Below are 57,671 nucleotides of genomic sequence, written 5' to 3'. Positions count from 1 at the left end.
CGGTATCTGCACTTATTGCAAGTTTGAAGCGTCATGGTGTGAGTGATGAAGTTATCCATGAAGCACTCAACGAAGTCACTCAGCAGTAGTTCTGAACTCTTATCTCATCGATTGGAACAGGATATTTGAGAGCAGAGGTTTCCAGAACTACCTGTTTCTACTTGAAGGGTAGCGTGTTCGATGCCGAAGCGATCGTGAAGATCGTGGGTTACCTTAGCTAAAAAAGCATCGCCGGGATGTCCTTCCGGGATCACCAAATGTGCGGTGAGTGCGATCTCAGTTGTACTCATTCCCCAGATATGCAAGTCGTGGACTTGAGCCACGCCAAGGAGTTCAGACAAGTAAGTTTGCACAGCCAGGGGTTCGATACCCTCTGGTACTGCATCTAACGCCAAGTTCAGGGAGTCTTTGAATAATTCCCAAGTTCCCACAACAATAACTGCAACGATAATCAAGCTCACAACTGGGTCGAACCAAAGCCAGTCAGTTAAAATAATGGCGATACCAGCTAATACAACACCGAGAGATACTAGAGCATCGCTAGCCATGTGCCAGAAGGCGGCGCGAATGTTCAAATCTCCCTTGCGGCCTGACATAAACAGTAAGGCAGTGGCTGTGTTAATGACAATTCCCACAGATGCCACTCCGATCACCATACCACCAAGCACCGGGCTAGGCTCCACGAAGCGTTGGATCGCTTCCCACGCGATCGCACCTACAGCGAGAAGTAAGAATATAGCATTGAAAAGAGCGGCCAAAATCGAAGAACGACGCAGCCCGTAAGTGTAACGCGGCGTGGTGGGGCGACGGGCTAGCATAGAGGCTCCCCAAGCCAGCAGCAGTCCCAGAACATCACTCAGATTATGGCCTGCATCGGCTAGAAGCGCCAGGGAGTGACTCAGGATGCCAAAAACAGCTTCGCAGATGACAAACCCGCTGTTGAGGGCAATAGCGATCGCAAAGGCGCGGCTGTAATTTGCTGGCTCGTGGTTGTGACGATCGGACATATTCGGGTTGGCAGTTGCAGTCATTAAAAAAAATATATATTGAAAAACTGAGAGAAGTTGCTCAATCTTTAAAATGATAACCTGATATCCTAAAAGTGTATAACAACAGATATTTGGATAAGGTTATGAACGTCCCTACAATCGCCTTACCACCTACCCTCAAATTGAAAATCGATTTAACTGACGAGCAGTATTTTCAGATCTGTCAAAACAACCGCGATTTAAGATTTGAGCGCACAGCCAAAGGAGTATTACTAATTATGCCACCTACGGGCAGTGTTACTGGCAACCGTAACTTCGATCTCGCGGTTGAGCTAGGAATCTGGAACAAACAAACTAAACTAGGCCAAGGTTTCGACTCGTCAAGCGGCTTCACACTGCCCAACGGTGCGGAACGTTCCCCTGATGTATCGTGGATTAAGCAAGAGCGTTGGGACGCTTTAACCCCAGAAGAACAACAGAAATTTGCTCCCATCTGTCCTGATTTTGTAGTCGAGTTACGCTCTCTTACTGATACCCTAAAAGAATTGCGGGAAAAAATGCAAGAATACATTGACAATGGTACGAGATTGGGTTGGTTAATTGACCGAAAAAATAGGCGAGTAGAAATTTATCGCCCAAATCAAGATGTGGAAATACTCGAAAATCCTGCAACTCTTTCCGGTGAAGATGTTTTACCTGGTTTTGTCTTAGACCTTAACCCAATTATGTCTTAATTTCAAATATCGGTAACCAGGTTTCTTAAACAATACCTTCGCCAAACCGAAAAATGGACTAATTTGTAGGTTGGGTTTCGCTTCACAAAAGCCCAACCTACAATTTCCAATCCTACAATACCGTCGCCAAAATTCCTCCCCAACGGGGTGGAATTTTGGCGAAGGTATTGTAGGATTTAATAGGATGTTGGTTCGGGCGGGAATCATGTCAAGTTGACCATTCGTTTGTGCAGTATAAAATGAGACAAATAGGACACTCAGCCGCTAAAAGTAGCTTTTGAAAAAAACGAATATAAATTTGAGGCTTAAAAATTCCATTTCTGTCGCCAATTTTGCTTATATAAGGCAAAAGAATCCAAATTATGAATACCAGTGACTCTTCCAATCAATCTGAATCCCCGCCGCCTGCTACAGCAGAACTCGATCGCGATCGGTCCTTGGACCGATCGTATCCTATTGTCTGTATCGGAGCGTCTGCTGGTGGACTGGAAGCATTTACCCAGTTACTTGGATCTCTAGAGATCGATACTGGCATGGCTTTTGTGCTGATCCAACACTTAGACCCCAATCATAAAAGCTTGTTGAGCGAGATCCTTTCCCAATCGACTGAGATGCCGGTTAGGCAGATCGAGGATGGTATGGCAGTAGAACCAAACTGCGTCTACATCATTCCCCCTAATAAAAAAATGATTATTATCAGGGGTATTTTGAAACTCATGCCCCGCGAGAAGATTGAAGGAAAGTATATGCCGATCGATGCTTTCCTGCAATCCCTGGCAAAAGAACGGGGGAATAAAGCGATCGCAGTAATTCTGTCGGGAATGGACGGAGACGGCACTCTGGGGGTGGAGGCAATCAAAGCCGAGGGCGGCATCACCTTTGCCCAGTGTGAAGAAACAGCGAGATACGATAGTATGCCAAACACTGCTGTTGCCAGCGGTCATGTAGATTTTATCTTGCCTCCTCAAGAAATCGCCCACGAGCTGGCGAAGATCGGTCACCATCCCTATGTCGCCGAGACCTCATCTTTATCAACGGATGAGTTACCTTTGTCAGATCCGAACCTTCTAGAGCAGATTTTCACGTTGCTGCGAACCAGCACCGGGGCTGATTTTACTCGTTACAAGCACGCCACTATCAAGCGACGGATCATGCGCCGCTTGATTCTAAACCACTTTCAAAAGCTGGAGGATTACGTCGCATATCTCCAGAAAACACCGCCCGAAGTGGCGGCTTTGTACCAAGACATCCTGATCCCTTTCACCACTTTTTTCCGCGACCCCGAATCTTATGAAGCGTTAAAGAAAAAAGTCTTTCCCAAGCTGATGATGGATAGACCACCAGAAGCATCCATCAGGATCTGGATACCTGGGTGTTCCACAGGTGAGGAAGCTTACTCTATGGCTATATGCTTGCTGGAATTTTTGGAGGATCTGCCTACCCTACCTCAAATCCAGATTTTTGCCACGGATATTAATGAAAAAGCGATCGAGAAAGCCCGTGCAGGCATATACCCAGACAAGCTTTTGCTTCATGTCTCAGAGGAACGTAAAAAACGCTTTTTTGTCAAGATAGAGAACGGCTACCAGCTTAGCAAGAGGATTCGCGATATGTGCGTCTTTGCCAAGCAAAACGTCAGCCAAGACCCGCCTTTCTCCAAGCTGGATCTGATCAGTTGCCGGAATATGCTGATTTATATGGGCGCAGTTTTACAGAAGAAGGTCATACCGCTGTTCCATTATGCGCTCAAATCCACAGGCTTTCTGATGCTGGGAGCATCGGAGGGAACGGGCGGATTCTCCGATCTGTTTGCCGTGGTGGACAAAAAGTACAATATTTATTCCAGAAAACTAGCAGTCCCTCGGCTGAATTTTGAGTTTACTACCAGCAACTATCCACTACAGAAATCAAACACTACCAAGAGGATAAACGAGGACATCTCGAAGGGATCGGATCTGCAAAAAGAGGCCGATCGAATCGTCTTGAATAGATACGCCCCAGTCGGTGTGGTGATCGATAACGATCTGGAAATTCGGCAATTTCGGGGAGAGGTTAGTCTTTATCTAGAACCCGCTCCAGGATCGGCCAGCCTCAACCTCCTGAGAATGGTACGATCGGGCTTTTTGTTAGATCTGCGTACAGCGATTCATAAGGCGAAAGAGCAGAATATCGCGATTAGAAAAGAAGGCTTGCAAATCAAATGTAACAAGGAATTCAGGACGGTCAATATTGAGGTGATTCCTTTTAAACCTCTAGCCTCCTCTGAAGGCTACTTCTTGGTTTTGTTTGAGGATGTTACTCTACCAGATATTCCTCAGTCCAAGGCGAAAAGGACTCTTCAGCCAAAGCAGGAAACCGTTTTGGCAGACCAAGAGCGCGAGATTCTCCAACTTCGGCAAGAGCTTGCTAGCACGAGGGAGTATCTGCAATCCATTATCGAAGAACAGGAGGTCGTCAACGAAGAACTCAAAGCCTCCAGTGAGGAAGTCTTGTCGAGCAATGAGGAATTCCAAAGCACGAATGAGGAACTGGAAACTGCCAAAGAAGAGATTCAGGCGACGAATGAAGAACTGAACACGATTAACGAAGAACTGCAACATCGGAATCTGGAATTGAATCAGGTCAACAACGATCTGAATAATCTGCTCGATAGTGTTAGCATCCCCATCGTCATGCTGGGAAACGATCTGTGCATTCGACTTTTCACTCCGAAAGCGAAAACGGTGCTAAATATATTGCCTACGGACATCGGCAGATCGATCGGCGATATTCGTACCCATATCAACGTCCCCAATTTGCAGAAGTTAATATCTAATGTCATCAAAACCGCCACCATAGTTGAACTTGAGGTGCAAGACCGATCGGGCCATTGGTATGACCTGCGAATACGGCCTTATAAGACCGCAGATAATCGGATTGAGGGTACAGTAATGGCGTTGGTGGATATTGACGCCCTCAAACGAAGCGCCGATCTGCTTAAGGAAGCTCGCGATTATGCTCGATCGATTGTGGAGACAGTGCGATCGCCTCTAGTCGTCCTCGATGCAGAATTGCGCGTGAAGACGGCGAATCCCTCTTTCTATGAAACTTTTCAAGTAACGCCAGAAGAGACAGAGCAGAATTTACTCTTCGATTTGGGTAACCGTCAGTGGGATATTCTCAGACTGCGCTATCTTCTATCAGAGGTAATCTCAAACAACACCACCCTTAATGACTTTGAAGTTAGCCATAATTTTTTAAACATTGGCGACAAGACGATGCTGCTTAATGCCTGCAAAATCCCTCTGAAAAGCGGCTCTATAGAGACGATCCTACTTGCAATTGAGGATATTACCGATCGCAGGCGAATTGAGGAGGAGCGCCATCAGCTACTAATTTGCGAACACTCAGCCCGCGAGGTGGCTGAAGCGGCGAACCGCGCTAAGGATGAGTTCCTCTCGATCCTTTCTCACGAGCTGCGGAACCCTCTCAGCGCCATCCTGGGTTGGTCTAAGCTGCTGCTTACCAAACATTTAGACGAGACCAAGATCGCTAAGGGCCTTGAGGTAATTCAGCGCAGCGCACAGGCGCAAAATAAGCTGATTGAGGATATCTTAGACATTTCGCGCATAACTACTGGTAAAATCTACCTGAATGTCTGCACAGTTAACCTCGCGTTGATCCTATCAGAAGCGATCGATATTGTGCGTCTGTCTGCTGACGCTAAGCAAATTCAACTTGAATTGGCGCTTAACTCTGAAATAGCCACATTGGGCGATTCAGATCGCTTGAAGCAGGTATTCTGGAATCTGCTTTCCAACGCCATCAAGTTCACCCCAACCGGGGGACGGATTGAGGTCAAACTGGAAAAATTGCCGATCGAAAATCAAAACCCAGCCGACTCTGTGCAATCTCAAATTTCCCAAACCTCTTATGCCCAGATCCAGATTAGCGATAACGGCATAGGGATTGAACGTGAGTTTTTGCCTTATGTATTCGATCGCTACCGCCAAGCCCATAATACGATCGCAAGGTTGCACGGCGGACTTGGACTGGGCCTAGCCCTAGTTCGCTACTTGGTAGAACTACACGGCGGAACTGTCCGCGCCGCAAGTCCGGGCCTGGGACTGGGAACAACTATTACCGTAGAACTTCCCCTGCAAGCGCTCGATGGCGAATCTTGAGTCGTGAGTTGTAGGTTGGGTTTCCTTCCTCAACCCAACTTATTAGTCTGGTCGTAATTTGCTATACTCTGTCAAATGATAAACTAGATCCAAAAATTTGAATAACAGTAACTCAAAAAGATGGAAAGAATCATAGACACGCTCTTAATACAAATAGGTAAGCTGTTTACAGCCAGTTTGTTTAGAATAGGAGATTACCCTGTTTCAATCAGATGACATTGACAAAGAGGGCTCTCAAGCTACAGAACGCGAACCAAATTTGAAGCTTGTTTCTGTTCATAAAAAACAATTATCCCTCAGCGACTTAATGGAGAAATGGGTTTGGTAGATGCAGCCGAAGATGACCAAAATCCTGTAGTTTGGGTCTGAAAACGGCTAATAAACCTTTTTAACCTTTAACTTATAGCAACCGCCAGGGCGGTTAGGGCATCCTAAAACGCCAGAACCAATTCACAGCAAGCATTTCACTTTTGACTTTTGACTTTTGACTTTTGACTTTTGCTATAGTCACCCAGCAACCGGATTTGATATCAAATCTACCGTCCCCCATACAGGTGACTGGAATGTTATAAATGAACTTACACAACGCTTAATATTGGAGTAGGCCAAACTATAGTTTGCTTTGGTGCGTCCCTAGAGCGTATCGTATTAAACGAGAGTAACAGCTAAATATTTAAGGCAGGCACCTATGATTGCTATCTTGGACTTTCCAACTGTACTAGCAGCTTCCTTATCCTTTCCAGAGAAATTTGGCCCTTTCGTGGCAGCCTTGATTATCGAGGCAATTGTCGCTTTCGTACTGTACATAGTACTCTTCTATCTACTGCGAGCCTTGTTTCGCCAGATGGAAAGCGATGCAGCCCTAGTTAGCCTGACTGTCTCGCGTATCCCAGTTCTAATTATTTTCATACTTGTCAGTCTAAAATTCTCCTTTCGACAGTTAGGCCCAAGTCCCGTCATTGATGTGATTCAGAAAGCCTTCAGTGCCTTTCTGGTTCTGACTGTGACCCACTTGATTGCGCGGCTATTTACTGAAGTAGTTGTCTACTACTTGAAAGCATACGCTAGAAAAAGCGAGGCTGTCTGGGACGACATATTGATCCCAATACTAGGACGCACTATCCCAGTGTTAGCTTACCTGATTGGGTTTTCTCTTTTCTTGCAAACATTTGGGGTTGATTTAACGGGAATCGGGTTAGCGTTAGGTAGTATTACCGTTGTACTTGGCTTGTCGGTGAAGGAGATTTTAAGCGACTTTTTTGGCGGTTTGGTTTTGTTGATCGATACACCCTTTCAATTCGGAGATGTAATCGAAATGAACGGGTCAATGGCGGTCATCAAAAACATCGGCATCCGGGTGACCAAGTTATATATGATCGATACCCATTGCGAGATGTATACGCCAAATTCTGCCTTGGGAGGTAAAGATATAATTAACTTCAGTCGTCCCACTCCGCACTTTGCTTATTCAGCTAATATCGCAGTCAGAGTGGATGCCGACCCGGTGACAGCAACAAAAATATTGAGAGAAATTGTTCTCGGACATCCAGATACATTGGGCGATCTGGAGGAAAAACTACAATATTTAGACCACTTCTATGGATGGGATCATGCCGAACCAGGTAAGCTTTCCAAGAGGGAAGCAGGACGCCTCCGGGTATTAGCGGAAATAGAGGTGAACAAGCAACTGAAAAAAATTGAAGATGAAGTTGAGGATTTGGTTAACAAAATCAAGAGTCTGGAAAAAGGAGGATTGGATAAAGATGAACTCAAAATTGTTCTAAAAGAATACATAGACGTTTTGGACTTAGTTGGCTTGCAGGTAGTAACAGAACGCAAGGGCAAACGGGTGCGTTACAGACTGGAAGAAGAAGTAGAGCCAGCTTTGAAAACTACCCTCATCGGATATATTAGAGCCTGGTATGACGCCTGGTTAAAAGACCCCGATTTGGTAGTTGAAGACTTCAATATCTTACCGGAAGAATGGGAGCAAAAGATTGACATCCTTAAGGGCAAAATGAACAAACTTTATCAGAGAATGGCTAACCCTGGAGGAGACGAAACTAGGCTGGATGATTATGCGATCAACTTTGTAGCGTGGTTGCACGAAAACTTCAAAGAATCCAAAACCCTTTGGAAAGAGCCAAAAATTCGGCTGATGGACATCCAAGGTTCCGGTATGCAATTTACGGTCAAGTTCTATGTTGACAATATCCGGTTAGAACATTGGGAGCGAGGCTATCGGGTCAGCAATGAAGTGCGTAGAGAGATGGTGCGGCGCTTGAGACAAGCTTACATTTACAACACATAAAACGTTCAAGCACTGGAAGCGGTATTTTGAGCGACGGGACAAACCTCACCCCCCCTCCCCCTCTCCGTCAACGGAGAGGGGGGTTGGGCAAGGGCCAAGGGGCAAGGGCCAAGGGGGTGGGGTTCGACTGTGCCGCTACTGGTAGCCTGAGATCGCAGCTATAGCAACCGCCAGGGCGATTAAGCCAACTTCAACTGTTACATGAAGTCCATAATCCCTTAGGTCGTAACCTCTTCCCTCAACGCTCGCCCCTAGCCCCTAGTCCCTAGTCCCTAGCTATAACAGCTTCTGGGCCTGGTCTTAAGTTTTATGTACGTTTGACTTTTCGGGTGCAGGATTACTGCTGTGGGCTGTTTTACCATTTTTGCGATCGCTATGCCCATTCCCCTGACGCGGCTGAATCACCCCGTAGCCGCCGTGGTTACGTTCGTACATGACGTTGATTTCGCCGGTTTCAGCATTGCAGAACATATAAAAGTCGTGGTCTACTAGCTGTAGCTGTTCTAGGGCTTCATCAATGGTCATCGGCGGCATGGCAAAATACTTGGTACGCACTACTTCGCCTGGAAGTTCGGGAGTGCGATCGCCAATCAAATCCACTGCTACTGGCGTTTCTTCTACTAACTCGCTAGTTTTAGGCTGAGCTTGAGTCTTTTTATCAAGACGTTTTTCTTTGTACTTCCGCAGTTTGCGGGCAATTTTATCAGCTACTAGGTCTATGCTCGCGTATAAACTTTCACTTCCTTCTTCAGCACGAATTACTGCGCCGTTGGCGTAAATAGTTACTTCAGCAGTCTGCTTAGAGTTTACCCTCGGATTGCGGGCTACTGATAAATGCACATCAATCTCATTGGTTACGTTTAGAAAGTGGCTTGCCGCCTTTTCTATTTTTTGATGTACGTACTCGCGAATTGCATCGGTGATTTCAATATTTTTGCCATGAATCACAACGTTCATATTCAATTCTCCCGCTGAATAGTCCATCATAATGCAGGCATATTTTTGGCCTGCGTCTACTTTTGCTCTGAGAGGAAAGTTTAGCAGAAATTGCTGCTTTCCACGATCGCATTTTCTGCGTCGGTTGGTTCCCAAACGCTGATATCTTCGATAAGTCAATCCCAAATCCAAAATAGATTGACTTGAGCCTAAGCCACACCCGGATTGGCAGTTTCTTTGGGCGATTCCACCAACTATGATTTCCAGAGGGACGGTAGGCTAGAGCCGCCTCAACCTTGTGGGCTTCCTCCTATTCGCATTGAGGTTATATATAAAACAGTAGCACTTTGTATTCTGAAGTACATAGCCATTTGGCTTGTCTTCAAAATCTTTTGCATCTGTTGACATTTCTTGATTTCTGTTCCTGGATTCTAACGAAATTTAACGTAAATTACTCTTGATTTTTGTGGTGATTTCAAGTACCAAACGGTCTGTTTGTAATAATGAGCCGCCCGATCGGGTCTGTTGGCTGTACAACCAAGGCATAGTGGAGTATTCAACGGCTTGGGAATGGCAGCGAGAACTAATGGCCCAACGGCGGGACAACCCCAGCCTAGAGGACATCCTCATATTGTTGGAACATCCACCCGTGTATACTCTGGGACAGGGAGCTAGTCTAGAATTTCTCAAGTTTGCTTTGGAGCAAACAAGCTGGGAGGTACACCGGATCGAGCGGGGTGGTGAAGTGACTTACCATTGTCCCGGTCAAGTTGTCGGCTACCCGATTCTGAATTTACGATATTACCAGCAAGACTTGCACTGGTATCTGCGACAGCTGGAAGAGGTGTTAATCCGCGTGCTGGCTGATTACGGATTGAAAGGGGAACGGCTGGCCGGTTTTACAGGCGTCTGGCTGCAAGGACGCAAAGTAGCTGCTCTAGGCATTAAAGTCAGCCGTTGGATTACCATGCACGGCTTTGCTTTAAACGTTTGTCCAGATTTGGAAGGTTTTAAGCAAATTGTTCCTTGTGGGATTTCAGACAAGCCGGTAGGCAGTTTAGCAGAATTTATTCCCGAAATCGATATCAACCAAGTGCGTCAGCAAGTAGCAGCCTCTTTTGCTGAAGTGTTTGGAGTTCACCTGATTGAAAAACAGGCTGAAATAAAGTCTAAGTAGTTAGTTGGGAGAAAGAGTCCCCCTTGTCCCCTTTGTCTCCCTTGTCCTCCCTGTCCCCCTTTTCCTCTCCATCACCAACTATTTTTGACCGCAGCCTTTTCGTTTCCCTCTCCCACTCACCCTTATTTTTGTGATAAGTTTTGCTTGATAGGCATATATAGAAGGTGTACCCCGTCAACAACCCACCGTGTGTTTCGGAGTACCGACTATAACGGGGGCTTGAAAGATAGTCCTAGTTGACCAGACTCAGGTATACAATACCTACGTTAGTGGCAAGAGTTCGAGTTCCTACCTACGGATGCGACGCCAGTCTGTAGCTCTAGAACCAAGTGGTTAAACAGGTTTAAAGGGTTAAGCTAGTGCTACTTGGATAGTACCGACTACTAACATTGTCGAGGCGAACATCACCCCAGAAATGGGAGGGGGAGTAATCCCCAATCAAACGCCCCACCGAGGCGGGTCACAGTATCGGTAGCCTCTATCCTGTGATGCCAGCAGGTATGTCAGGAAGTTCCCACTTCTGAGGCGAAACGGTTTTTTCACATCTACGTCTTAATAATCTTTATGCAAACTAAACCTCGCCCCCCAATTCCAACCCCCGCCATAGCTGTACCCAGCTTGGCGGGGGTCTCCAAGGGGGAAGAAAGATGACAGACACCACGGAACGCAATGGCTTAGAGGTAACAGAGTACGTTTCCGTAGCCGGTTCTGTTGCAGGGACGGTAGTTGCAGTTTTTTCCCAGCAGCTGATCTATGCGGCGGCTCCCCTGACTTTAGCTCTTTCCCTGAGCCTGATCAACCGACGCCGATTCGAGCAGACTTTCCAGCAGAATATGACTGCTGTCTTGTCGGAGATGGGAACTCGCGTCAGACAAGTAGATCGGGAAATATCAGAGGAAATGCAAGCTTTAAAAGGTTCTGTTCAAACTCTGTCTCTTTCGCCCAAACCCGTTAATCTCACTCCCATCCAGGAAGAACTCTCCCAGATGGGACAGCGGTTTGATACCTTAGAACTCACCATAACCAGTCTTATTTCCTCAGCTAGCGGCGAAAACTTCGCTTTGCCGATCGACCAATTAAAGCAAATAGCTCAAGTTCCACCGTCGTTTAACCCCAATTACTTAGAGCAACAAATCCAGCAACTGCAAGGAAATGTTTCCTCTTTAACAGCGGCGTTTAACGATCGGGAAGATCTTATTCGTATAGAAGAGATTAGACAAATCGCAGCGGAAGTTCAACAGCAGTTGTCTGCATTTGCTCCACCACCTGCACCGTTCGATCCCAGTTACCTGGAACAACAGATTCAGCAAGTCCAAACAAATGTCTCTTTAGTAGCTGAGACTTTTAACCAGCGCCTAGAAGAAGTTAGGCAAATTACATCTCAATTTCAATATCATCTTTCTGCACTTCCTCCATCACCTCCACCAACTCCACGCTTTGACCCCAGTTATTTAGAGCGACAGATTGAAGAATTAAAGGGATCGCTCACCCAGGTAGAACAAATTACTCGTTCTAACCTAACTCAGCTAGAAGAACAGAACCTTGCAATGGCTAGTTCTATGGCTTCCCAGGGGTTGCAATCTAGTGAAGCAGAAGAGTTAACCCAGATAGGGTCTGAAGTTAAACCACAAATTTCTGCAATTGGCGATCGCTTCGATCCCAGTTATCTGGAAGATGAAATTCAACAGCTTAGAAAAGAACTCCAATTTCTACACGAAGCGATCCAAAGTTCGCGAAATACTAGCGAAATTGATTCGGTTCACACAAAATTAAACGCTCCAATCGCCAATCCGGGTGACTTTTGGCGATCGAAACTTCAGCGACTGGTGGAATGCGTCTCTCATCTGTTTAAGGTGCAGTCGCAGACTGCTGTACCGGAGCAAGGTGTGCGATCGCAACAAGTTAGTGAAGACGATTCCCAGACGGAGATACACTCTGAGGTGAAGAATTTATCAGGCCAATCTCAAGCAACTACTTATGACTATACCCTAGAGCAAGAAACTGTTAACCCTAGTGGAATCGAATCAGCGCAGAAAAAAGTTGATGCTGTTCTCACTAATGTGACAGAATCATTAGTCGCCGGAGTCTTCCAACTCTTCGATAGTAGACAGCAAAAGCAGCCGAAGGTAGAGACGGTGGTTCCTGTAGGCGATCGAACTACTCAGTTGCTACCAGAAGAGCAGATTGAAGTCACCCCCATGTCTCTTGAGGTTACTTCTGACCGCGAAACTGAATTGCTTGACAATTCCGAATATCAACAAACGGCTCAGTTGCTAACAGAACAGCAGATTGAAATCAATCCGATTTTGCTTGAGGTTGCTTTTTCCCAAGAGACTGAATTGTCAAGCAATTCCGAATATCAACAAACGACTCAGCTACCAGAACAGCAGATTGAAGTCAATCCCATGTCGCTTGATGTTACTTCATCCGAATATACGGAATTGTCAAGCCATTTGGAACATGAAGAAACGACTCAATCTCTACCAGAAAAGCAGATTGAAGTCAATCCCATGTCGCTTGAGGTTAATTCTGACCGAGAAACTGAATTAGACAACAGTAAGGAGAATAAACAAACGACTAAGTTGGTAGCAGAAAAGCAGATTGAAGTCAATCCCATGTCGCTTGATGTTAATTCTGACCAAGAGACTGAATTGAAAAGTAATCAAAATCAATAACTAAAAGGTTATATTGCCAATGATAGCTAAAGGAGCGTCTCGTGCGATCGGCCCGACGTTTATTCTCGCAACGGTTTTAACTTGTTTCTTTTCTCTAACTGGGTATCTGGGAGAATTACACTATATTCTAGACCTCACCTCCAGCTTTAAACTGCAATATTTGGTTATTGGATTCTGTACCTTCTTTTTCTTTTTGATTACTCGCCAAAAAGCTTGGTGTATTGTTAGTCTTTTTTGCATTTTAATTAACTTGGTTGAAGTGGTGCCGTGGTATCTGCCTCAAACTGCGATCGCCACTCCAACAGCCGCACAACAATTGCGAGTTTTGCAGTCCAATGTTTTATATAGAAACAAACAGTATTCTCAGGTAATATCCTTAGTAAAGCGAGAAGACCCTGAACTAGCAGTTTTTATAGAGGTCAGCGAGTATTGGGAAAAAGAATTAACAGTTTTACAAGAGATTCTTCCCTATTCTGTTGTTCACCGAGATGACTCGCGATTCGGAACAGCTATTTATAGTAAAATACCGCTGCAAAAATCATCAATTCAATATTTGGGTGAAGGCAAAAAAACTATATTTGCACAGATAAAACTTAAAGATAAAATCCTCTCGGTTTTAACTATTCATACTAGCATTCCCACCAAAAAATCTAGTTTTAATTTACGAAATAAAGAACTAGCAGAACTGGGAGATTATATAGCAAAAATAAAAACTCCTGTTTTGGCGATCGGCGATTTCAATATAACGATGTGGTCGCCGTATTACAAGCATTTTGTACATCAGACAGGCTTGCGGAATGCGCGATATGGCTTTGGCGTCCTACCGTCTTGGCCAACTTATTATATGCCGCTATTATCCATTCCGATAGATCATTGTTTGGTAAGTCCAGAAATTAAGGTTTTGAAGATTCGGACTGGCGGGAATGTTGGTTCGGATCATCTGCCTTTAATTACGGATTTAGTTATATATTAATAAGTGATATAGCTAGGGACTAGGGGCTAGGGAAGAGGAAAAAGCTTACGACCAGGGATTATGGACTAAAGGTAACAGTTGGAGTTGCCTTAATCGCCCTGGCGGTTGCTATATCGTCAAATTGTCTGTTTTCATCGTTGGTTAAATTTTTACCACAGATGAAGACAGATGAACGCAGATGAACACAGATAAGAATAATCACAGGAATTTTTTAGGTAACCGATGTGTAAGGACACGATCTGATATTATTTCCAGACTCTATATTTAGGTATGTTGTTGCGCTTTAGCGCTATCTTAAAGAGCGCTAAAGCGCAACAACATACCAAACTTTATTCTAATTACCAATCCCACATAATTGGACTGTCATCCAAATAATCGGTGACAGTGCGGCCAATGGCGTCTATTTCCGCTAGTTCATCAGGAGATAGTTTGACATCAGATGCTTTGGCATTTTGTACTGATTGTTGGGCATTACGCGCACCGACGATCGCATTCGTTTGTGGTTGGGCAATTAACCAAGCTAGCGCCAGCTGGGCAAGAGTGCATTGATGTTGTTCGGCGAAGGGCTCCAGTTTGCTTAAAGCTGACTGCGCCCGCTCATAATTCTCACCCATAAACAGCTTGTTCTTAGCGCGGTTATCTGCTGCCTCAAACTTGTGACTGGATCTGAATTTTCCCGTCAATAATCCTTGCGCTAAAGAGGAATAAGCAATGATGGAAATATTGTTTTCGATGCAGTAGGGCATCGCATCTTTTTCTACCTGACGCCAGAATAAAGAGTAAGGCGGCTGTAGGCTATCGATGCGTCCGTACTGGCTGGCTTCTGCTATCTGGGCGCGGTCAAAATTGGAAACGCCAATTGCCCGAATTTTTCCTTGCTGTTTCAAATCGTTCATCGCCCTTATCGTTTCTTCGATCGGTACAACTTCACTTTTGAAAGCGCCGGAAGGCCAATGAATTTGGTAGAGGTCGATGTAGTCGGTTTTGAGGTTTTTCAGGGACCGATCGCACGCCTCGATCGCTTGGTCATACTTAAGATGATTGGCGAAAACTTTGGTGGCGTAAACCACGCTAGAGCGCACATCTGATAAAGCTTGTGCGACAATCTGCTCAGAATGGCCTTGACCGTATACTTCCGCAGTGTCGATCGTTGTAATACCTGCCTCAAAAGCTGCCCGTATAGCTTTGATAGTTTCCGAATCCTCAATCCCCACCCACATCGCTTTCCCAGCTTGCCAAGTGCCCATAATGATGGGCGAGATATACACCTCTGAAGTGCCCAAGCGTCGCATTTCCATGTCTGATACCGAGTTTATTGTGCCTTCTTAACTATCTTGACTTGCAGCAAGCGGCGGTGGATGCAACATCTGTCTTATGTACTAAAAGCGACGGTGTAAATTTCTGCTTACATTCACAAATCCTTGTCTTGCGGAGGATAGACTGTATAACAAAGTCATAGTCTTCAACTCGGTGACTACTAATGAGTCCTCAAAATAATGACCCCATAGAGCAGCGGCTCAAAGAACTAGAGGCAGAAATCTCTATACAGCATATACCTAGATCCGCGAAACCTGAGCCCAACCACTTCAAGCTTTCTTACGCAAAACTAAAGAAAGTGGCGAAGGCTACAGTATTTGTCGCTACGGGACTGGTTGGCGTTTGGGTTTTTGGCACAGCTGTGAGTTTCGTTTCGATAATTTTGGGTTTGGCGATCGCAGGCGGGGTAGCGTATGTCGGATACAAACTCTTCCTTAATCGGGATAACTATCGGTGAATCCAACCTGCTGACTGGTGTTGTAACCGCTAGCCTGGAAGAAGAACTCAGGTGAAAAGCTATGCGATCGACTACTCACGCACTCAAGGAATGGGCAGTTGCTGTCGATGCCTTGTCGGAAGGCAAAACCATTGTGCTGCTTCGTAAGGGCGGTATTCGCGAGGAGGGGAACCAGTTCAAAGTTGCCCAGGACGAGATTTTACTTTATCCGACTTTTGAACATCAACAACCGGATTTGCTCAAACCAGAATATGCTGGCAAAGTCAGCCCAGTAGAATCCGGTTGGCACCCAGAAACTGTACGAATCGGTGCTTGGGCGAAAATAACTGATATTTTTATGGTGAGTTACGAGCCCAGCGTCAAAGCACTGCTACCTTACCACATTTGGAACGAGCAATTTGTGAGCGATCGTCTCAAATGGAAACACCGTCAGCCTGTGTATATTTTATTGCTGCGGACTTATCAACTCTCTCAACCCCAATTCATTCCCTATCTACCAGAATACGGCGGCTGCAAATCTTGGATCGATTTGGTCGAACCAGTCTCGATCGCGGATGCCACACCAGTACTGAGTGATGGTGAGTACGTCAAACAAGCAAATGTCATCCGTGCCGCTATCGCTAACCCGCAGTCAGCGCAATTATAAATTAAAGGTTAAAAATTCAGAAGCAGAAGAGATGAATTAGCAGCAAAGTAGTAGCGAATGTAACAAATAAATTATTTGTTTGTTCTAATTAAAAGCTGGGTTGTGGTATTCCACTACAACCTCAGACATTTGTTATATCCACTACAAAATCAGCCGCTAAAAGCGTCCATAAATATTAATTCTTTCTTAAGGTTGATATTTAATGGCTTCTAGTAAAGCAAAACTACTCTGCAAGGATGACGTAGGTACTCATAAATTTTTGCGATGATATTGACAAATGAGTCAACATAGGGTAGGTTAGCTGAAAACAGAAGCTAAAAAGCACATCCTCACACAGCCTGCTTGCAGCTTCACCTCCCTTAATTACGCAAAGGAGTTTATTTATGGCTGGACAGATGTGCTGGTTACCTGCCTTTGGTACAAACGGGCAAAAAATATTGCATTTACAATTAGCATCCAACGAAGGGTGGCGACCTTATACAGCTTTTCGTCAATATGCCGCGCCAGACTACCGCGAACCAGATGGTTCTAAGGGTTGGGCAACTTACCAGAAATTATCCAAAGCAGGTTGGAAATTAGTACCCAGCAGCGAAGTGCAGCAACCTTTATTCCTGAATGCAAATCCAGAAACAGAGGTAGCTTAAAAACCGCTTGGCGAACCTTCTCCACGGGGATCTGCGGCTCCTTCTAAAAAACCGTCTGGCGTGAGTTAATGACAAGGATTATAAGACAAAAAACAAGGAGTTAGGCGACTAAAATCGCAAACGCCTACATCCCCGTGTCTGAAGTCAGGGGCTTCTCTCTCGGCTTTTTGGTAACCTATTGATGGTGAATGCGCTTAGATAGTATAATAACTCATCTGTTGCTGGGTCAGACCCTACAGAAAGTCATTACAAAATAGCGCAAGTTCCAATCATGAACGATTATGCCGAGGGAACCAAATCCCCAATAGACGAAGCCATCGCTGGTTATCAAGCTGCATTATCCACTGTAGAAAAAGCAGGATTTATACTGTCAAAGCGGAAGATTATAGAAATGCTCTTGAGCCGCGATGGAGTGGAAAACCTCAAGGAGAACGGTGCCGAATTGAACGCGAGTCAGTACGCCCTGTTGATTGATTTGGATGAACGATTGAAGGGGCTTGCGGGGATAATAGCCAAAAAGTTTCCCCTAGCTAACTATCGGCTGAGCGTCAACCCACCGGAGTCGTCTTGGTGGTGGTTTCTCGAATCCTTTGCCCCTCAAGAAGTCCATAAACACGATCGCTTTGATTGGCTATGGTATGGGATGACAGTCGGTTGTATGGTTGTGGCGACTACTTTTGGTGCTAGTACAGCTCAAGCCTTTTCCAGTGAGGGATTTGATATCCTGGGTACTTTTAGTACAGTTGGCCAGGGGGTGGGGATGCTTTTATTAGCTGGTGGGGTGCAGGCTTGTTGTAAATATCAATATTTGCGGTTTCTCCCGGTTCCACCACCCTACCCTGGAGTTTTTCGTGAATTCTGTCATCACTTCCGGGAGGATACACAAAAAACTGTACTAAGTTACTATTCTCATAGTTCTCTAGATTTAAGGATAGTCTAGGTTGGTAACGCTCAGCTAATAAGCTACTAGGGGTTAATAAGATTGCCGGTAACCCTAATAGCACTTTAGCCGTTAAGGACTTTAAGAAATTTTGAGACATAGTGCAGGTATTCCTAATTCTAGGTTTAAATAGTATCATGAAACCTACTAAAATGCGCGATCGCAAAAATGAGGAATTCTCGCTTCTGAGAATTAGTTTTTTCCACCTCTCTCCTCACGGAAGTTTAGACCCACATTCCAGACCCACAATTGTCTCATAGACAAGTCACAGAATTTTCCTCAATATGCCGTACCAGAATACCGCAAACCAGGCGGTTCCAAAGGCAAAGGCAACCTATCAGAAGCTAATCAAAGTAGGCTGGAAGCTGATACCCACTGGCGAGGTGCAACAACGTTCATTCTTTAATCCAGAAACAGAGGTAGCTTAATAGCCACTGGGAGAACCTTCGCCACGGGGATCGGCTGCGCCTTCTAAAAAACCGTCTGAGGTGAGTGCGATCGCATTAGCATTACCCCAAGGAGTTTGCTGCTCGATCTGATGTCCGCGACGACGCAGTTCTGCCAGGGTAAGAGCATCCAAGCCAAATGGTTCTACCCTCAGTTTATCAGGTAACCACTGATGGTGAATGCGCGGAGCAGAAACAGCCGCACCAACATCCATGTCGTATTCTAATACATTGAGTACGACTTGCAGTACCGTTGTGATGATAGTGCTGCCCCCAGGCGCACCAGTTGCCAAGCGCAAGCGTCCGTTTTCAGTCACGATGAGCGGAGTCATACTGGAAAGGGGAATTTTGCGGGGTGCGATCGCATTTGCATCTCCACCCACCAAACCAAAAAGGTTGGGTACACCTGGTGCAACAGCAAAATCGTCCATTTCGTTGTTTAGCAAAATGCCCGTTCCAGGCACAACTACACCAGATCCAAAACCATAATTAATAGTAAAGGTGAGACTGACACTATTTCGCTGTTCGTCCACAACGTTGAGATGACTGGTGTCAGAAGATTCTTTGGAATTAGCAAAACGCTGCAAAGTCTCTCGATCGACTGCGCTTACCTCGCTTGAAGGTCGCGCCCTTTGCATAGAAATTTCCTGACGCCTTTTAAGAGCATAGGCGCGACTGGTGAGCGCTGCAACCGGAACATTGACAAAATCAGGATCGCCCAGATACACTGCGCGATCGGCATAAGCAATTTTCATTGCTTCCACAAGCAAGTGCAGTGCATCGGGGTGGTGCCATCCCAAGGATTTTAGATCGGTATCGCCAATAATGTTCAAAATTTGCAAGAGGTGAACGCCTCCAGAAGAAGGCGGTGGCATTGAACAGATGCGGTAAACTCGGAAAGTACCGCATAAAGGCGATCGCCAAGTTGGTTTGTAAGTTTTAAGGTCTTCAAGAGTAATTAGACCGCCGTTTTTTGCCATATCATCGGCAATGGTACGAGCAATTTCACCAGTGTAAAAACTTTGCGGATCTTTAGCGATCCTCTGTAAAGTGCGTGCTAAATCTCGCTGCACTACACGATCTCCCCGTCCCAACAATCTACCATTGGGAGCGAAAATTTGACGTGCTGCCGGATTATTGAGAATGGCATCCTTGCGGCTTTCCGACATCGGCACAAAACGCTCAGAGGCGAGAGAACTGATGATGTAGCCTTCATTAGCCAGACGGATAGCAGGTGCGATCGTCTCTTGCCAAGGAAGCTTACCATACTGACGATGCAGTTCATAAAGTCCAGCCACCGTACCCGGAACCCCCACTGCCAAATAGCCTGTAACGCTGGCATTTGGGCGCACTTTCCCCTGTTCGTCCAGATACATATTCTGCGTAGCCCGGAGGGGGGCTCGTTCTCGGAAATCTAACGCCTTCATCTCGCCAGTTTGCCCCAAATGCAGCATCAAAAAGCCACCGCCGCCAATCCCCGCCGAAAAAGGTTCCACCACTGAAATCGCAAAAGCTGTTGCTACCGCCGCATCTACGGCATTGCCGCCCTTGCGTAGCATGGAAAGTCCCGCATCAGAAGCGAGAGGATGAGCTGAAACTACCATACCTTTTTTAGTTCGCAGCGGCGGGACAAAGGCGGATTTTGTCGGTTCCTGAGACCAAAATAGGGAAATCGAGACACCAATAATCAACATAAGCAGCAAAAACCGAGCATATCTGAAAAAGATACGAGATTGGTTGGCAAACAGACTCATGATTTTTATAAAGTTAAAGTGAGTGCGTGGATATTTTTTACCACAGATATCCACAGATGAACACAGATAAACACAGATGAAGATCTAGATTTATCGTGATGGCCTGAAGGTAGTAAACAAACATTTTTATTTTTTTACCAAACCTTTCAACTCAAGAAACTCTCGCACCACTTCTTTGACATCTCGCAGTTCTCCCTCTACCAGGTAGTTTAGGCGTCGCATTTCGTCTGCCGTAATTAATCCGCCCAATTGCTGAAATACCTGACGCAGTTGGGGATATTTTTTTAAAGTAGCAGAACGCACGATCGGCACCGCTTCATAAGGGGGAAAATATTGCTTATCGTCTTTTAAAACTACTAAATTCAATCGGGCAATTTGTCCATCAGTTGAATTTCCCGCTATCATGTCTACTTGCTTCTGAATCAAAGCCCGGTACATCAGCCCCAAATCCATCACGCGGGGTGGTTTGGCAAACTGTAAATTGTAAGTTTTTGCTAATCCGGGAAATCCATCTTCCCGTTCTAAAAATTCGTAGCCGAATCCTCCTCGCCATTGGGGTGTATACTTAGTAGCTTGGGAAAGAGTTTGCAAATTTAACGCTTTAGCATCTTCTCCCCGCACAATTATGGCGAAAGTGTTTTCAAAACCTAACGATGGCATGACTGACAATTCAAATTGGTTGGCGTAAGCTTGTTTCAATCGTTGATAAACAAGTTTCGGATCGCTAATCGGCTTTTGTTTCAAAACACTTGTCAACGCTGTTCCCGTATATTCAACGTAGGCATCAATTTGACCTGCCAATAGAGCTTTATGACATACATAAGTGAAACCAAGACGAAATCTGCGGTCTACTTTTAGATTAGTTTTGGCTTCGATTTGCTGTGCTAAAATTTCGCCTAAAATGTCTTGTTCGGTGAAATCTTTTGACCCGATAACGATGTCTGCACCACGGCTATTAACATTGGGGTTGCAACTTGCGAGCGCAACTATCAAAGCCAAAGCTAAAAAACACAATACCCAAATTTTATTTTGTTTCATTTTTCCTTTTTCCTTGTGCCAGTAGGTGTGAGCAGATATTCCAACCAACCAATAGCAAAATCCGCCAAAACAGCCATTACAGCAGCTGGAACTGCACCGGCAAGGATTAGTTGATTATTCACCACAGCGATACCCCGAAAAACGAACACTCCCAAACCGCCAGCGCCAATTGCAGCAGCAATAGTGGCGACACCTATGGCAATGACTGTAGCTACGCGCACCCCCGCTAGAATAACACCTATTGCTAATGGAATCTCGACCTGAAATAAGAGTTGTCGATCGGTCATACCCATGCCGCGTCCAACTTCGCGAATCGCTGGATCGACGCCGTTAATCCCAACGTAGGTATTGCGGATAATGGGTAGGAGAGAATAGAGAGTTAGCGCTACAATTGCTGGAGTGTCACCAATTCCCCCAATGGGAGGCGGTACAGAAATCAGAAAGCCAAACAGCGCCAAACTGGGAATAGTTTGCATGATATTGGCAATGCCTAAAATCGGTTGGCTAAATTTTGGCTGGCGGGTGATGAGGATGCCAAGCGGAATGCCAACGAGTGTAGCAATGCCAATAGAAATGCCTACGAGAAACAAATGTTCGCCGGTGTGGGATAAAATTTCCCAGCCATACTTAAACAAGAAAAAGTCACTCATAATTTTGTTGTTTAGCTAATAAAGAAATTATCGATTTTAGTAAAAAATAATATCACTCCCTTACGCATCGGTTACTAAAAAAATCCTGTTCTTATTCTTATCTGTGTTCATCTGTGTTCATCTGTCTTCATCTGTGGTAAAAATTTAACCAACGATAAAAACAATTCTTTCTTTTGACTTCCCTAGACCCTGTTTAGACATTGCATAAAAGCTTGTGCTTCTGGTAGTTGCGATCGCAAAAATTCCTCCTTAGTCCCCAACAGCAGCAAGCGTCCCTCCTGCATCAAACCAATTCTCGATCCCAAGACAAACGCTTCTTGAATATCGTGGGTGACAAAGACAACCGTTTTACCCAAGTCTTGTTGCAACCGACGAAACTCACCTTGCAGTTCCAGGCGCGTGATGGGATCGAGTGCGCCGAAAGGTTCATCCATCAGCAATATCGGCGGATCTGCCGCCAGTGAACGTGCGACGCCGATGCGCTGGCGTTGTCCGCCGGATAGTTCGTGGGGATAGCGGCGTGCAAATACCTGGGGATCTAAACCGACTAGATGCAGTAGTTCAAAAACGCGCTGGCGAATGCGATCGCTATTCCAACCCTCTAAACTAGGTACTAATCCCACATTACGCTCCACAGTAAAATGGGGAAACAAGCCAGTTTCTTGAATCACATAACCAATCTGTCGCCGCAACTTAATGGGATTCCACTCAACAGTACTCATCCCCTCAACGCGAACCTCCCCTGTAGTCGGTGTCAGCAGGCTATTAATTAGCTTCATAGTCGTCGTCTTACCACTGCCGCTGCGTCCCAGCAATACGACGGTTTCCCCAGGCCCGATCGTGAAATTGAGATTAGATACTAGAGGACGGCGGTTTAGGGAGTAGGTGACATCGCGGAATTCGACTGCGATCGCATTATTTGGCGGCATGAGGTATTCTGAATATAGGGATTAGAAGGGATAACTTTAACATCATCTCCATTGACTTGGTGCTAAATAGAGGTGGTTCCGTTCGAGGCAGGTTGCGCGGCTTGCGGATTTTAGTCCGGGTGGACTGAGAGGGCAGAACTTCTACCTCAGTTAATTCTAACTGGGTGGAGGCTTCGAGGAGGGGGGTGCTGTCCTCGCGATCGCTGGGTTTGGGTTGTATCATGGCTCAATCGTTGAAAAGAACTATACGGAACCAAAACGCCATACCTAGATTCTTACGAGGTAAGAACTTCTGCCCTTTTCAAGGATCGAGTAATTTGCTAACCTGTCATTAATGGGCAGGCCGCAACCTATCCAATCGGGAAGGGCATATCGTTGATATGGTCGTTCTGGTTTTAACCGAAGCATCGAAGGCACCAGGACTTCACCCGCCAAGACGATTTCCTGGTGTTTTCAAGCTTTAAAGGGCATGGGTTCTACCTAAGTACCAAATTTGGGGTGTTATGCCGAATCATTCTGCCTATTTACCCACTGTAGGATCTTAGGCAGAAAGTTTCCGTCTAATAATAGTTAGACCACAATTCCTCGGTAGGGATATAGTCTTAAACTTGTAATGGTAAGGATTTGTAATGCAAAAATACTTTTCCAAAGCTCAAAGAATTAGTAAGTTTACTCGCTTGAGTAGCATTCTTATCACTATAAGTACGCTCAGTTCTTCCAACATTGCATATGCTGACATAAATGGAATTCCTTTCAATCCCGATTTTCCTAAAGCTGAGTACCCTTATGCTCAAGCTCCTGATGCTTGTAGTGGCGTAACTAATAGACCAGACAGTAATGGAGAAATCAGAGATACTTGGGGACCTGTTGACTTTCGAGGAGCCTGCAATACACATGATAAGTGCTACTACACAGTAGGTTCCAATTGGAACATATGTAATGAACGCTTGTATTCCGATTTAAGGGCAGCATGTGAGCGTGATCTGAAAGTTTCATTTAATGTGCCCGCGCCAACCTTGAGTAATCCACTTAGAACTCGACGTGTTGATGGACCACCCGATCCAGCAAGATTAGCTGCTTGCTACACTATAGCCTCGGGCTATTATGCTGGTGTTCAAGGTGGTGTTGCACTTGGAGTTTTTAATAAAGCCCAAGATAAGCAAAGACGCTATGAATCATGGGTTGCTAGTATCAAAAACCCTACATCACCTATCAGCACCCGGAGAGTTTTCATCAGATCCGCTCATGGTAATTACTTTTTAGACCACCAAATTGCAAGCAGAACTATCACGCTAGCAGACCAACCCTACAATCCTACAACCGGAGCTTACAATGGCGAGCTTTGGGAGATTGTTGATGCTGGAGGCGGCAGGGTATTTATCAAGTCTGCTCATGGCAATTTCTTCCTCGACCACCAAATTGCAAGCAAAACTATCACGCTAGCAGACCAACCCTACAATCCTACAACCGGAGCTTACAATGGCGAGCTTTGGGAGATTGTTGATGCTGGAGGCGGCAGGGTATTTATCAAGTCTGCTCATGGCAATTTCTTCCTCGACCACCAAATTGCAAGCAGAACTATCAGTCTGGCAGACCAACCCTACAATCCTACAACCGGAGCTTACAATGGTGAACTTTGGCAGATTGTTGCGAGGTAGTCTTGTGATTCTCTGTGTGGGCGTGTCTAACAACCGCGCTGCACCGGAACTACCAATATAGATGGCTGTGTTGCAAAGGATATCTGCGTCCGGTGAGCGCGAACGTTAGGCTTATCTTGAAAAGTTCTCTCAGGATGAGAACCTTAGAACAGATTTGCATCCAGGGAGATAATCTGATCGGGTGCCAGAATGCCTCCGACTGCGATCGCTTCCAGTTTTCCAGTTTCCTGGGATGCTGAGTCTTGACTTTGGCGATCACTATAACTCGATGAATATGCTCTCTGTGAGCGATTAGCCTTTGGAGGCTGAGGTCTGCTCAAGGTTTACAATAGCTGCTCAATATTTTCGTAGAGGGTTGCGATCGCACAAGAAAAGCCGATGCTGGCAAATTCGATCGTTGCAAAAGCATCTGTAGTGGGCACGAGTCACTTAGTGGCGATTTTGCTGAAATATCTCAGCCAGATTTAGGGCGTTGAGTTGAGCTTGTGCTTTATGTAGAGACTCATACCATTCTTTTTCCGGGTCGCTGTCTGCAACAATGCCAGCACCGACTTGTCCCCAAACAGTTGCCCCTAGTGTAGGGTCGCTTGTGTCAGTATATAGCAAAGTGCGAATCAGGATATTTAAGTCGAGGTTTCCCCGCCAATCTAGATAACCGCAGGAACCGTAGAATAAGTTGCGCTTTACGGGTTCGAGTTCTTCAATAATTTCCATGCAGCGAACTTTCGGACAACCAGTAATTGTCCCCCCAGGAAACACAGATCGAATCAAGTCTACGGCGTCACAGTTTGGGTGTAACGTACCAATGATGTTGCTGACTAGGTGCATGACGTGGCTGTAGCGTTCGATGGTGAGGAGTTCATTGACTTTTACAGATCCCCATTCGCATACTCTGCCGATGTCATTGCGCTCTAGATCGACTAACATGATGTGTTCGGCTCTTTCTTTGATGTTGGCGATTAATTCTTCGGCTAACTGTTCATCAGCCGTGGAGGTAGGGCCACGCGATCGCGTTCCTGCGATCGGTCGAGTCTCAACTTGCCTTCCTGATAATTTAACTAATCTTTCTGGGGAACAGCTAATAATTGCCCCCCAAGGAGTCTGCCAATAACTGGCGAAGGGGGAAGGATTGATCTGTTGCAAAGCTCGATAAATTGACCAGCTATCACTTGGAGTATACGCTTCAAACCGCAATGACAAATTAGCTTGAAAAATATCGCCTGCTTGAATATATTTCTGAGCTTGTCGTACCGCCGCTTCATAATCCTCCTGAGACATTTGGAAAATGGGAGTGATGGGATTAGTTTTGCTGGTTTCCGGTGAATTCTGCACTCCTGTCTCTCGATCTATTTGACTTTGCATAGAGTCAAGTTGCGCGGAGTCAGTGGTGGCTAACCACAAAATTTGTTGTTGATGATCTGCAACTGCAAAGGATTCTGGTTCGTACCAGTAAGCAGTTGGAAAGGGAAGTGGATCGGTTTTGAGTTGGGGTAGTTGCTCAATCTCCCACGCCAAGTCATATCCCAACCATCCTAGCCAACCGCCTGTAAAGGGAAGTTCAGGAACATTCGCATCTTCATCCTGATGATGAGAGTTGAGGAGGCGACGCAGAAAGGGAAGAATGTCTCCTCTAGGGGGAGTCCATAGCTGCGGTTGACCCTCAATATAGCGAGGAGAACCCGCACAGATAGAATATCGAGCCAGATTGGTGCTGTTTGGTGTAACTGGACTTTCTAGGAGGGTAGCAATCCGCTGATGGGAATGACTTTGCACTGTTTCGAGATTGTCGCTGGTTTCATTTCTGGGATGAAGAAATAGCGCCTCGAAGACTTGCGATCCACTACGATTAGCAAGAGGGAGCGATCGCCAATGCCAAGGTTGTATGGGTTTCATGCTTGATAGCGCTGGACTAAATAACTCGACTGTGATCGCGGTGAACGAGAATTTGAAGAAGTAATGGTTCGTACTCCCACATTATCTTTTGACAGGGGCACTCTGATTTTGCATCCGCCGCCAAGGGGCAAAATCTGGGTGGAATTCGCTACTTGGGACGATCGCGTGGAGAAATTTCGCATCCCCGCTATCCACTATCGCCCTTTGGTGGAAGCATTGCAAGCCGAAGGAACTAACTTTATCGATGAGGCGAAGGCATTTGCGCCCCTGCAATTGATCCCTAGTGTGGAAATGGAACCCTACCTGCACCAGAGTGAGGCGTTGATGGCTTGGAAGTTGGCAGGAAGGAGGGGGGTGGTGGTGCTTCCCACTGCTGCTGGTAAGACTTATTTGGCGCAATTGGCGATGCAGGCAACACCTCGGAGTACGCTGATTGTGGTGCCAACGTTGGATTTGATGCACCAGTGGTATGCTCAATTGGTGGCCGCTTTTCCCGATGTAGAGGTGGGGTTGCTGGGTGGCGGTTCGCGGGATAGGACGCCGATTCTGGTTGCTACTTATGATAGTGCGGCAATTAATGCTGAGGCGTTGGGAAATGGCTATGCGCTGTTAATTTTTGATGAGTGTCACCATTTGCCAACAGAATTTTATCGGGTAATTGCAGAATATGCGATCGCACCTTATCGTCTGGGATTATCTGCAACGCCGGACCGATCGGATGGCAAGCATACCGATCTCAATCATCTCATCGGCCTGGTGGTTTATCGCAAAACGGCTGAGGAATTGGCTGGTTTAGCGCTAGCGCAGCATGAGATTATTCCCATTAAAGTGAAGTTATCGCAACTGGAGCGCGATCGCTACACCGAACTTATCAAAATTCGCAATGACTTTTTGAAGACTGAAAAGATTAGTTTAGGCAGTTTGGAAGGTTGGCAGCGATTTGTGCAAATGAGCGCTAGATCTCCAGGCGGACGCCGTGCTATGCTAGCTCACCGAGAAGCTAGGGAAATTGCTTTGGGTACGGATGGCAAGTTGCGGGTTCTCGGTAATTTGATTGCCGAACATTATCCCGAACGCACTCTTATATTTACAGCGGATAATGCTACGGTTTACCGGATTTCTCAAGAGTTTTTAATCCCTGCAATTACTCATCAAACTCCGGTGAAAGAACGCCACGAAATTTTAACACGCTTTCGCGAAGGGGAATACAAAAGTCTGGTCGCTTCTCATGTTTTAAATGAAGGTGTTGATGTTCCGGCTGCCAGTATTGCGATTATCTTATCCGGTACGGGTTCCCAGCGCGAGTTTATTCAGCGACTGGGGCGGATTTTGCGTAAGGGGAACGATAATAATAAACGCGCTGTACTTTATGAGGTGGTGGCGGAAAATACGAGTGAGGAGGGTACTTCTGAACGTCGGCGGGGAGTGGATCGGAAAAATGAACCAATCAGAGTTACAGGCGAGACGCCTGTGTCACAAGAAATAGGAAAGAATAAGAAGAAGAAGAAAGGGAATTTAAAGGTTGTGCCGTCTAAACCAATTTATGAGGTAAATCATCAGAGTGGTTATTTAGCTGCTGAGTCGCCGGAATCATGGGGTGAAAATCCGACTGAGAAATATTCAATCCAAAATCCAAAATCCAAAATCCAAAATCCAAATGTTACCAAGCGAGTTGCTGAGTCACCGGCAAAATGGGGAGACGATAATTCCGAAGCGCCTGAAGATTGACGATCGCAATTTGGAATTAGCGATCGATCTGATTACTTATTTTGAGGAAGCTGTCGGTAAAACTCAGGGAGAATTAGATAATAAGTTGTCAGAATTTGAAGGCGATAGTCCTGATTATCGCCTAATTCGGGGATTAGTTCATCTGCTCAAAAGCAGTTTTTGTACTTTTGAGGTTGTTAGTCCTTTAGAACCCCAGGAATTGCGCGATCGCGTGTTTGTTTTATCGGCCCGATCGATTCCTAGTTCCCAGGCTTCTAGTCAAACACTTATTACTTTAGCAGATAAACTCAGCCAAGAACTAAATCGAGAAGTTTTGCCAGAACAAATTCGGACTGGGTTGTATGCTGATTTACAAGAAAATCGTATTTTAACTCAGTTTGATGCTCCCATCCCAGAGGATTTATTGCATCGTTACAATCTATCGCAAGTGCAGGGAGTTTTTTATCGCGCCAGTCAGATGACTCTGAATGCTCATCGCAATGTTCCGGGTGAGTATAAGTTATTATTTCGCTATCTAAAACTATTTCAATTAATGACATACATTGAGGGTGATGCCGACCACGGTTTTACAATTACTATTGATGGGCCAACAAGTTTGTTTAAACCTAGTACGAGATATGGATTAGCGATCGCTAAAATGCTCCCAGCTTTGCTGCACGTTACCAAATGGAGTCTCAGCGCCACTTTGCAAACTCGCGATTTCTATACTGGTGCATCAAAAACTGGCAGATTCACTCTTAATTCCGATTGCGGTTTGGTGTCTCATTATCCACCCGGTAAGCCTTATGATAGTATGTTAGAAGCATCATTTGCCAACCGCTGGGATTCCTTAAAAACGGATTGGGTTTTAGAGCGAGAAGTTGACCTTATTCCTATTCCCGGTAGCGTAATGATTCCTGATTTTCGGCTTGTACATCCAGATGGCAGAACCTACTTATTAGAAATAGTTGGTTATTGGCGTCCTGAATATCTGCAAAAAAAATTCGCCCAAGCGCGAAAGGCTGAATGCGATAATTTGATCTTGGCTGTTTCGGAAAGATTGAATTTGGAGAAAGCTGGGGTAAAGGTGAGCGATACACCAGCGAAAATTATCTGGTTTAAGGATAAGTTATTGCCCAAGACAGTCTTAGATGTGATAGAATAGATAAACTCGTGTTAAAATCAAATAAAATAATTGAAAAATCAAATAATATTCAATGGTGGAGGTAGCAATGTCTGTCCAATTACTGAGACGAAAATTTACAGTAGAGCAATATCACCAAATGGTTGATGCTGGTATCCTTACGGAGGATGACAGAGTTGAATTGATTCGAGGAGAAATTGTTGAAATGGCATCAATTGGTAGAAGACACGCTGCTTGTGTTGGTCGTCTTACCGAATTGTTTATTGTGCGTCTGGCACAAATGGTAATTGTTTGGCCTCAGAATCCAGTTGAATTGGATGAGAATTCTGAACCTCAGCCAGATGTTACGTTATTGCTACGACGGGCAGATTTTTATGAGTCAGGACATCCTCAAATACAGGATATTATTTTGTTAGTAGAAGTTGCAGATACGACAGTTGAAGCTGACCGAAATGTAAAAATTACGCTTTATGCTGAAAATGGTATTGTGGAAGCTTGGTTAGTGGATATCAACGAGCAATGCGTTGAAGTTTATCGCTCACCATCGCCAACAGGTTATCAGAATGTGCAGAGGTTTCAGCGTGGTGAAAGTTTATCTATCCTAGCTTTTCCCGATATTAATATTACTGTAGATGAGGTTTTGGGATAAGGACGATTAGATACAGGAATTACGGAAAAACAAAGGTTTGCGTAATTCCTATTAAAATAAGATAATATCCAATATTGGAGGTAGCAATGTCTGTTCAATTACTAAGACGAAAATTTACAGTAGAGCAGTATCACCAAATGGTGGATGCTGGTATCCTTACGGAGGATGACAGAGTAGAATTGATTCGAGGAGAAATTGTTGAGATGGCATCAATTGGGAGAAGACACGCAGCTGGTGTGAATCGATTAGTCAGATTATTTACCCAACTTCTTGGAGATAACATAATACTTTCTCCGCAAAACCCAGTTGAATTGAATGATGCCTCTGAACCTCAGCCAGATATAGCATTGCTGCAACCTCGTCCAGATTTTTATGAGTCAGGACATCCTCAAATACCGGATATTATTTTGTTAGTAGAAGTGGCAGATACGACAGTTGAAGCTGACCGAAATGTAAAAATTACGCTTTATGCAGAAAATGATATCGTGGAAGCTTGGTTAGTGGATATCAACGAGCAATGCGTTGAAGTTTATCGCTCACCATCGCCAACAGGTTATCAGAATGTGCAGAGATTTCAGCGCGGAGAAAGTTTATCTATACTAGCTTTTACCGATATTAATATTACTGTAGATGAGGTTTTGGGATAAAGTCTGGTAATTTGACTGTAATCTATTAGATGTAGATTTTGAGAATATCAGCTGCAATGGCAGAATTACCGGAAGAAACAACAAACACTGTTTTAAACTTGGAACGAGGGCTGCTGAAAATTGTTCATCAGGCAAAAGCTACAGAATTTGCGATCGCACAACGGTATGGCGAGACAGAAGCAACATCGATCGACCTAGATCAACTCCAGAATATCAAAGAGAGGGCAGATACATACTACTCGCGGTTTTACAGACTTTTGCGACAAATTGCAGAAATCCAACCAACCGCTACTCCTGCTATGCTAGATTTACTAGACCGTTCGATCGCAGAAGCAGAGGCTACACTAGATGCCTTGGCAGCAAGTACACAAGAGATCAAAAGGGATTGGAACATCCGATGACTGAGAAACCACAACCTCCTAGCATCGAGAAAGTTAAGGAAAGATCGGCTAGAGTGCAGGAAATCTGCAAACGAGCCGATGCTAATATCTTGATTCTGGATGAAATAATTGCCCAATTAGAGGAAGATAATCGACGCTCGCCTCTATATCAGTCCCGCTTGAAGAAAGCGAAGCGTTTGCTAAATTTCCCCGAAGAAAAACCAGAAGGTGTTGAGAACGATCGAGATTCAGCAACTACAACTTCTTGCTCGTGAGTCAAAGCATATTTTGAAGGAAGAACGAGAAGTTTGGCACAGGGCGATCGCACTTTCTTAAAAAAAAGCGATCGCACTTTCTTTATCCTCAACTATGAGTGTCTTTCTTTTACGCACTTCGGACATAGCGCGTTCAAATAAGATAAAATTAATTGATATAGCAATCCTAAATCATTCCTTAACAATTAAAACACAGCGCAAACAACGATAACTCTATTCCCTACTAGGAGATCGAAAGCAATGGTCGTGACACAAGCCCCTCCCCTATTCAGAACAGCAACACTCAAAATTACCTGGGAAAAACTCCCCGACGACTATCAATTAGAAGAGAAACCTGTGGAAAATACTGGTCAACCGCTGATTGCTGGTGCTTTACGAGAAACCCTAGAATTGAGCGGGTTTATCAAACCACAAATGTTAATCGCCTCCAATTTTGGACTCTGTGCTACAGTCGATGAACAGTTAATTATTAAAGCCCCTGATTGGGTTTATGTTTCCTCTGTTGAGCCGCTGGCAGTGGCAAAAGCTCGGAGGAGTTATACGCCGAATTTAGAGGGAGAAGTACCGCAGGTGGTGATGGAATTTCTCTCGGAAAATGACGGCGGCGAATATTCAGTGAAACGAACCTATCCACCGGGAAAATGGTTTTTCTATGAGCAAATTCTGAAGGTTACAATTTATGTAGTTTTTGAGCCAGAAGCGGGACTTTTGGAAGTCTATCGGTTGCAAGAAAAACGGTATGAATTGGAATTACCGAATGAAAATGGCCGCCATTGGTTACCGGAACTGGGGTTATTTTTAGGAACATGGCACGGCAAAAAGGAAGAACGAACGGGTTATTGGTTGCGTTGGTGGGATGAAGCCGGGAATTTGTTACCTTGGGCAGTCGAACAAATTGAACAGGAACGTCAACGGACGGAACAAGAAGCTCAACGGGCGGAACAGGAACATCAACGCGCTGAACAGGAACATCAACGCGCTGAACAGGAACATCAACGCGCTGAACAGGAACGTCAACGGGCGGAACAGGAACGTCAACGCGCTGAACGTTTAGCAGAGTATTTGCGTTCTCAAGGAATTAATCCTGATGAATTGAGTTAATATTATAGGGCGAAGCATTTGCGAATATCAATCCCGGTGAAAATCCAAAGACTATTGGCGCAAATGCTTCGCCCCCTAGAATAATATTTTACCGGAGGTGTTAAATACGCTCTTAGTTGTCAACTATAGTTTCTGGATGCTAATCAAATGTCTTACAGTGATTTTACTTTAAATCGAGTTGCTAAAGACTTTAATTTAACGATTTCCGAACGCTCTAATATTTTTAGGGAAATTCCAGAATTAGCACCTAGCGATTTTCTCCAAGAAACCTTGCGTGATAATATGGCTTTAGCCCTTGGCAGCAATACAGAAAAAGCGCGATCGGAATTAATTATCGCTCCGATTCTCGTTGAACTGAGGAAACAGTTAAATTATCAAATTAGCTGGTTTTCTGGGATTGACTTTAGTGTAGATGCTAGTAAAGGATTGAACGGCAGTTGTGATTTTATCATCAGTCGATCGCCGGAACTTTTATTTGTCAGTGCGCCAGTCATCACCCTAGTAGAAGCGAAAAAAGAAAATATTTTAGCTGGTTTGGGCCAATGCGTAGCCGAAATGTTAGCAGCACAACTTTTTAATGCAAATGAAGGCAATGAAATTCCTGTTATTTACGGTTCTGTTACCACCGGAACTAACTGGAAATTTCTGAGGCTGACAAAACAGGCGATCGAAATTGACTTGCTCGAATATTTTATCAACGACGTCGGTAAAATATTAGGTATTCTAGCAAGTGGCATCAACTCAAGTATTGCATAAAAATTCATCGGTAGGAGTCTAAATCATGTCATTTGACGAACAAAATCTGGAAGCTTTTATTGAATTATTAAACGATAAGCGATCGCGCTTATTCACTCCTCAAGATATCGCCAGCTTAACTAAGTTAATCGATTCCTTACCAGATGATATTGAAAAACTGTCGGTTGCGATCGCAGCTTGGTACGAAAAACGTCCGAAAATCCTTGACGCCCAACTCGATATCCTCAATAATCACTTGAGTTCTGGAAGTAATCTTGGTGATGTCAACTCTTCAGAATCCCAACCCAACAAACAAGCGTTACAAAAGGCTATTCAGCAAAGTTCCGCTTCTGTAACTTCCCAGATATAGCTAGGGACTAGGGGCTTTCTGGCTAGGGACTAGGGAAGAGGGAAGAGGAAAAAGCTTACTCTGTAAGGGATTAACAACTGCGGGTGTGCGTTTAAAAAGACGAGAATGCGATCGCAGCGTGCCTAACCTAAACTCGATCTGACAGATTCCAATTCTCGATCGAGATTCTCCAAACAAGTGTTTAATAGATTTAGCCGATCGCGCTTTCTAGTAATTTCTAAAGGCGTTTCAGTTACCTTAAAATTAATCACCTTGACGGCTTTTTCCTCATATTGACGCAACGCTGAAAGAGCTTCACTACTGAAACGAGTTAGATATTCTTTAACAGCATCAGCATATATTTGTGTAGCTCGATCGCGATAACTTTCTTCAGAAGATACTTGTTTGTCTTGTTTTACATTCTTATTCAAAAGATAGGCAGCACCACCAACAAACGCTGCTCCCACCGGGCCACCCAAAACCCAACCCAAACCAGTTGCTACACCTACTGAAGCCGTATCGCTTAAACTATCGGAATCTGTAGATTTATTTGGCAAATTTACTTGTGGGTGGGTTGGAAAAAAAATAGATAATTCTTCAGGCTGAGGGTAATTAAAAAACTCACAAGCTTGGATAACCCATTTTACAATTCCCTGTTGAAGTTGTACAACTTTTGGTTTGAAAAAGTCTCTTTCCCAGGTACTAAATTGATTGTGCTGAAGTGCTGCGGAGGCTTCTGATTGATAGCGATATAAAAGCGTTTGTTCGTTTAGCCAATCTCTTAATTCAGTAACACTAGCAGCGAAACCCTGTTGAATTAATTTCTCTGCTTTTTGTTGAATTTGGATCTTGGCATTGCGCTTATTTTCAGCGGTTTCTACTTCAGCGGCAATAGGTTGAACTTTTGCTTGTAATAATTGCTTGACTTGAGAAGCTAAAGCTACCATACGCGGAAGCCGAATATCTCCCATTTTCTCCTGTTTTACTGCTAAAATACTTTGCAACGCGGATTCAAAACTAGCCAGTCCGCTACTTTGTGCCGCTGCGACATCTCCTTTTAATCTCGATCGCAAGGCAGGAAGTGCATCAACGCGGTATAAATTGCTGATATTTTGTGGTAAATCGGCGCGAAAACTTTCCGCTACAAACCGCAAACGCTTGTAGACTTCTTTCTGGTCTTCTGGTTCCAGTAAATTAACGAAATTAACAACAAAAATAACGGTTATAATCCCGCGATCGCTCAGCCAATCACGCAATTTTTCCCGTTCGCCTAAAGTCATCAATTGACGACCATCCAATACCTGAACAATTAAATCTGCGGTTAGTAGTTTATCCCGTACTAAGTTATCTTGTTCTTCGCGATCGTTCGTTCCCGGTAAATCCAATAATTCTACGTTATTTTGCAGGAATGGGTGAGGACAAAAAACCTGCACTCCGGCGACATCATCTCGCATTCTGCGATCGCCATCCAGGATAGCAAACTTCTTGAGGATTTCCGTACCGCTTTCATTAATTTCTCTACCATCCAACATCGCGATTTTAGTTCGCAGTTCGTTGCCATATTTGACGTAAATGGCAGCACCCGTGGTGGGGATAATATCAATTGGTAAGGCGCGGTTTCCCAGGATGGCATTGATGAGGGTTGATTTGCCGTAATTAAAAGGGCCAAAAACAGCAATCCGAAAACCGGGATTGGCAAGATGGTTGCAAACAGACGTGACATCTTGATAAAGCTGGGATTTCGGATCGAGTTCTAGCAAACCCAAGGCAGATTTGAGACAATCTACAAAGCTGCTACCAATTTCATGCTGTTTCATAGTGTTTTAGCTAAGTAGTTAAGTAAGGTGGAAATTATCCACCCTACTTATTTATTATTCCTCATTCGATTGATTGGCAGCACCGATCGCGATTAGATGATGCCGCACTGTATATTCAAATTGGTAAAGGTAGGCGGCAGTAACTACCCGGATGAGTGTATAAATTGTGAAGAAATTTCTCAATTCATCCCACCAGCCAAGCATTTCATATAGTGAGTCATCCGACAAAAAGAAGAGAAAGCGAATCATGCCGCTCAGGAGCATTGCGAGTGCGATCGTCATCCAGCCATACAATCCCTCCCACCAACTCATTAAACCGGGGAATATTCCCTCAATTTTGCCCAATTCTGGCGATCGCGTGTTGGGAGAATAGCGATCGAGAAATACGTGCAGCCAATGGTGTGCGATCGCAACTACGGGAATAGGCGAAAGTAATAGTGCAAAATACAACAAGATTTGCATCTTGGGTGAAAGCTCCATCAGGGAGTATCCCATTTCAAAAATTCTCCTGATCCCAACTGCAATTCCCCTCACGAGCAAAATTAGGAGAACTGCACTCAGCCACGAATTAGGGTTAGGAATCCATTTTGGCCAATTTCTCATAAGACCTCGCGGTATGCGGGAAACTCAGTCACTTTAGTGCTGAGAGGGAAGCGACACGAGTGGTTTTAACCACCGTGGTCTTCTCTATATTATCCGTGGTATGGGTCTTCAATGTATCGCCTAACCGCTTCACTACTTACATTACCTGCTGTACTTACAAAGTAGCTACTAGTCCAAAGAGATGGAAGTTTTTTTAATTGTGGGAATTCTTTTCTTAGATAAAAAGTTGAACGTCCCTTAAACGCCTTAATAACTAAATGCGGGGTGTCAGTAGGTTTAACACTAACAAATAAATGTATGTGGTCTGGAGCTACTTCTAAGGCTAGAATATCCCACCCTTTTTCTATAGCTAATTCGGCAAATATTTGTCTAGTTCTTGTCGCTATCTCCCCAACTAAAACTTTCTTTCTGCGTTTAGGAATCCATCCAAAATGGTAATTAACCAAGAATTTAACATGGTTATGGGTTTTGTAGTCTTCTTGAGTTAGCATATTTTTTGTTGTTTCCTGTATAGCTGTTGACAATTATAGTTTAGTCGATTACTATAAAGAGGTCAACAAAATCTGGCAAGTCGAACCAGTGGCTAAAAACAAAAAATCAATGGGAGTTCAGCAAATCTTGCTATCTCCCGCTCATGAAACAAAAGCGTTATTAGAGTACCTTTGTCAACAATCAGGGAAGCTTTACAATAATGCTGTTTACTTTGCTAGACAAACGTTTTTCAAGACCGGAAAATTGCTGACTAGAAAGTTTGACTTGATTTACGAAGAATCTATTAGTAAATCACTTGTTGCTCAGTCAATGCCGTCTACCCCGATGCAGCAAACTTTAATGTCAGTAACCGAGGGGTTTAAATCCTTTAAAGAATTGCGGTCTTTGTTCCTCAAAGGTCAATTGCATTTCAAACCTAAAGCACCCAACTACTTGACAGGATCTAAACTGTTCAAGGTTGCTTACCCAAACTCAGGAGGGCAAAAACCAGTTATCGTTAATGGTCAACTTAGATTTTCGTTAGGTTTAACTGTTAAAAGATGGTTTGGTGTTTCAGAGTTTTTCTTACCAATGCCTTCAAATATCGACTATTCCCAGGTTAAAGAATTTACAATTCTCCCTAAAAATGGTGCTTTCTACCTTGAAATCTCTTATGAAGTTCAAAAACAACAGCATAACTTAGACATTAATCAAGCTTTATCTATTGATCTTGGGACTGCTGATAATCTAGCCGCCTGTGTTGATACTTTGGGCAATTCTTTATTGATTGATGCTCGTGCAATGAAAGCATTTAATCAACTCTGGAATAAGAAAGTATCAACACGAAAAGAAGGAAAACCAGAAGCCTATTGGGACAACTGGTTGGATAGAGTAACCCGTAAACGCAACCATCAAATGCGAGATGGTATTAACAAAGCCGCAAAACTAATTATTGACCATTGCTTAAAATACGGCATTGGAACATTAGTAATTGGTTGGAATGAAGGTTTTAAATCTAATGCCAATATGGGAAGGTTGAATAACCAAAAATTTGTTCAAATGCCTCTGGGTAAACTCAAAGACCGATTAAAACAACTGTGTGATTTACACGGAATCAGATTTCAAGAAACCGAAGAATCTTACACTTCAAAAGCATCTTTCTTAGATGGAGACGCCCTACCTGTATATGGTTCTAAGCCAGAAGGGTGGAAAGCATCAGGTAAGCGCGTTGAACGTGGATTGTATCGGTCAGCAAACGGGTGGATTGTTAATGCTGACCTCAATGGGGCAGCAAATATTTTAAGAAAAGTAGCCAGCAATCTAAGCATAGACTTAGGCTTACTGGGTAGACGGTCTTTGACAACCGTAGCGAGAGTTAGACTTTGGGTGCTACCTAATCTTACTCTGTCCGCAGAATCTCAGTGTCTTTAGACCTGAGAGTGTCAATTGTAAATCTCCATTTATTTGATCTGACGCGGCGACAACTATTGCTCAAAAATAGACTGGATAAGCTTTTCGGCTCGGTGACCTCGTTGATATAGCTAGGGACTAGGGGCTTTCTTGCTCTTGCGAGCGTTGAGGGAAGAGGGAAGACGTTACTCCGTAAGGGATTATGGACTTCATGTATAGCAACCGCCTTGGCGGTTAAGCCATTCTGAATTCCTGAAACGTTGGCGGATTCTAAACCCTTCTTCCCCTAGTCCCTAGCCCCTAGCCCCTAGCCCCTAGCTATAACTGGAGTTTAGCTAAGGTGTGTTCAGATCGTACAGAAAACGAAACAGCCCATAAAACAAAACAGAACCAGAAATGTATCTAGTCCTGTTTCTACTAAGTTTTATCTACAATTGCAGTGATTTTTACAACTCACTACACGATGATGAAGTCGCCGGAGGAAATGTTTAAGCCAGTATCTAAGGTCGCAAACTGGTTACCAGATTCAAAACCTGGGCCTTGACCATTTGGATTGTAGAAGAGTTTACCAGTGTCCTTGTTATAGACAATCAAGCCTTGGGCTACCTCAGCTGAAGCATTGTCGCTACCTGTGACTACTGAAACTCCTGGGGCATTCGTCACGCTCAAGTTCGCAAATAGGCCAGCACCTGGAGTTGTAAAACCGGGTGCAGTACCATTACCATCCAGGACAATCTTGTCTATTCCTACTTCAAAGCCTATGATGCTATCCAGGCCCAGTTCGCCAAAGTTGTTGATCGATCCCGTATCTGGTGATACTAGGCTCGTTGCGAATGTACCGCCAGAAAACACGAAGTAATCGGCACCTTCTCCACCAATCAGGGTGTCATTGCCACCCCAACCAATCAGGGTATCGCTACCTTCTCCACCAATTATGGAGTCAGCTTCACCACCAACACCACCAAAGAGGCTGTCATCGCCAGCGCCGCCAAAAATGGTGTCAGCACCAGTTCCCCCGTCTACTGTGTCACCACCATCTCCACCGTATATGGTATCAGTACCAGCTTTGCCACTGATGAAGTCAGCGCCATCCCCAGTGTCAGCTCCTCCCGTAATTGTAGAGCCACCAAACAGTAAATCAGCGTCGGCGGTACCTATGAGGGTGTCGCCGTCTTCACCACCAATCAGGGTATCGCTTTTACCACCTTGCGAAAACCCTACTAAAGAGTCGGTGCCCTTTTGGCCTTCCAAAACGCTGCCACCCTTACCCATAAGGGTATCGTTGTCTTTGCCGCCATAAAGGGTAGCGCCCGTTACGTTATCAGCAACCACAAGCATATCGTTTCCTGCGTTGCCGTTGGCGAGGATACCGCTTGCCTTAGCAAGGAGACTGTCATTGCCATCACCGCCCAGCAGTGTATCGGCAGCCAGTCCTTCGAGGGTATCGTTGCCTTCATCACCAGACAAGTAACCAGTACCCGCACCTTTGAGGCTATCGTTACCCTGACCGCCGTACAGGGTGGCAGTTGCCGCACCGATCAGGGTATCTTTACCAGCTTCGCCGTACAGGATGGATGATGCCGCTCCTATCAGGATGTCGTCATCGTCCGTCAGTATGTTGATACCGTCACCGCCGTACAAGGTATCGCCAAAAATAGCTTGTAGGCTGTCCTTGCCCTTATCTCCGTATAAGAGGCTATTAGAACCACTTTTCAAAGTGTCAGCACCCTGACCGCCTCTGAGGGTATTGCCAGCCACGAAGGACTGGAGGTTATCATTCCCTTGGTTACCGCTAGAAATGACACCCCCAGCAATAACCGTGATGGTGTCATTTCCATCCAGTCCTAATATGGTGTCCCCAGGGGCACCTCCAGTAAAAGTATCGGCATTTGTCGTGAGTGTAATTAAAGGCATTTATCGTTCACTCCTCATTCCTTAGTCGTGGATTGGATATTTTCTAAGATATCCGACGGATTCGCGAAAATAGCTTGCGGTGATAGAGTTTCACAGGTAGATTCGCTGGCTCCCTCTACCACGCTTGCTTTCAGTAGTATAGCTTGCATCATAATTTTCCCCAATTACCTAAATAGGTTTCCAGGCCATAACTTTTTTGCTTCCTGACTGTTCAACTTATTTTATAGTTCCCTCCATACGCAAATTATGTGCAATCTTGCCTATAATAGCGAAGATTCTTTACAATCTTTGTCAAGATTTGGTTAAATTTCCCTGCGCCAAGGCAAAATCTTGGGTTTGCAGCCCAAGGCTGGACGCCACCTTCTGTTGTGGTGAGAGGGAACGATTAGCTACGTCTTGAATTAGCTGGATATGGCGGGGCAGCAAGACATCATGGGAATACTGTTCTAAAACTGTTTTCCGAGCCTTTTGGCGGATTTCTGCCATGCGGGTGGGATGATCCAAAACTGCATCGATTTTGTCAGCAATCTGCTTGGGTGAGAAGAAATCGACGAGCAAACCATTTTCGCCACTGCGGATAACTTCGCTCACTGGAGGGGTATCGGAGCCAATCACCACGCATCCGGTAGACATGGCTTCAATCATCGACCAAGATAACACAAATGGCCGAGTTAAATAGATGTGGGCTTTTGACGCCTGAATTACTTTTAGGTATAACCCGTAGGGTAGGGAGCCGACAAAGTGAATTCGGGATAAATCCAGGGGTACTTTCTTGAGCATCTGCTCTTTATAGGTGACGCCATTGGGCAAAGCTTTGCCATAACAGACGCGATCGGCCCCTACCACTACTATATGGCAGTTAGGACGTCTCTCTTGCACGTAGGCAAGGCTTTCAATAAATTCGGGAAAGCCCCGATAAGGCTCCATTCCCCGCCCTACATAAGTGACAATTTCATCAACTTCTGACAAATCTAGATTTGGCAGGATCAGTTTCGCGCCGGGATTCGGTTTAAAGTAGTCGGTATCCACCCCGTCGTGCAGCACAGAAATCTTGCTGTGGAATTCTTGAGGAAACTGGGACTTTTGCCAGTTAGTTGGAGATATTCCCCGGTCACAACTATACAAATCTATCAAAATAGGCGCATTTTTCGTGCGAATTCGCGCCATATCATCCACCGATAACGGGTCAGCTGGGTCAAAGTCAGCATCTGACCCAACGGCATGGTAAAACCACTCGAAATAACACATCAGCTGACTGTTCGGGAAGGCATCCTTCATAAACAGCGTTGGCCCCCAACCGGAATGGCCGTAGATTATGTCTGGAATAAATCCTTCTGCCTTCAGCTGTTCCGCTACCCGAAACATAGCTTGTCCATGCAAAACGCCATTTTCTAGGAAACGGACATAGTGGTGCGTCTCAGCTCTTGCTTCGCGGCTCACCTTGAACAGCACTTTGCGGACGCCAGGAATCTGCCACTCTGGATTTTCGATTTTACAGCCAAAGACCACTTCATTGTTGGGGTCTTGAGCTAAAAGTGTCGCCACGTGGCGAAATTGAGCTGGAAAATTAGGATGCAGGAAAAGAATTCGCATGGGCTAGGGGAAGAGAGGGGCTAGGGGCTAGGGGCTAGGGAAGAGGGAAGAGGGAAGAGGGAAGAGGGAAGAGGGAAGAGGGAAGAAGGGCGGGTGCGGTGCGATAATACCCCTTTTTCTTGAAGAATAGTAGGTTGGGTTGAGGCAACAAAACCCAACCTACTTTATTTCTTTCTTATATAGCAACCGCCAGGGCGATTAAGTAGGGGCGGGGTTACCTTTAGTCCATAATCCCTTACTTCGTCAAGCTTTTTCCTCTTCCCTCTTCCCTAGTCCCTAGCCCCTAGCCCCTAGTCCCTAGCTATATTACTATTCATCAGCGTTTCGCTAATTTCCAGAGCCAGATTTCGCTTGAGCGGGAAATTGGCTCCAGGTAATCGAAAACTGGCGGTGACTGGTAAACCGTTTCTATTTTATAGTTACCTTGTTTCCAGTGTCGAGATTTTAATTTTTCTGAAGGTCGGTATAAAAACACATCGCTGAAGCCATCGGGAATCTGGGTTATATCTTTTTCAGCCACAAACTGAATCTTTGCTTTTGGATTAAGCAAATAGCTGAGAGACAGGACTCTTGGGACATAACCGCTACTGATCGCAAGTGGACGTTGATGCTGGTTAATAATGCCAGCTACTTGAGGATTGTAATAGCTTCCGTATTTACTCCACCAAGATTCTGCTTGAGAGCTAATAGCACATGATATAACACCACCAGATATTAGCACAAGCGCGATAAAACGCCACAATAGACGACGCTTTTCGCTCGTTATTCGCCCTGTAAAGCCACCCTCCATAAGAGGCTGAGCCTCTACATTGTCGTGAGGTAGAGCCTGGTCACGACAATGTTTGCTCCCCCTTTTTAAGGGGGGGGTGGGGGGGATCTCCTGGTAAGACATCAAACTATAAATAGTATAAGCAACTGCGATTTGAATCCCTAAATAACAGGGAACAAGGTAACGACTTACACTTGAACGGATGCCCCCAAAAATTAAATCTGGCAAGATCGCAGCTAGCCCTGTTACTCCCATCAAAGTCAAAATAAATAACCAAACTCTCTTTGGAGTTTTCCGGCAGATAAAATAAATGCTATATACTACCAAAATTGCCAGCGTTACTACCAAAATCACCCGGATAATACCTGCTATTGGATTGCCAAATTCTACAATTCTACCCTGACTATCTAGATCGATGAAAGCACGGCTGAGATTAAAACCCCACATTTGAAATAAAGATGGCAGCGACACTTTTTCTTGGAAGTGGCTAGTTGTGCTTTGAATAGTCGATAAGTTATTAGCGACAACAAACAGCCAAGGTGTAAATGTTATCAATCCAAAGCCAGATGCCAGTAAGAAGGCAGTTCGCGTTTTAGTCCACTGCCAGCCTTCGTTAGCAAATACATAAATTCCCTGTCCGATTAGAATTAGCACAGAAAATAAGTAAGTATATAATAAAATTGGCAAAGTGGCTGCATAAATTACCCAACTTAATTTTGTTTTAAGGCATAAGGCTCGCAGCAGCAACCAACTGGATAACAAAATGGTCACACTCCACAAGCTGTACTCTCGAACTTCCTGAGCATAAAGCACATGGAAAGGCGAAACTGCTACCATTGCTACTGTTACCCAAGCGATCGGCGTTGAGTTAAATAATTCCCAGCACAACCAATAAAGGCAAGGAAATACAAATAAACTAATTAGAGCGGGCAAACTTCTTTTTATTGCCAGGTCAGAACCCAACCACTTTTCCCAAAAATATGCCATTATGTAATATAATGGCGGGTGCTGAGAATCTTCAAGTGCTAAAGATTTAATAGTATCGGTTACACCTCTGTTTCGATGGGGTTGCTGATATTCCTGCAATTCTTCGATGCTTTTTGGCTTACCATCAAAGAGTTCCTGAGTCGCTTCTGTAAGGGTGTAACCAGCAATACGGAATGAGGTATATACTTCATCGCCCCAGTAAACTTTTTTGTCCAAATTTACGAAGCGAAAAAAGATGCCTAGCACTAAGATGGCGATGATTAAGAAATAGGACTTACGCAATCGCCCCCCTAGCCCCCCAAATCTGGGGGGAATGAGGAGGGTAGCACCCCAGATTTGTGGGGCTAGGGAGCAAAACCTTAGTTTTATATCCAATCAAAATTTGTGCCAAAATACTCTTCTAATTTTTGGTTATAAGGTTGGAAATATGCTTTTAGTTGAAGCCGTGTTGCTTCGCTAATTTCTGTTTCCAGGTAATCACCAACATTGAGTTTGTCATACTTATCGAGTTTATGAGAGGGGAGATTTAAAAAATCAAATGCTTTATTCAAGATGACTGCTGGGTTGTCGTAAAAATCTTCGCTTTTTAGAATCAAAAACTGTTCTCTGGGGAAAAAATTCATCCAAGTTGTGAGTTGTTCGATGTAGGTTCCCCTAGATAGGTAGGAATAGTGCTGATGGTTGAAGCTGTAGTAAGTTTCACAGGCGAGGATTTTTTCGATTTCGCCTTTGAGTCGGAATTCTTCTTGTGCTAGAGCATCCTCGATCGACAGATACTCTACACCTAGCCTTATTTCATGATTGTAGTGCGAAATTGCCCTAGCCACGGGATCTCTCAGCAGCACAATCAGTTTCACTTGGGGGAACAATTGGTAAAGGCGTTGGGGAACTGAAGGATGAAAGATATAATAAGGACTTGCTTCACCAGTGATAAACCCCGGAAAATTATCTTGCTCATCCGCGATAGATTCCTCAGCTGACTGCGAGACATACTTGGCAAATCTGGGAAATTGATCTCGATACCAATCAACGCCTTTGTGAAAGTTTAAGTCAAAAAAATGCACCTCTTTTTTTTCGGCGGGGACAATCTGGGGATGGCGAACTAGATAGCTATAAAAGGATGTAGTTCCACACCTTTGGGCTCCAATAATAAGGAAGTCTGGTTGTCGTTCTTTTTGATATATTTTTGCCATACAAATCTTTACTTCCTTTGCACCACAATTACTGCTCTCTTTACTGCTATTTTAATGCTACTTGCTTCGTTAGCAAAAGCTGTCTTCGGAGTAAGTCTGCTTCGTCAAACATTCTCGATACTTTCGCATAAGCATTACTAGCCATACGAGCCGATACTTCTGGGTTTTCCAAACAGTTTTGAATTGCATCAGCTAAAGCTTTGGAATTCCCCGGTTCAACTAAGTATGCTTCATAGCGATCGCTAATCATTTCGGGAATCCCAAACACATTGGTACTAACAATTTTTAACTCGAATGCCATTGCTTCTAATATCACTCTAGGGAACGACTCTTCAAAACTTGAACAAACGAAAATATCGCTGAAAGCGAAAAAGTCATAAACATCTGTGGTTTGATCGTAAATGTACATATTTTCCAACTTGTATTTTCGGATTTGGTGCTGCAAGAAGTTATAATAGCTAATCACTCTGCCGCCAACGATCGCACAAGATAAGTTAAAATTTCTCTCAGAGTATTGAGCCTCTAACTCTTTAATTGCTTCTATGAAAATATGTTGTCCTTTTCTTTCGCAAATCGTTCCCACCACAGTTAAAACTACGTCATTTTCATTGATGCCATATTTAGCACGCAATTCAGATTTGCTATAGGATTGGCGAAAGTGATTGATTTTGTCTATAGGAACTGCGCCGGGTATGGTTCGGAAATTATCTTTAACGTTTAACGATTGAAACACATTCTGTGTAGCTTTAGCTTGGAATACTACTTGATTGGTATTTAAGAAACAATCTTTCAGCAATCGCGGCATTGACTCTTCGCAAGCTTCACCAAAAAAGTTCTTAATACTTTTATCTAGAGTTGCACTTTCATGGATATGCCATATAGTTGGCAAGCCAAATAAACGCGCCAATTCCACGCCCCAAAAGCTAATCAAGGTGTTACATACCACCAAGTCAAATGAAGCTAAGTCTATGCGATCGCCTAATTCTTTTAATCGGCTACGAAACTGCTCTATTGTTTCATTTGGGAACGGTACTTGTTTGGAGACAATTTTAACGGGGATATTCAAATTTTCATAAGCTTCTCGTAACAGACCGTCTTCAGGAGATAGAACGTTAACTTGATAGTTGCCAACCGTAGCAAAATGGCGGGCATAATTGTAAACAATTAGGGTAGCACCTTCCAGGTTTAAGTTGTGGGTAAGTACAAGTACTTTTAATTTAGATGCTCGTTCGGTGTGGCAATAATGATATGGATTTACAGCCATCCACATGGAATCAATATCTAAGCTTTCATTAAAAAATGGATCTTTAAAGTCTTTGTATTTAGCTAAAAAGTTCAAATGTTCTTGATAGTTATGATCGTTGCCTCTAGATGCGCTCGTTAGGTGAATTAAGCTCGCTTGGGGTGTGTAGACAATACGTTTGCCTAATTGCATGACGCGCAGACAGTAATCCACATCGTTGTACTGAACGGCGAAATTTTCTTCGTCAAACCCACCTATTTCTCGATATAAAGCTGTTGAGGTTAGAAGACAAGCGCCTGTGACTGCTGACACATTGCGTGCTGCATGGGGTAAACAAATATAACCTACTTCTTCTTTTGGTAGATGATGAAATAGATGATCGGCAAGTCCGTTATGTGGCCCGATGACAACGCCTGCGTGCTGAATAGTGCGATCGGGATAAAAAAGTCTAGCTCCTACTATTTCGACACCATCTATTGACATCCAGCCTACCATATCTTCTAACCAGCCTGGGGCGATCGCTTCTATATCATTATTGAGATGAAGCATATAGGGTGTGTCAACGTAGCTGGCAGCTAGGTTCATCAAGCGAGCATAGTTGAAGGAGCCGTTGGTTCGTCCTGAGTTGATAACTCGGCATTGCAGGACTTGATTTTGTACTAATTTTTTGAAATATTCGTGAGTTTTTTGTTCCCTAGAACCATCGTCAATTATTAATAACTTGACGTAACGCTTATCAACGGTTCTTTCTAAACTGGCTACACATTTTTCTAGGAGTTCTACTTTGTCTCTTGTGGGGATGGCAATGGTGACAGGATTTTGAGCCAGTAAGCTTTCGTCCCACTTAAGCTGGTACAAACATAAACCGTGCTTTTCTGCAATATCGGGCAAAAATGGCTTGGCTTTGAGACCGCGACGTGCTAGAGCATCTGTTATGCCGCGATCGGCGCTATCGAAAATGTAGCGCTTTTGAGTACCGTGAGAAGCGGTACTTTCAGCATGACATCGCCAGTGATAACAAACTTTGGGAATGTGTTTAACTTTATCTGGGGTGGTATGTTCGCTTACCCGTAAAAATAAATCGAGATCCTGCGCCCCTTCATATCCTTTTCGCATCCGCCCAACTTTATCTACTAAGGTCTTTCGGATCGCAGTAAAGTGTTGAGTAAAATTATGGGTGAGCATCATTTCTGGACTCCACTTACCCTTCATCTGGGGGTCGTACCTGCGCCCAGTTAGATCTATTTTATCTTCATCGGTGTAAATCCAATCGATATCTGGATTCTTGGTAATACATTCAGCAATGTGTAATAGGGCATCTGGTGACAGGATGTCATCATGATCTAAGAAGGCAACGTATTCACCTGTAGCTAAATCTAAGGCTGAGTTTGTAGCTTCTACAATGTGACCGTTTTGGGGCCGAAAATTTACTTTGATTCGTGAGTCTGATGCTTGTGCTTGTTCGAGAATGCTTTTGACATGAGGTTTAGAGGAGGCATCGTCAGCTAAACAAAGTTCCCAATTGGGATAAATTTGGGAGGTGACTGAATCGATCATCTCCGTCAAAAATAGCTCTGATGTATTGTAAACAGGAACAATAATGCTGATTTTGGGGTTGTTATTTTTAAGCTTTTCGGCATCTTCTGCCATGCGTGTCAAAAGCTTTGGTGTGAGGCGGTTTGTCTCAATCCATCTTTGATATGGATCTTGCATCTGCCAGGGATGAGTTACGTGGAAATTTTCTAGTTCGACATTTGGATCGGCTTGTATTTGTTGGTAGTAACGACGTAGTTTGCGAACCCACACAACAGGAGAGGGTGACAAGCGTCCGTGCTGGTATGCGGCTATTGCTTTGAGTGCTGCTCCATAAATAAAAGTATAGGGGTTTAAGCGTTTAATTTGGGTTGGGATAGAGGTTTTAACTGTGACTCGGCGAGTAAAACAACAAGTTTTTTCCCCATTTTCAAGTACTGCCCAAATGGTGAGCGTGAGATTTCCGGCGTAGTTAGGGCCTAAAAGGATATTCCATCTAAAGCCAGATAAAGCGGCATTTGGCAGATCTGGAAATACTTGAGCGACATCAGGCCGAGGCAGGTCGTAGGTTATGGTTTCTTCTGGTAAGTTGTCGATGGCTAATAGGAGGGATTCGATGCGCGAATTTCTGCTACTAAGCCAGCCAAAAACAATCAGCGTGCCGTTTATATTAATTTCATTAATAGTGGGAGAGTCGAGACAACCCAGTAAGTCGCCAGTTGGAACTATTTCCTGGAATAAGTCATTTTCTTGAAGAATATTTGCTTGAGTTCCTCTTAATAGGTTTAAGTTGGCGTTCCGAACAAATTCTGTTATATGACTAACAATTTTTTTCATTGTTTCTCAATATTGTTGCTAAAACCAATTGCTTGCTTGAATCGAACCCATGCTTTTCTCAATTTCCAAAATTTACTGCTCTCCATTTGGTTAATAATGGCTTGCGTCTGTTGGTGTTCTGCTTGAACGATTTGGAGTTGATTTTGCGATCGCTCCCACTCTGCCTGCATCTGTTGTAACTGGGATTGCGATCGCTCCCACTCTGCCTGCATCTGTTGTAACTGGGATTGCGATCGCTCCCACTCTACTTGCATCTGTTGTAACTGGGATTGGGACTGCTGCGCTTGTTGCTGCGCTTGCTCCCAGGCAGTTTGGATGAGATCCACTTGCTGCTGGGTTTGCTCCCAGGCAGTTTGGATGTGCTGTGTTTGTTGCTGGGTTTGCTCCCAGGCAGTTTGGATGTGCTGTGTTTGTTGCTGGGTTTGCTCCCAGGCAGTTTGGATGTGCTGTGTTTGTTGTTGGGTTTGCTCCCAGGCACCTTGAATGTGCTGTACCTCCGACTGCGTTTGCTCCCAGACAGTTTGGATGTGCTGCGCTTGTTGCTGGGTTTGCTCCCAGGCACCTTGAATGTACTGTGTTTGTTGCTGTACTTTCTGCCACTCGGTGCGAGTTAGCTGTAGTTCCGACTGCGATCGCTCCCACTCGACTTGAGTTAGCTGCACTTTCTCCTGCGCTTGGTTCCAGGCAGTTTGGATGCGCTTTGCTTCTGATTGTGTAGTCTCCCACTCGACTTGAGTTAGCTCTAATTGCTGCTCTGCTTGGTTCCAGGCAGTTTGGATGCGCTTTGCTTCTGATTGTGTAGTCTCCCACTCGGCCTGAGTTAGCTCTAATTGCTGCTCTGCTTGGTTCCAGGCAGTTTGGATGCGCTGTGCTTCTGATTGTGTAGTCTCCCACTCGGCTTGAGTTAGCTGTAATTGCTGCTCTGCTCGCTCCCACTCGGCTTGAGTTAGCTGGACTTGCTGCTCTGCTTCCTCCCAAGCAGTTTGGATGCGCTTTGCTTCTGACTGTGCTTCCTCCCAAGCAGTTTGGATGCGCTTTGCTTCTTTTTGCGATCGCTCCTGGGATTGTTCCAACTCAGCCTGAGTTCGCTTTAATTGCTCCTGAGATTTTTCCCAGGCATTTCGGATTTCCTCTACCTCCAACTGTGCGAAGTCCCACTCGGAGTGAGTTAACCGCAGTTGCTCTTGGGATTCTGACCAGGCGCTGCGGATGTGTTCTACTTCCGACTGCGCTTCCTCCCAAGCAGTTTGGATGCGCCGGAGTTCGGATTGCGATCGCTCAGATGCGGCATAAGCTATTTGCACTTCTTTCTGTGCTTCCTTCCAAGCCGATTCGATCCGCTGCACTTCCGACTGCGCTTGCTCCCAAGCCGATTGAATGCGCTGTACTTGCTCCTGCGATTCTGACCACGCCGATTGAATGCGCTCTAGCTCTGACTGCGATTCTTCAAATGCTGCCTGCGTTTTTTGCAGTTCCATTTCCATTCCTTCATAACGGATCTGCTCCTTTAACAAAGCAGAGTCTTTTTCTGCCAAAATGCTGGCAAAGTTAGTTTTATAAATCTCTAAATGCTTGGCACATATATAATTTACTAACCTGGCATGATTCTCCGGTATTCGGCACAAACTCACCATTGAGTCAGATCTTACCCGATAATCAAATAATACTTCACGAACATGATAAAATTTCCACCCTTTTTCTACAGACCCCAGCCAAAAATCCCAGTCTTCATATCCCATTTTCCCCGGTATTTTTGAGTCATAACCCCCGCAATCTGACCATACTTCCTTCCGGTAAACAGCACAAGCGTCAATATAGTTTCTCGCCGCCAGCTTGTTTATATTGAATTCGGGAACTTCCCAAATCCCCGTTTTCTCTCCAAAAAATTCCGCGTCTCCGTAAACTACCCCTATTTCAGGATATTTATCCAGTATTTCAATTGCCTTTGTCAAATATTTCGCTCTAATTTTATTATCCGAATCCAAAGGCAAAATATATCGACCTCTTGCCTTCTTTACACCAGTATTTCTAGCCTCAGCCAGTCCTTGATTGCTTTGATGTTCTATAATATGATACCCGTTTTCTTTTAAATAATTTAAAACCTTTAATGTCAGTTTTTCGGTTGAGCAATCATTAATAATTAATATCTCGTAAATACGATCTTGACAACTCTGTACACTAGAAATAGCTTCTAGGATAAACTCGCCTTGATTAAAGCAAGGAATAACAACCGATACCGCTATCTCATTTTCATATTCATTTACCACGCTCATCTCCTTGACAATTGTTTCATTCTGCTCTAACGAAGTTGACTTCAAAGACTCTGAAATTGTGCCCCGATCTAAGAAATTTGCAAATGCCGACTTAACGGTCAATCTACTATGGGACAATTCTGCGATCGCTTTCACAGAAAAGCCGCTGGGTATATCGGCAACCTCATCCAATTCTGCTAACAATGAAGAATATTGGTTACTACCACTATATAACTTTTTAACAACAAAAGCATCCCATGCTAATGTTGTAAACATTTGCTGTTCGTATACTTCTTTAAATTCACTCTCCTTGTATGTATTTACAAAATTTATCTTTAACTTATTTTTAATTAATTCTATCAGCTTTTCTGGCTCTTCTAGCCAAGCATTTATATTAAAAAGAATGCAACGCTCCGAATGCTTTTTGTAAAAATCCAGTAAATGATTGTTGTAATAAGCCCAAATCCTTAAAGCATAATCAGGATGTTCGTCAAAAACTCTTTCATTCAGACGACTAATAGAGTCCGCCACATCCCAGGGAAACCGATAAACTAGCAAGTATTTTGCTTCGGGAAGTACCTTGTTCCAAAATTCAAGCATTAGAGTGGTACGAGGGTCTTTCCAACCCCAAATACTAAAGTTTTGCTGGCGGCGATTAATTAAATTCCGTGCATTTTCAATATAATTTTCAAACTTACTGCAATCCAACTTCTCACTTTCTGTCCAACCCCAATCATGCCATCCCGCTTCGTCAGGAGGACAGCTATTTTGCAAAACAGAACGTTGGAATTCTAAAAAGTCAATTTCTTCAAAGTAGCCTTTGAGGTTACGATCATCCGCATTCAAAAAATTGTTGCCTAAATTAACTCCGATCGCTTTTATAAATGAAGCAGTCAGAGAAGTGCCAGAGCGGTGCATTCCAGTTATTATCAGCGGTTGAGACATTTCTAACAACCTGGATTTTATAGTTCTAACTCTTCTTTTTCTGGCCATCTTTCCTGTGCTATTTTATTTGCTATTGGTGACGAAATGATGTTTTGTCGTTCCCCTTTAATTCCCATAAATGTGTTTCTGTCAGCTTCTTTTTTCTGTCTCATTATTTCATATTTTATCACCGCTGGATTATGACATTCATAAACTGACGTAAAGCCTACTTCTGATAATAAATTATACAGGGAAGGACGGGTCGGCCAAAAACTTGTTAAGTTGTCCAATGATGCCCACAATAATTTATTCTTTTCCTCCGGTGTTGAATTATCATTATGCTCTAAATATGAACAACCCCAATATTTTTGCTCTTTGTAAATATAGCATTTTTCTGCCGACATACTTACATGAGTATCTAAGATTACCACTTTTTTGCAGACATCTGCTATTTTATCCAGAAATGAAAAAACGTCTGGCGCATCCAAGTGGTAAAGTATACCGATGCACAATACTACATCGAAACAGCCGTACTTTTCCCGACTGAGATTGCGTACATCGTCTTGGACAAGCTGAAGGTTGTGTAGAGAAAGGACATCCTTGACAAATCGCGCTTTCTCAATATTCGCTTCTCTGCCTTCTATGGCGACTACTTCAGCGCCGTGGAGTGCCAGTTCTATTCCATATAACCCCTCCAGACACGCCAAGTCCAGAACGCGCAGCTTTTCAAAAGGCCGATAGACTATATCTGCGATCGCTTGCAAGATCCGTCTTAATTTTACTTCAGCGCCGGTGATTTGTTGACCGATCGTGTAAATATCCTCATCCAGATGGATGTTGTGGTTAGTCCATTCACCGAATTTATTTGTGATTTCACGTTTTCTATACTCGATCGCTTCAATCTCCATGTGCATTAACCCTAATTTAACTAAACGAAGCTAGTGCAAAAGGAGCTTCAAAAAACGTTAATTTCTTGATGTTTTTCGATCAAATCAGCATTGATAGTTAAACTTGGCTCAATCATCAAGTCAACTATACCACTAGCGTAGGAATTAGTTTCGGGTTGGACTCTAAACATCGCCACATCAATATGTCTGGCAAGATACGTAAAATGTCCGTCAACTAACCCTGTAACACCTGCATTTAAAAAGTAAACGCCTGGATTAAGCAGACATTTGAAGGGGAATTTTACTATTACTATCGTCTCCGGTTCAATGTCGTTAATACATTGAGACGATGCCGTAAAAGAAGCGCCTCCAAGTTCCAATCCAGACACGGTTTTAACCAGCATACCAAACCGAACTTGTTGAGCGTGTTTGAGAAAAGCAACTGAGTAAGTGTAAATGTACTCTTTCCGTCCAACCAGATGATTCACCACTTTTCCATCAGGCATGGTTATATGAGGATTAGTAATTTTAGCTCCACGAGGCACATAAGAAATTGTGTTGGTGGGAACCAACTCCGGGTCGTAAAATTCTCGTATTTCTTGTGGTTCTGGTTCCTCGTTTGCTGGATCGTTGGAAACAGTTACTATTGATTTGTTTTCGACAACAGAAACGTGCTGTTTGAATGAATCATAACTAACACTTCTTTGCAGATCCCGTATTTCTTCGCGTAACTCCGGCGCTTTATCTTCCGGCGCATACATCAGTTTATGATATTTATCGACAACAAACTTAGGATGGTGAAAGAGGAGTTTTTCGCCTCTATCCATCAAGATAGCGGCATCGCAGATTTCTATAACCGAAGTAGCTGAGTGAGAAACAAACAGAATTGTTCCACCTCTAGCTCTGATTGATTGAATGCGAGCGAAGCATTTACGCTGAAAAGCTTCATCGCCAACGGAGAGAGCTTCATCTACTACGAGAATATCTGGATCGACGCTAGTGGAAACTGCAAACGCCAACCTTACGAACATTCCGCTGGAATAAGTTTTGACAGGGTGATCGAGAAAATCGCCAATATCTGCAAAGGCAACAATTTCATCAAACTTCGCTTCAATTTCCTTTTGGCTCAACCCCATTAACCGACCGTTAAAAAACACATTTTGCCTGCCGGTAAATTCTGGGTTAAATCCGCTACCTAGCTCCAGCAATGCGGCTATTCTGCCGTTTACCCCCACTTTACCTGTCGTTGGTGTCAGGGTGCCTACGATAATTTGGAGGAGAGTACTTTTTCCAGAACCGTTACGTCCGACAATTCCCAAGGTTTGTCCTTTGGGAACTTCCAGGTTCATGTCTCGCAGTGCCCAAAATTCATTGGCTTTGCTTTTTCCTGGCAGTAATAAATCTTTCAACCGATCGGCGGGACGAGTATAGCACTTAAAGCACTTGGAGATATTGCTGAGAGAAATTGCTATTTCAGTCATGGCACTGCTGTTTAAATGACAAACGATTGAGTTGACAAGTGGGGTTTTTAGTGGAGGTTTTTTTGGATTAAAATTTAAAGTACATCAGCAAATGCCGGACGCAATCGCCGGTAAACTTGTAAGCCGCCATAGAACACCACTAAAGAGACGAAAGAAGCTATGCCCCATTCTTGCCAGTGCTTCACGTTGCCTTCTAAGATGAGGTCACGATAAGTTTCGGCGATCGCAGTCATGGGATTCAACCAAAATACCCAAATACGCCATTGTGCTGGAATTAGGGAAGCAGGGTAGACGATCGGAGTCAGGTAAAACCACAAATTTGTAACTACCGACAAGGTTTGGGGTATATCCCGCAGAAATACAGTTAGCCCTGCTACTAAATAACTTAAACCTGCTGTTAAAAGCAACTGGGGCAACCAGACCAGCGGCAGTAACAAAAGGGTACTGTGAATGGTATGGGTTGTTATCCCAACTAACAAAATCAACCCCATTATCCCGATCGTACTTTCCACAAAGGCGGAAAACACTGGCACCAAAGGCAACAGCGCCAAGGGAAACACCACCTTTTTTACCAGATTGGGTTGGCTGAGTACGGAAACTGCTGCTGGTAACAAACCACTGATGAATGCAGTCCAAGGCAGCAATCCCGCAAATATCCACAGACCAAAGGTTAACTTATTTTCTGGCAATCCTTGCAGGCTGAGTTTAACTCTGAGAACGATCGCAAAAACGTAAGTATAAATCAGTAATTGGGATAATTGGTTCAGTAACGGCCAAAAATTGCCCAAAACAGCGCCTTTATATCGAGCCTCTAAGTCTCGCAGTACCAACGCTTTTAGGAGATCCAACTTAGCGCACCACGGGTTATTGGGCGGCAAATTGCGGTAAAATCTCCCAGCTTGACTAACAACTCCTCTCATCTGAAGCAATGCTTGCTCCCACGTTCACTACCAACACACCAAAAGACGCAAAAGGTCTTAAGTTAAGATTTTATTCATATTTTGGCAATTTGGGTAAAAAGTTTATTCTGGATGATTGGTCAGTGGAAGAAGAAAGGTTACTCACTCCCCCACTCCCCCACTCCCCCACTCCCTCTCTTCCCCCGACGCCCTAACTCCATATAGACTGTGGAATGGTTCATAGATTGGAGTTGCAATGGAAATCGGTCAAACAGTCCGCGTGCGTCGTCTTCGGGATCGTGCGCCTGCAAATGTGATTGGATGCCTGGGTAAGACTGGCGTCATTCAGGGATACAAAATGGTAGATGGCAGCGGTGTGGGAGTGGTTGTAAAGTTTGAGGATAAGTTTGCTACCTGGTTCTTTGAAGACGAACTAGAACCCGTAAACGCTTAAGGAAGAGTAATGTCCCTGATTTTGACATTTTTGGGCAAGGGTGGCACTGGTCGCACTACAGTGGCGATCGCAGCTGCCAAACAGCTAGCTAGTCAAGGAAAGCGCGTGCTGCTGGCCGGACAGGGCACTGACCCGGTACTGAGCTTAATTTTAGGTGCTACGCTTGGCCCCGACCCCCAGGAACTAGCGACTAATTTCCAGGGGGTGCAGTTCCAGACAGCCCAACTGCTGGAACGCAGTTGGGAAGAGATTAAACAGCTGGAAGCGCAATACCTCCGCACGCCGATCGTCAAAGAGGTATTCGGTCAAGAGTTGGGCGTCCTGCCGGGGATGGATAGTGCGTTGGCGTTAAACGCCCTTCGGGAGTACGATACTTCCGGCAAATACGATGCAATTGTCTATGACGGAACGGGCGACCAAACGATGCTGCGGATGCTGGGAATGCCGGAGATTGTCAGCTGGTACATCCGCCGCTTTCGGAATTTATTTCTTAATTCCGACTTGGGTAAAACTGTATCGCCGTTTATCCAACCCGTCGCCAGCGCTGTTTTAAACGTGAATTGGGGCGAGGATAACTTCGCTCAACCCACTAACCAGGTCAACAATTTGTTAGACCAAGGCAAGGACGCTGTTGCCAATCCCAATCGCATGGCGGCTTATCTGGTGACGACAGGCGACCCAACGGCTGTAGCGACTGCCAAATATCTGTGGGGTAGCGCTCAACAAATCGGTTTAACGGTTGGCGGCGTGATTCTCAATCAAGCGACAATGGCAGATACCGTGGCAGCTGAGGTTGCCCAAAACCTGGCGCAGGTTTACGAGACATTCGATCGCGAAACAGCTGCTATCGACATCGTTACCGCTGAGTTTGCCCCTCTATCTGCGATCGCCATTCCCACCCGCACCGGGGGCGACTGGCAACCCCTAATCAACGCTATGCCAGATTTCCGTCAAGCCTATCGGGCTCCCAAACCCATAGAAATTGACATTCCGGCTCGCCAAGTCAGGTTATTCTTGCCCGGTTTTGACAAAAAGCAGGTTAAACTCACCCAGAACGGCCCAGAAGTCACCATCGAAGCGGGCGACCAGCGACGCAATATTTTCCTTCCTCCCCAGCTGAGCGGCCAATCCGTCAAGGGAGCCAAATTCCAAAATAGTTATTTAACTATTTCCTTCTAGTAACGCAAGTTGCTAGTTATTAATTTTCAGGGATTTTTAAGGTTGTAGGGTGCGTCAGACCCCAAAATTTGGCATATAATCGCTAATTTTCTCGCTCTGACATACCCTACTTAATATAACTAGCAACTTGCGTTAGTAAGAGACTTTGGTCATTGTTCATGGGAAAAGGGAAGATTTTAGATTGCAGATTTCAAATTTATTTTGAATTGAAAATCTTCCCTTTTTAAATCTGAAATTAATCATCGATCGACGGAAAATTAAATCCAAAATCTAAAATCCAAAATCCAAAATTGATATGTCTGACCCGACTCCCTCCCAGTTTTCCACAGACCCCGAAACCCTTACTCAAGATCTGGCAGAACCGACATCTGTGGAGGTAAATCCCAGTATTGAGGCTCCTATAGCTGCCAGCAGTGGTGCTAGAACGCGACAGATGCTGGGTATGAAAGGTGCCGCAGCTGGGGAAACCAACATTTGGAAAATCCGGCTGCAACTGATGAAGCCAATTACCTGGATTCCCCTAATTTGGGGCGTCGTTTGCGGTGCGGCTTCCTCTGGCAACTACACCTGGACGCTGGAAAATGTGCTGATAGCAGCCGCTTGTATGTTGATGTCAGGACCATTGCTGACGGGTTATACCCAAACTGTGAATGATTTCTACGACAAGGATCTTGACGCGATTAACGAACCCTATCGTCCGATTCCTTCAGGGGCAATTGCTATTCCCCAAGTGGTGACGCAGATTTGGGTGTTGTTACTCGCTGGTATTGGCGTGGCATTTCTCCTAGATTTGTGGGCTGGTCACAGTTTTCCCACGATCGCAGTTCTAGCTTTGGGCGGTTCGTTTATATCGTACATTTATTCGGCTCCACCCCTGAAGTTGAAAAAAAATGGCTGGCTGGGCAATTATGCTTTGGGTGCCAGTTACATTGCTTTGCCTTGGTGGGCGGGTCACGCTTTGTTTGGCGACCTCAATGCCACGATCGTTGTTCTGACGCTGTTATATAGTTTGGCAGGATTGGGAATTGCGATCGTCAATGACTTCAAAAGTGTGGACGGAGACAGGCAGTTAGGTTTGCAGTCGCTTCCGGTGATGTTTGGCGTCACCACAGCGGCTTGGATTTGTGTGGTGATGATCGATGTGTTTCAAGCTGCGATCGCAGTTTACTTGATCGCCATTCACCAAAACTTATACGCTACAATTCTGCTGCTGCTAGTTATCCCGCAGATCACTTTTCAGGATATGTACTTCCTGCGCGATCCTCTGAAAAATGATGTAAAGTATCAGGCAAGTGCCCAGCCTTTTCTGGTTTTAGGAATGCTGGTAGCAGGTTTGGCTTTAGGGCACGCTGGCGTTTAACTGAATCGAGAGTTGTCGTGTTCCAACTGCTGTACCCGCTAATACATTCTCTCCAACCTTTTTTGGTGCCGATTTGCTTTGTCTTGGCCTGGGGATTTATGCTTCTTTTAGCTTGGAATCTCTGGTCGGCATTCTCCCATAGCGTCACCAGGGCTAAGCGTATGCACCAAATCCCCTGCCCTGGGTGTCGGTTTTTCACTAATGACTATCGTCTCAAGTGTACGGTACGTCCCGGTGTTGCCAATTCTGAGGATGCGATCGACTGTCCCGATTATTGCCCGAAAACTAATTCTTTCTACTATTGACTTAAGGCTTTTGCAGCAGGTATTGATTGCGCTTTAGCGCTATAAGAGCGCTAAAGCGCAACCAATATTCATTATTCATTCGGAACAAGAACTATAGCAACCGACGAAAGGCGGTTAGGGCAACTCCAACTCTTACCTCTGGTTCATAATCCCTGATTGTCGTAAGCTCTTCCCTCTTCCCTCTTCCCTCTTCCCTCTTCCCTCTTCCCTCTTCCCTCTTCCCTCTTCCCTCTTCCCTCTTCC

At 44.5% G+C, this 57,671-nt stretch carries 50 protein-coding genes (1 of these 50 running past the window's edge); 27 read left to right on the top strand and 23 right to left on the bottom strand.

What is annotated here, in order from left to right; all coding sequences use genetic code 11:
* Positions 1–89, top strand: partial view of a hypothetical protein gene (locus LAY57_RS17655; protein ID WP_249068110.1) — the 3' end only. 196 nt of this gene lie to the left of the window's left edge; 89 of the gene's 285 nt are visible here — the last part of the coding sequence; its start codon lies beyond the left edge, outside the window; it ends in the stop codon at positions 87–89.
* A 15-nt stretch (positions 90–104) separates the two neighbouring features.
* Here LAY57_RS17655 and LAY57_RS17650 read toward each other — a convergent pair whose 3' ends face one another.
* On the bottom strand, positions 105–1,031 hold the full coding sequence (locus tag LAY57_RS17650; protein ID WP_249068109.1) for a cation diffusion facilitator family transporter: 927 nt from the start codon (positions 1,029–1,031) through the stop codon (positions 105–107).
* Positions 1,032–1,132: 101 nt separating this feature from the next.
* Here LAY57_RS17650 and LAY57_RS17645 point away from each other — a divergent pair, with 101 nt between their 5' ends.
* The 3 genes from LAY57_RS17645 to LAY57_RS17635 all read left to right on the top strand — a co-directional run bounded on the left by LAY57_RS17645 (position 1,133) and on the right by LAY57_RS17635 (position 8,197).
* A complete protein-coding gene (locus LAY57_RS17645) occupies positions 1,133–1,723 on the top strand; it encodes a Uma2 family endonuclease (RefSeq protein ID WP_249068108.1) in 591 nt (196 codons plus the stop codon).
* A gap of 362 nt (positions 1,724–2,085) precedes the next feature.
* Complete coding sequence (locus tag LAY57_RS17640; RefSeq protein ID WP_249068107.1) at positions 2,086–5,886, top strand: chemotaxis protein CheB; 3,801 nt, start codon at positions 2,086–2,088, stop codon at positions 5,884–5,886.
* 688 nt (positions 5,887–6,574) lie between these two features.
* Positions 6,575–8,197, top strand: a complete 1,623-nt coding sequence (locus tag LAY57_RS17635; protein WP_249068106.1) for a mechanosensitive ion channel family protein — start codon at positions 6,575–6,577, stop codon at positions 8,195–8,197.
* A gap of 300 nt (positions 8,198–8,497) precedes the next feature.
* Here the strand turns inward: LAY57_RS17635 and hpf are convergent, their stop codons facing one another.
* Positions 8,498–9,154, bottom strand: coding sequence for a ribosome hibernation-promoting factor, HPF/YfiA family (gene hpf / locus LAY57_RS17630; RefSeq protein ID WP_249068121.1), 657 nt, complete (start codon positions 9,152–9,154; stop codon positions 8,498–8,500).
* A gap of 448 nt (positions 9,155–9,602) precedes the next feature.
* Here hpf and lipB point away from each other — a divergent pair, with 448 nt between their 5' ends.
* The 3 genes from lipB to LAY57_RS17615 all read left to right on the top strand — a co-directional run bounded on the left by lipB (position 9,603) and on the right by LAY57_RS17615 (position 13,958).
* Positions 9,603–10,310: a lipoyl(octanoyl) transferase LipB gene (gene lipB, locus LAY57_RS17625; protein ID WP_420839098.1), complete on the top strand. Its 708-nt coding sequence runs from the start codon at positions 9,603–9,605 to the stop codon at positions 10,308–10,310.
* A 647-nt stretch (positions 10,311–10,957) separates the two neighbouring features.
* Positions 10,958–12,985: a hypothetical protein gene (locus LAY57_RS17620; protein ID WP_249068105.1), complete on the top strand. Its 2,028-nt coding sequence runs from the start codon at positions 10,958–10,960 to the stop codon at positions 12,983–12,985.
* Positions 12,986–13,004: 19 nt separating this feature from the next.
* Positions 13,005–13,958, top strand: coding sequence for an endonuclease/exonuclease/phosphatase family protein (locus LAY57_RS17615; RefSeq protein WP_249068104.1), 954 nt, complete (start codon positions 13,005–13,007; stop codon positions 13,956–13,958).
* A gap of 338 nt (positions 13,959–14,296) precedes the next feature.
* On the opposite strand, the gene LAY57_RS17610 is transcribed toward LAY57_RS17615, so the two are convergent.
* A complete protein-coding gene (locus LAY57_RS17610; RefSeq protein WP_249068103.1) occupies positions 14,297–15,256 on the bottom strand; it encodes an aldo/keto reductase in 960 nt (319 codons plus the stop codon).
* Positions 15,257–15,438: 182 nt separating this feature from the next.
* On the opposite strand from LAY57_RS17610, the gene LAY57_RS17605 reads away from it, so the two are divergent.
* From LAY57_RS17605 to LAY57_RS17590, 4 genes are all read left to right on the top strand, one after another.
* The gene (locus LAY57_RS17605; protein WP_249068102.1) at positions 15,439–15,732 is read left to right on the top strand and encodes a hypothetical protein; all 294 of its coding nucleotides are present in this window, start codon (positions 15,439–15,441) and stop codon (positions 15,730–15,732) included.
* Between the two features lie 61 nt (positions 15,733–15,793).
* The gene (locus tag LAY57_RS17600) at positions 15,794–16,378 is read left to right on the top strand and encodes a DUF1802 family protein (RefSeq protein ID WP_249068101.1); all 585 of its coding nucleotides are present in this window, start codon (positions 15,794–15,796) and stop codon (positions 16,376–16,378) included.
* A gap of 383 nt (positions 16,379–16,761) precedes the next feature.
* Positions 16,762–17,022: a hypothetical protein gene (locus LAY57_RS17595; RefSeq protein WP_249068100.1), complete on the top strand. Its 261-nt coding sequence runs from the start codon at positions 16,762–16,764 to the stop codon at positions 17,020–17,022.
* A 271-nt stretch (positions 17,023–17,293) separates the two neighbouring features.
* Positions 17,294–17,962: a hypothetical protein gene (locus tag LAY57_RS17590; protein WP_249068099.1), complete on the top strand. Its 669-nt coding sequence runs from the start codon at positions 17,294–17,296 to the stop codon at positions 17,960–17,962.
* Between the two features lie 424 nt (positions 17,963–18,386).
* Here the strand turns inward: LAY57_RS17590 and ggt are convergent, their stop codons facing one another.
* The 5 genes from ggt to LAY57_RS17565 all read right to left on the bottom strand — a co-directional run bounded on the left by ggt (position 18,387) and on the right by LAY57_RS17565 (position 23,002).
* Complete coding sequence (ggt, locus tag LAY57_RS17585) at positions 18,387–20,012, bottom strand: gamma-glutamyltransferase (protein WP_249068098.1); 1,626 nt, start codon at positions 20,010–20,012, stop codon at positions 18,387–18,389.
* A gap of 276 nt (positions 20,013–20,288) precedes the next feature.
* Positions 20,289–21,200 carry a glycine betaine ABC transporter substrate-binding protein gene (locus LAY57_RS17580; protein WP_249068097.1) on the bottom strand — a complete coding sequence of 304 codons (912 nt, stop codon included), beginning with the start codon at positions 21,198–21,200 and terminating at the stop codon, positions 20,289–20,291.
* The gene (locus LAY57_RS17575; protein ID WP_249068096.1) at positions 21,197–21,850 is read right to left on the bottom strand and encodes an ABC transporter permease; all 654 of its coding nucleotides are present in this window, start codon (positions 21,848–21,850) and stop codon (positions 21,197–21,199) included. Before LAY57_RS17575 ends, LAY57_RS17580 begins: the two co-directional genes overlap by 4 nt.
* A gap of 182 nt (positions 21,851–22,032) precedes the next feature.
* A complete protein-coding gene (locus LAY57_RS17570; RefSeq protein ID WP_249068095.1) occupies positions 22,033–22,779 on the bottom strand; it encodes an ATP-binding cassette domain-containing protein in 747 nt (248 codons plus the stop codon).
* A complete protein-coding gene (locus LAY57_RS17565; protein ID WP_249068094.1) occupies positions 22,766–23,002 on the bottom strand; it encodes a hypothetical protein in 237 nt (78 codons plus the stop codon). Before LAY57_RS17565 ends, LAY57_RS17570 begins: the two co-directional genes overlap by 14 nt.
* Before the next feature lie 406 nt (positions 23,003–23,408).
* On the opposite strand from LAY57_RS17565, the gene LAY57_RS17560 reads away from it, so the two are divergent.
* Positions 23,409–24,437, top strand: a complete 1,029-nt coding sequence (locus LAY57_RS17560; protein WP_249068093.1) for a fascin domain-containing protein — start codon at positions 23,409–23,411, stop codon at positions 24,435–24,437.
* Positions 24,438–24,580: 143 nt separating this feature from the next.
* Here LAY57_RS17560 and LAY57_RS17555 read toward each other — a convergent pair whose 3' ends face one another.
* Complete coding sequence (locus LAY57_RS17555; RefSeq protein WP_249068092.1) at positions 24,581–24,757, bottom strand: hypothetical protein; 177 nt, start codon at positions 24,755–24,757, stop codon at positions 24,581–24,583.
* A gap of 109 nt (positions 24,758–24,866) precedes the next feature.
* Positions 24,867–26,330, bottom strand: coding sequence for an anthranilate synthase component I (locus LAY57_RS17550; RefSeq protein WP_249068091.1), 1,464 nt, complete (start codon positions 26,328–26,330; stop codon positions 24,867–24,869).
* 63 nt (positions 26,331–26,393) lie between these two features.
* Between LAY57_RS17550 and LAY57_RS17545 the strand changes: the two genes are divergently transcribed.
* The 9 genes from LAY57_RS17545 to LAY57_RS17505 all read left to right on the top strand — a co-directional run bounded on the left by LAY57_RS17545 (position 26,394) and on the right by LAY57_RS17505 (position 33,338).
* On the top strand, positions 26,394–28,058 hold the full coding sequence (locus tag LAY57_RS17545; protein ID WP_249068090.1) for a DEAD/DEAH box helicase family protein: 1,665 nt from the start codon (positions 26,394–26,396) through the stop codon (positions 28,056–28,058).
* Complete coding sequence (locus LAY57_RS17540) at positions 27,988–29,202, top strand: DUF790 family protein (protein WP_249068089.1); 1,215 nt, start codon at positions 27,988–27,990, stop codon at positions 29,200–29,202. Before LAY57_RS17545 ends, LAY57_RS17540 begins: the two co-directional genes overlap by 71 nt.
* A 67-nt stretch (positions 29,203–29,269) precedes the next feature.
* Complete coding sequence (locus LAY57_RS17535; RefSeq protein ID WP_249068088.1) at positions 29,270–29,830, top strand: Uma2 family endonuclease; 561 nt, start codon at positions 29,270–29,272, stop codon at positions 29,828–29,830.
* A gap of 86 nt (positions 29,831–29,916) precedes the next feature.
* Positions 29,917–30,477, top strand: a complete 561-nt coding sequence (locus LAY57_RS17530) for a Uma2 family endonuclease (RefSeq protein ID WP_249068087.1) — start codon at positions 29,917–29,919, stop codon at positions 30,475–30,477.
* Positions 30,478–30,533: 56 nt separating this feature from the next.
* The gene (locus LAY57_RS17525; RefSeq protein WP_249068086.1) at positions 30,534–30,878 is read left to right on the top strand and encodes a hypothetical protein; all 345 of its coding nucleotides are present in this window, start codon (positions 30,534–30,536) and stop codon (positions 30,876–30,878) included.
* Positions 30,875–31,132 (top strand): hypothetical protein, encoded by a 258-nt coding sequence (locus LAY57_RS17520; RefSeq protein WP_249068085.1) that lies wholly within the window; start codon positions 30,875–30,877, stop codon positions 31,130–31,132. The genes LAY57_RS17525 and LAY57_RS17520 overlap by 4 nt, the downstream gene beginning before the upstream one ends.
* 240 nt (positions 31,133–31,372) lie before the next feature.
* A complete protein-coding gene (locus tag LAY57_RS17515; protein ID WP_249068084.1) occupies positions 31,373–32,233 on the top strand; it encodes a Uma2 family endonuclease in 861 nt (286 codons plus the stop codon).
* A 147-nt stretch (positions 32,234–32,380) separates the two neighbouring features.
* Positions 32,381–32,989, top strand: coding sequence for a hypothetical protein (locus LAY57_RS17510; protein WP_249068083.1), 609 nt, complete (start codon positions 32,381–32,383; stop codon positions 32,987–32,989).
* Positions 32,990–33,014: 25 nt separating this feature from the next.
* On the top strand, positions 33,015–33,338 hold the full coding sequence (locus LAY57_RS17505) for a hypothetical protein (RefSeq protein ID WP_249068082.1): 324 nt from the start codon (positions 33,015–33,017) through the stop codon (positions 33,336–33,338).
* 122 nt (positions 33,339–33,460) lie between these two features.
* On the opposite strand, the gene LAY57_RS17500 is transcribed toward LAY57_RS17505, so the two are convergent.
* The 3 genes from LAY57_RS17500 to tnpA form a co-directional block, all read right to left on the bottom strand.
* Positions 33,461–35,134, bottom strand: coding sequence for a dynamin family protein (locus LAY57_RS17500; RefSeq protein WP_249068081.1), 1,674 nt, complete (start codon positions 35,132–35,134; stop codon positions 33,461–33,463).
* A 54-nt stretch (positions 35,135–35,188) separates the two neighbouring features.
* The gene (locus LAY57_RS17495) at positions 35,189–35,737 is read right to left on the bottom strand and encodes a hypothetical protein (protein ID WP_249068079.1); all 549 of its coding nucleotides are present in this window, start codon (positions 35,735–35,737) and stop codon (positions 35,189–35,191) included.
* 89 nt (positions 35,738–35,826) lie between these two features.
* Positions 35,827–36,228, bottom strand: coding sequence for an IS200/IS605 family transposase (gene tnpA / locus LAY57_RS17490; RefSeq protein ID WP_249068119.1), 402 nt, complete (start codon positions 36,226–36,228; stop codon positions 35,827–35,829).
* Between the two features lie 88 nt (positions 36,229–36,316).
* Here tnpA and LAY57_RS17485 point away from each other — a divergent pair, with 88 nt between their 5' ends.
* The gene (locus LAY57_RS17485) at positions 36,317–37,639 is read left to right on the top strand and encodes an RNA-guided endonuclease InsQ/TnpB family protein (protein ID WP_249068078.1); all 1,323 of its coding nucleotides are present in this window, start codon (positions 36,317–36,319) and stop codon (positions 37,637–37,639) included.
* Between the two features lie 435 nt (positions 37,640–38,074).
* On the opposite strand, the gene LAY57_RS35880 is transcribed toward LAY57_RS17485, so the two are convergent.
* From LAY57_RS35880 to LAY57_RS17430, 10 genes are all read right to left on the bottom strand, one after another.
* On the bottom strand, positions 38,075–39,532 hold the full coding sequence (locus LAY57_RS35880) for a calcium-binding protein (RefSeq protein ID WP_275994110.1): 1,458 nt from the start codon (positions 39,530–39,532) through the stop codon (positions 38,075–38,077).
* A gap of 14 nt (positions 39,533–39,546) precedes the next feature.
* Positions 39,547–39,684 carry a hypothetical protein gene (locus LAY57_RS17470; RefSeq protein ID WP_249068077.1) on the bottom strand — a complete coding sequence of 46 codons (138 nt, stop codon included), beginning with the start codon at positions 39,682–39,684 and terminating at the stop codon, positions 39,547–39,549.
* A 139-nt stretch (positions 39,685–39,823) separates the two neighbouring features.
* On the bottom strand, positions 39,824–41,125 hold the full coding sequence (locus LAY57_RS17465) for a glycosyltransferase family 4 protein (protein ID WP_249068075.1): 1,302 nt from the start codon (positions 41,123–41,125) through the stop codon (positions 39,824–39,826).
* Positions 41,126–41,441: 316 nt separating this feature from the next.
* The gene (locus LAY57_RS17460) at positions 41,442–43,163 is read right to left on the bottom strand and encodes a glycosyltransferase family 39 protein (protein ID WP_249068074.1); all 1,722 of its coding nucleotides are present in this window, start codon (positions 43,161–43,163) and stop codon (positions 41,442–41,444) included.
* A gap of 83 nt (positions 43,164–43,246) precedes the next feature.
* The gene (locus LAY57_RS17455) at positions 43,247–44,074 is read right to left on the bottom strand and encodes a sulfotransferase family protein (protein ID WP_249068072.1); all 828 of its coding nucleotides are present in this window, start codon (positions 44,072–44,074) and stop codon (positions 43,247–43,249) included.
* A gap of 46 nt (positions 44,075–44,120) precedes the next feature.
* Positions 44,121–47,687: a glycosyltransferase gene (locus tag LAY57_RS17450; RefSeq protein ID WP_249068071.1), complete on the bottom strand. Its 3,567-nt coding sequence runs from the start codon at positions 47,685–47,687 to the stop codon at positions 44,121–44,123.
* A complete protein-coding gene (locus LAY57_RS17445; protein WP_249068070.1) occupies positions 47,684–50,884 on the bottom strand; it encodes a glycosyltransferase in 3,201 nt (1,066 codons plus the stop codon). The genes LAY57_RS17450 and LAY57_RS17445 overlap by 4 nt, the downstream gene beginning before the upstream one ends.
* 17 nt (positions 50,885–50,901) lie before the next feature.
* Positions 50,902–51,777 carry a class I SAM-dependent methyltransferase gene (locus LAY57_RS17440; RefSeq protein WP_249068069.1) on the bottom strand — a complete coding sequence of 292 codons (876 nt, stop codon included), beginning with the start codon at positions 51,775–51,777 and terminating at the stop codon, positions 50,902–50,904.
* A gap of 41 nt (positions 51,778–51,818) precedes the next feature.
* Positions 51,819–53,231, bottom strand: coding sequence for an ABC transporter ATP-binding protein (locus LAY57_RS17435; protein ID WP_249068068.1), 1,413 nt, complete (start codon positions 53,229–53,231; stop codon positions 51,819–51,821).
* A 74-nt stretch (positions 53,232–53,305) separates the two neighbouring features.
* The gene (locus tag LAY57_RS17430; protein WP_249068066.1) at positions 53,306–54,151 is read right to left on the bottom strand and encodes an ABC transporter permease; all 846 of its coding nucleotides are present in this window, start codon (positions 54,149–54,151) and stop codon (positions 53,306–53,308) included.
* An 8-nt stretch (positions 54,152–54,159) separates the two neighbouring features.
* On the opposite strand from LAY57_RS17430, the gene LAY57_RS17425 reads away from it, so the two are divergent.
* The 5 genes from LAY57_RS17425 (at position 54,160) to LAY57_RS17405 (ending at position 57,428) form a co-directional block, all read left to right on the top strand.
* Positions 54,160–54,345 carry a hypothetical protein gene (locus LAY57_RS17425; protein ID WP_249068065.1) on the top strand — a complete coding sequence of 62 codons (186 nt, stop codon included), beginning with the start codon at positions 54,160–54,162 and terminating at the stop codon, positions 54,343–54,345.
* A gap of 41 nt (positions 54,346–54,386) precedes the next feature.
* Complete coding sequence (petP, locus tag LAY57_RS17420) at positions 54,387–54,584, top strand: cytochrome b6f subunit PetP (RefSeq protein ID WP_249068064.1); 198 nt, start codon at positions 54,387–54,389, stop codon at positions 54,582–54,584.
* 9 nt (positions 54,585–54,593) lie between these two features.
* Entirely contained in the window at positions 54,594–55,763 is a 1,170-nt protein-coding gene (locus LAY57_RS17415) for a Get3/ArsA fold putative tail anchor-mediating ATPase NosAFP (RefSeq protein ID WP_249068062.1), read from the top strand.
* A gap of 295 nt (positions 55,764–56,058) precedes the next feature.
* On the top strand, positions 56,059–57,123 hold the full coding sequence (chlG, locus tag LAY57_RS17410; RefSeq protein ID WP_249068061.1) for a chlorophyll synthase ChlG: 1,065 nt from the start codon (positions 56,059–56,061) through the stop codon (positions 57,121–57,123).
* Between the two features lie 98 nt (positions 57,124–57,221).
* Entirely contained in the window at positions 57,222–57,428 is a 207-nt protein-coding gene (locus tag LAY57_RS17405) for a hypothetical protein (protein ID WP_420839097.1), read from the top strand.
* Positions 57,429–57,671: the final 243 nt, after the last annotated feature.

The organism is Argonema antarcticum A004/B2, from assembly GCF_023333585.1.
Lineage (GTDB): Bacteria > Cyanobacteriota > Cyanobacteriia > Cyanobacteriales > Aerosakkonemataceae > Argonema > Argonema antarcticum.
This window is presented reverse-complemented; position numbering and strand designations above follow the sequence as displayed.

Bases quoted from the DNA above. Each gene is read 5' to 3' on its own strand.
- LAY57_RS17650 (WP_249068109.1), bottom strand. From the start codon at position 1,031: ATGACTGCAACTGCCAACCCGAATATGTCCGATCGTCACAACCACGAG.
- LAY57_RS17645 (WP_249068108.1), top strand. From the start codon at position 1,133: ATGAACGTCCCTACAATCGCCTTACCACCTACCCTCAAATTGAAAATC.
- LAY57_RS17640 (WP_249068107.1), top strand. From the start codon at position 2,086: ATGAATACCAGTGACTCTTCCAATCAATCTGAATCCCCGCCGCCTGCT.
- LAY57_RS17635 (WP_249068106.1), top strand. From the start codon at position 6,575: ATGATTGCTATCTTGGACTTTCCAACTGTACTAGCAGCTTCCTTATCC.
- hpf (WP_249068121.1), bottom strand. From the start codon at position 9,154: ATGAACGTTGTGATTCATGGCAAAAATATTGAAATCACCGATGCAATT.
- LAY57_RS17620 (WP_249068105.1), top strand. From the start codon at position 10,958: ATGACAGACACCACGGAACGCAATGGCTTAGAGGTAACAGAGTACGTT.
- LAY57_RS17615 (WP_249068104.1), top strand. From the start codon at position 13,005: ATGATAGCTAAAGGAGCGTCTCGTGCGATCGGCCCGACGTTTATTCTC.
- LAY57_RS17610 (WP_249068103.1), bottom strand. From the start codon at position 15,256: ATGGAAATGCGACGCTTGGGCACTTCAGAGGTGTATATCTCGCCCATC.
- LAY57_RS17605 (WP_249068102.1), top strand. From the start codon at position 15,439: ATGAGTCCTCAAAATAATGACCCCATAGAGCAGCGGCTCAAAGAACTA.
- LAY57_RS17600 (WP_249068101.1), top strand. From the start codon at position 15,794: ATGCGATCGACTACTCACGCACTCAAGGAATGGGCAGTTGCTGTCGAT.
- LAY57_RS17595 (WP_249068100.1), top strand. From the start codon at position 16,762: ATGGCTGGACAGATGTGCTGGTTACCTGCCTTTGGTACAAACGGGCAA.
- LAY57_RS17590 (WP_249068099.1), top strand. From the start codon at position 17,294: ATGAACGATTATGCCGAGGGAACCAAATCCCCAATAGACGAAGCCATC.
- ggt (WP_249068098.1), bottom strand. From the start codon at position 20,012: ATGGTAGTTTCAGCTCATCCTCTCGCTTCTGATGCGGGACTTTCCATG.
- LAY57_RS17580 (WP_249068097.1), bottom strand. From the start codon at position 21,200: ATGAAACAAAATAAAATTTGGGTATTGTGTTTTTTAGCTTTGGCTTTG.
- LAY57_RS17575 (WP_249068096.1), bottom strand. From the start codon at position 21,850: ATGAGTGACTTTTTCTTGTTTAAGTATGGCTGGGAAATTTTATCCCAC.
- LAY57_RS17570 (WP_249068095.1), bottom strand. From the start codon at position 22,779: ATGCCGCCAAATAATGCGATCGCAGTCGAATTCCGCGATGTCACCTAC.
- LAY57_RS17565 (WP_249068094.1), bottom strand. From the start codon at position 23,002: ATGATACAACCCAAACCCAGCGATCGCGAGGACAGCACCCCCCTCCTC.
- LAY57_RS17560 (WP_249068093.1), top strand. From the start codon at position 23,409: ATGCAAAAATACTTTTCCAAAGCTCAAAGAATTAGTAAGTTTACTCGC.
- LAY57_RS17550 (WP_249068091.1), bottom strand. From the start codon at position 26,330: ATGAAACCCATACAACCTTGGCATTGGCGATCGCTCCCTCTTGCTAAT.
- LAY57_RS17545 (WP_249068090.1), top strand. From the start codon at position 26,394: ATGGTTCGTACTCCCACATTATCTTTTGACAGGGGCACTCTGATTTTG.
- LAY57_RS17540 (WP_249068089.1), top strand. From the start codon at position 27,988: ATGTTACCAAGCGAGTTGCTGAGTCACCGGCAAAATGGGGAGACGATA.
- LAY57_RS17535 (WP_249068088.1), top strand. From the start codon at position 29,270: ATGTCTGTCCAATTACTGAGACGAAAATTTACAGTAGAGCAATATCAC.
- LAY57_RS17530 (WP_249068087.1), top strand. From the start codon at position 29,917: ATGTCTGTTCAATTACTAAGACGAAAATTTACAGTAGAGCAGTATCAC.
- LAY57_RS17525 (WP_249068086.1), top strand. From the start codon at position 30,534: ATGGCAGAATTACCGGAAGAAACAACAAACACTGTTTTAAACTTGGAA.
- LAY57_RS17520 (WP_249068085.1), top strand. From the start codon at position 30,875: ATGACTGAGAAACCACAACCTCCTAGCATCGAGAAAGTTAAGGAAAGA.
- LAY57_RS17515 (WP_249068084.1), top strand. From the start codon at position 31,373: ATGGTCGTGACACAAGCCCCTCCCCTATTCAGAACAGCAACACTCAAA.
- LAY57_RS17510 (WP_249068083.1), top strand. From the start codon at position 32,381: ATGTCTTACAGTGATTTTACTTTAAATCGAGTTGCTAAAGACTTTAAT.
- LAY57_RS17505 (WP_249068082.1), top strand. From the start codon at position 33,015: ATGTCATTTGACGAACAAAATCTGGAAGCTTTTATTGAATTATTAAAC.
- LAY57_RS17500 (WP_249068081.1), bottom strand. From the start codon at position 35,134: ATGAAACAGCATGAAATTGGTAGCAGCTTTGTAGATTGTCTCAAATCT.
- LAY57_RS17495 (WP_249068079.1), bottom strand. From the start codon at position 35,737: ATGAGAAATTGGCCAAAATGGATTCCTAACCCTAATTCGTGGCTGAGT.
- tnpA (WP_249068119.1), bottom strand. From the start codon at position 36,228: ATGCTAACTCAAGAAGACTACAAAACCCATAACCATGTTAAATTCTTG.
- LAY57_RS35880 (WP_275994110.1), bottom strand. From the start codon at position 39,532: ATGCCTTTAATTACACTCACGACAAATGCCGATACTTTTACTGGAGGT.
- LAY57_RS17470 (WP_249068077.1), bottom strand. From the start codon at position 39,684: ATGATGCAAGCTATACTACTGAAAGCAAGCGTGGTAGAGGGAGCCAGC.
- LAY57_RS17465 (WP_249068075.1), bottom strand. From the start codon at position 41,125: ATGCGAATTCTTTTCCTGCATCCTAATTTTCCAGCTCAATTTCGCCAC.
- LAY57_RS17455 (WP_249068072.1), bottom strand. From the start codon at position 44,074: ATGGCAAAAATATATCAAAAAGAACGACAACCAGACTTCCTTATTATT.
- LAY57_RS17450 (WP_249068071.1), bottom strand. From the start codon at position 47,687: ATGAAAAAAATTGTTAGTCATATAACAGAATTTGTTCGGAACGCCAAC.
- LAY57_RS17445 (WP_249068070.1), bottom strand. From the start codon at position 50,884: ATGTCTCAACCGCTGATAATAACTGGAATGCACCGCTCTGGCACTTCT.
- LAY57_RS17440 (WP_249068069.1), bottom strand. From the start codon at position 51,777: ATGCACATGGAGATTGAAGCGATCGAGTATAGAAAACGTGAAATCACA.
- LAY57_RS17435 (WP_249068068.1), bottom strand. From the start codon at position 53,231: ATGACTGAAATAGCAATTTCTCTCAGCAATATCTCCAAGTGCTTTAAG.
- LAY57_RS17430 (WP_249068066.1), bottom strand. From the start codon at position 54,151: ATGAGAGGAGTTGTTAGTCAAGCTGGGAGATTTTACCGCAATTTGCCG.
- LAY57_RS17425 (WP_249068065.1), top strand. From the start codon at position 54,160: ATGCTTGCTCCCACGTTCACTACCAACACACCAAAAGACGCAAAAGGT.
- petP (WP_249068064.1), top strand. From the start codon at position 54,387: ATGGAAATCGGTCAAACAGTCCGCGTGCGTCGTCTTCGGGATCGTGCG.
- LAY57_RS17415 (WP_249068062.1), top strand. From the start codon at position 54,594: ATGTCCCTGATTTTGACATTTTTGGGCAAGGGTGGCACTGGTCGCACT.
- chlG (WP_249068061.1), top strand. From the start codon at position 56,059: ATGTCTGACCCGACTCCCTCCCAGTTTTCCACAGACCCCGAAACCCTT.
- LAY57_RS17405 (WP_420839097.1), top strand. From the start codon at position 57,222: ATGCTTCTTTTAGCTTGGAATCTCTGGTCGGCATTCTCCCATAGCGTC.